The organism is Streptomyces sp. NPDC058664 (assembly GCF_042716635.1).
Classification (GTDB): Bacteria; Actinomycetota; Actinomycetes; order Streptomycetales; family Streptomycetaceae; genus Streptomyces.
The window spans coordinates 1-55,600 of the sequence record NZ_JBHXRW010000004.1 but is presented as its reverse complement, the minus strand read 5'-3'; the positions used below and the strand labels follow the sequence as shown (position 1 = coordinate 55,600).

The following is a 55,600-nucleotide window of genomic DNA, read 5'->3' as shown; positions in this document are numbered from 1 at the left end:
CAGCGGCGTGGGGAGCTTGATACTGACCTCGCCGTCGGGGGTGACGCGAATGGTCTCGTTGCCGTACCGCTTCCCCGACTCCCCGTCCGCCGTAAGGAACCAGCGCTCCGCCTCCCACCGCTCCCGCCACCCCGCCTCGGTGAGCCGGGCGTCGGCAAGATGGTGGCGGGTGTTCAGCAGACGCTTACCACCCCGGGCCACCCGCACACGTCCTGCCCGCCAGTCCGCGACAGCGGCGGCGTGCCGGGCCTCCAGGGCGGCCAGCCGCCGGGACTTCGCATGCCACTCCCGCCGCGAGCGGTAACCCCCCGGTGCCCGCTTCGAACCGCGCTCGCCAACCGGCAACGACAGCCGGTGCCGCAGCAGCCGGATCCCCGCCTCAAGCCCCTGGACATGCGCGACCTGGCAACGCCGCGCGAGCGCCCACTGATCATGAGACGCCTTCGTCACCGCACCCGCCCACCGCGACGACGACAGGACGGTGAGTTCCCGCTTCCGCGCCGCCCACGACTGAGCGGAATGTCCCAGACCATCCGCGCAGCGCATCCTCAGATCCCGCGAGGCCAGCGCACCCAGATGCGCGCCCACCCACCGCAGAACATCTGCCTCACCATCGGTGAGGCCCTTCAGCCGGTCCCGCACCGCGACACCGGTAGGACCGGACACCACGAACGGTGCAGTCAGGACACGCAGCCCTGAAGCCGACCGCACCCCACCCCCGCCCCCGCCCACGGCCCGGAACCCCGACACGTCGCACTGGTCAACGAACCACATCGGAGAAGGTCACTCGTTCCCACCCCGAACACCCAACCGTCCTGTCCGTCACCGCCGCCATGCCACCCTCGCCCTCCTCAGCCGAGGAGGACCACTTCCAGCTCTGTGCCCGGCTCCACTCTCTCCGTCTCCTCCGGCACCACGAGCAGGCAGTCCGCGTGCGCGAGGGCGGCGATCAGATGGGAACCGGCACCGCCCACGGGAGTGACGGCGCCGGTCTCCCGGTCGTACACCCCGCGCAGGAACTGGCGGCGGCCCGCCGGTGACGTCAGCGTCACGTCCGCGTCGAGGACCGCCCGCACCCGGGGCCGGTGCAGGTCCTCGACGCCCATCAGGGCGCGGATCGCGGGGCGCACGAACAGCTCGAAGGAGACGTACGAGGAGACGGGGTTGCCCGGCAGCGCGAGGAGCGGGATCTGCTCGGCGCCGATCGCGCCGAAGCCCTGCGGCTTGCCCGGCTGCATGGCCAGCTTGCGGAAGTCGACCTGCCCGTCGGCGGTCAGCGCCTCCTTCACCACGTCGTACGCGCCGACGCTCACCCCGCCCGTGGTCACGATCAGATCGGCCCGGATGAGCTGGTCCTCGATGGTGGCGCGCAGCGACTCCGCGTCGTCGGCGACGGCGCCCACCCGGTAGGCGAGGGCGCCCGCGTCCCGCGCGGCCGCGGCGAGCGCGAAGCTGTTGGAGTCGTGGATCTGGCCCTCGCCCAGCGGCTCGCCGGGCTGGACCAGCTCGCTGCCGGTGGACATGACGACCACCCGGGGGCGGGGACGGACCTTGACGGTGCCCCGGCCGATCGCCGCGAGCAGGCCGATCTGGGGCGGGCCCAGGACCGTGCCCGCCGCGAGGGCCAGCTCCCCGGCCCGTACGTCGCTGCCCGCCCTGCGGACATGCGCGCCGGCCTCGGCGGCGCGGTGCACCCGGACCTCGCCGGAGGCACCCTCGGGGGCGGTGCTCGCGGCGGTCATGCCGGTGGCCGCGCCCCCGCCCGTACCGCCGTCGGTCCACTCGACGGGGACGACGGCCTCGGCTCCGGGCGGCAGCGGGGCGCCGGTCATGATGCGGGCGGCCTGGCCGGGGCCGACCTCGGGCAGGCCGCCGGCGCCCGCGGCGACGTCACCGACGACGGTGAGGACGGCGGGGAACTCCCCGGTGGCACCGGCGACATCGGCGACCCGGACCGCGTATCCGTCCATGGAGCTGTTGTCGAAGGGGGGCAGCGCGACCGGTACCGTCACGTCCTCGACGAGGACGCAGCCCTGCGCGTCGAGGAGTTGCAGTTCGATGGGTTCGAGCGGGCCGACGGTCGCGAGGATGTCGGCCAGGTGCTCGTCCACCGACCACAGACCGCGGGCCGGGCCCGCGCAGGGGTCCGCACCCTTCTCCTGGTCGTGGTCGTCGTGGGACGGCGACGGTGCCGTGCTGCTGCTCAAGGTTCTACATCTCCTCGCTGACGTATCTCCGGAGCCAGGCCCGGAAGTCCGGTCCCAGATCTTCACGTTCGCACGCGAGTCTGACAATGGCACGCAGATAGTCACCGCGGTCACCGGTGTCATAGCGGCGCCCCTTGAACACGACACCGTGCACGGGGCCGCCGACCTTCTCGTCCGAGGCGAGTTTCTGCAGGGCGTCGGTCAGCTGGATCTCCCCGCCGCGCCCCGGCTCGGTCTCCCGCAGCATCCCGAAGACGGCCGGATCCAGCACGTAGCGGCCGATGATGGCGTAGCCGCTGGGCGCGTCGGCCGCGTCCGGCTTCTCGACCAGGCCCGTCACCTTCACGACGTCCGCGTCGGCGGTCGGCTCGACCGCCGCGCAGCCGTACAGGTGGATCTGCGCGGGCTCGACCTCCATGAGGGCGATCACGCTGCCGCCCTCCCGCTCCTGGACCTCCACCATCCGCGCGAGCAGCGGGTCGCGCGGGTCGATCAGGTCGTCGCCGAGGAGGACCGCGAAGGGCTGGTCCCCGACGTGCGGGGCGGCGCAGAGCACGGCGTGGCCGAGGCCGCGCGGGGCGCCCTGGCGCACGTAGTGCATGGTGGCGAGGTCGCTGGACTCCTGGACCTTGGAGAGGCGTTCGTCGTCGCCCTTCCGGCTCAGGGCCTCCTCCAGCTCGTAGTTCCGGTCGAAGTGGTCCTCCAGGGGGCGCTTGTTCCGGCCGGTGATCATCAGCACGTCGGAGAGACCGGCCGCGACGGCCTCCTCGACGACGTACTGGATGGCCGGCTTGTCGACGACCGGCAGCATCTCCTTCGGCGTCGCCTTGGTCGCCGGGAGGAAGCGGGTGCCGAGGCCGGCGGCCGGGATGACAGCCTTGCTGATCCGGCCGAGCCTGGGGAGCGACTGATTCATACGAGCACCTTAGTCGTTCGGAATGAGAGGAAGATGTGGGTTCGGTTAACTTCCTCCGCATAAAGACACTTAAAGGAATTTCGTGCATGTATACGAGGCCGTCATGACCCCCGAGACGTCCGAGAAGACCCTTCTGCGCAGTCGACTTCTGGCCGCCCGCGCCGCGCTGGACGCCGTGTCCCTGACGCGGACGGCCGAGTCCCTCGCCCGCCACGGAGTGGAGCTGGCCGAGCTCGCCGAGGCGTCCACCGTCGCCGCCTACGTGTCGGTGGGCCGCGAGCCGGGCACGCGCGCGTTGCTCGACGCGCTCCACGCGCGCGGGGTGCGGGTCCTGCTTCCCATCCTGCTCCCCGACAACGACCTGGACTGGGCCGTCTACGAGGGTCCCGAGCGGCTCGCGAGGGCCGGCCGGGGGCTCCTCGAACCGGTGGGGCCCCGGCTCGGTCCCGACGCCGTGTGCGCCGCGGACGCCGTCCTGCTGCCGGGGCTCGCGGTCGACGGGCGCGGGATGCGACTCGGACGGGGCGGCGGCTCGTACGACCGGGTGCTCGCCCGGCTCACGCGCGCGGGCGTCGACCCGGCCCTGGTGGTGCTCCTCTACGCGGACGAGGTGGTCGCCCGGGTCCCGGAGGAACCGCACGACCACCCCGTGCACGCGGTGGTGACCCCGGAGGGGGTCACCCGCTTCCCGTCAGGCCCTCCGGCTTGAGGACCGGCGGGTCCTCCCGCTCGAGGACCTGCGGGTCCTACGGCTTGAGGACCAGCGTGTCCTTCGTCGCCGCGTCGACCGCCGCCTTGCCGTAGGCCCAGTCGTAGAGCTCGCCCTTCGCCCAGGCGTCCGTCTGGTCGGTGTAGTGGTCGTGGAAGGCGTGGCCGGAGGCGCCGGTCAGGTTGATCCACCGGGACTTGTCCCAGTCGCCGACGTTGACCACCATCCGCATCGAGGGCACCCAGATGACCTCGTAGCCGCCGGCCGCGTTCCAGCCGGTGGCGTCGACGGCCGCCTCGCCGCCGCCCAGGTTCCACGGGCCCCGGTTGAGGAGCTGCTGCACGACGTCGGGTCCGGCGGTGCCGAGGGTCTGGTTCTTGAGGGTCAGCTGGTGCAGCCGGCCCCAGCTCCAGGTGGAGACGTCCTTGCCGAGCTTGGCCGTCAGCTCCCAGCGGGCGTCCTTCATGGCGCGGGCGAGCAGCTGGTCACGGGTCTCGGTGGCCTGGTCCGTGCGGTTGCCGGAAATGGTCCACCACTCGCTCTTCTCCTGCTTGAGGAGCGGGCGGACCACCTCGTACCAGCGGTCGCCGCCGTCCGGCTGCGCCGAGTCGGGGTCGCGCTGGCCGCACTCGCGGACGAGCTTGTTCTGTTCGTCGACCGGGCCGGTGGCGTCGGCCGGGCGCACGTTGATGCAGTCGCCCTCGGCACGCAGTTCCTTGGGCAGTTTGTCGCCGAAGGAGAGCTTGAGGACGTTGCGCCAGACCGCGTTGAAGTAGGCGGCGGCGGCCGAGTCGGGTTCCTGGGTGTAGTCCCAGCCCTCCAGGAGCTTCTGCGCCTCGCGGACGTACGGGTCGGAGATGTCGATCTTCAGCAGGAGCGGGTTGAGCAGGGTCGCGATCTCGCTGCGGTTGTCGGTCTGCATGGTGCGCATGTCGTCCGGCGAGATCTTTCCGCCGTCCTTGGTCTTCGACTCGATGAGGTCGTTGATCCGCTGGCTGCGCGAGCCGTAGCCCCAGTCCTTGGTGAGCAGGTCGGGGTAGGTCCTGGGATCGATCACGGCCTGGTTGGCGGTGACGATGTAGCCGCGGTCGGGGTTGAGCTCATAGGGGAGCCGGTCGAAGGGGATGTACCCCTTCCACTTGTACGAGGAGTCCCAGCCCGGCGCCGGGACGGTGCCGTCGTACCCCTTGGAGCGCTGCGGGATCTTGCCCGGGGACTGGTAGCCGATGTTGCCCTCGGTGTCGGCGTAGACCAGGTTCTGGGACGGGACCTCGAAGTTCTTCGCGGCGGCCCGGAAGGTGGTGAAGTCCTTGGCGCGGTCGATCGCGAAGATCGCGTCCATCGACCTGCCCGGCTGGAGGGCGGTCCACTGGAGGGAGACGCCGTAGCCGGTGCTGCGGTCGGGGGCGGAGTTGCCGACGGGGGCCTTCTGGCCGACCTTCTCCAGCTCGGCGGAGCGGTCGGAGACGAGCGGGCCGTGGCCGGTGGAGCGGACGGTGATCGTCCGGTCTCGGCCGCCGGCGACCTTGATGGTCTCCTCGCGGGTGATGAAGGGCTTGGTCTTTCCGTCGACGAGGTAGCCGTCGGGGCCGATCTTCTCCAGGTAGAGGTCGGTGACGTCGGCGCCGAGGTTGGTGAGACCCCAGGCGATCCTGTCGTTGTGTCCGATGATCACACCGGGCATGCCGGAGAAGGTGTAGCCGGAGACGTCGTAACGGCAGGTCGCCGAGACCGAGCGGCAGTGCAGGCCCATCTGGTACCAGAGGGACGGCAGCTGGGGCGCGAGGTGCGGGTCGTTGGCGAGCAGCGGCTTGCCGGAGGTCGTGTACTCCCCCGAGACGACCCAGGAGTTCGAGCCGATGCCGTTGCCGTTGGGGCCGAGGAGGGCGGGGATGCCGTCCAGGACCTCGGAGAGCGCGCCGAGCTGGGACTCGATCCCCTGACCGGAATCGCCGGAACCGTCCGAGCCGTCGGGGCCGCTGCCCGGGGTCTCGCCCGTGGTCGCCCCGTCGCCCTCGTCGCCCTTGGCCTTCGGGTCGAACTTCCCGCTGTCCTCGTCGACCGCGCCCTGTCCGACGATCGGCTGGTGGAGCGCGTACGGGTACTCCGGGTACAGCTCCTTGATCTGACTCGCGCTCAGCCGGCTCGTCATCAGCGAGCGGTCGATCTCGTCCTGCATGTTGCCGCGCAGGTCCCAGGCCATCGCCTTGAGCCAGGCCACCGAGTCGACCGGCGTCCACGGCTCGATCGTGTAGTCGTTGGTGAGGGCCAGGGCCGCGTACTCGACGGAGACGTCGGCGGGGTCCCGGTCCTTCAGGTAGGCGTTGACGCCCTCCGCGTACGCCTGGAGGTACTTCTTCGTCTCGGCCGACAGGACCTTGTCGTACTCCTGCTGCGCGACCCGGCGCCAGCCGAGCGTGCGCAGGAAGGAGTCGGTCTCGACCTGGCTCTCGCCGAACATCTCGGACAGCCGGCCCGCGGTCACGTGCCGCCGGACGTCCATCTCGTAGAAGCGGTCCTGCGCCTGGACGTAGCCCTGGGCGCGGAAGAGGTCCGTCTCGTTGTCCGCGTAGATCTGCGGGACGCCGTTCGCGTCGCGCTTGACCTCGACCTCGCCGGAGAGCCTGTCGAGCCGGATCTCGCCCGAGGTCTGCGGGAACGAGGCCCGGACGGTGCTCACACCCCAGTACCCGCCGAACCCGACGCCCGCGACCAGCGCGAGGACCAGGACGAGGAGGAGCAGGCGGGCGCGCCGCCCTTTCTTCTTGGCGGGAGGCGCGGTCGTGTTGGAGGGCATCGCTGTCCTTCGAGGGGCAGGGTGGTCCTGGAGTACGGGAGCAACCTTAGGCGCAGCGTCCGGACGGCCCGGACTCGGTGTCGGGAAGAGAACCGTACTGATGAGCGAGGAGACGCAAAGAGGGCGTCAAGGAAACGTTAAAGATTAGGTAAGGTAACGAAGTGTCGGCCGCTGGAGGAACGATCCAGCTGCATGTGAGGGGAAGGAACGGCCACTGACTGTCCACCAGCTCAACGAACTCCTGCTCATCAGCTCTCTTGTGCTGCTGATCGCGGTCGCGGCCGTCCGGATCTCGTCCCGGAGCGGGCTCCCCAGCCTGCTGCTCTACCTCGGCATCGGCGTCGCGATAGGCCAGGACGGCATCGGCAACGTCGCCTTCGACAACGCCGAACTGACCCAGGTCATCGGCTACGCGGCCCTCGTCGTGATCCTCGCCGAGGGTGGCCTCGGCACGAAGTGGAAGGAGATCAAGCCGGCCCTGCCCGCCGCGGTCGTCCTCTCCACCGTCGGCGTCGCCGTCAGCGTGGGCATCACGGCCACCGCCGCCCACTACCTCGTCGGCCTCGACTGGCGACAGGCCCTGATCATCGGCGCCGTCGTCTCCTCCACCGACGCGGCCGCGGTCTTCTCCGTGCTGCGCAAGGTGCCCCTGCCCTCACGGGTCACCGGCGTCCTGGAGGCCGAGTCCGGCTTCAACGACGCCCCCGTCGTCATCCTCGTCGTCGCCTTCTCCACCGCCGGACCCGTCGACCACTGGTACGTCCTCGTCGGCACGATCGCCCTCGAACTCGCCATCGGCGTCGCCATCGGCCTCATCGTCGGCTTCCTCGGCTCCTACGGCCTCCGGCACGTCGCCCTGCCCGCCTCCGGCCTCTACCCGATCGCCGTCATGGCCATCGCCGTCGTCGCGTACGCCGCAGGTGCCATGGCCCACGGCTCCGGCTTCCTCGCCGTCTACCTGGCCTCGATGATCCTCGGCAACGCCAAGCTGCCGCACGCGCCCGCGAACCGCGGCTTCGCCGAGGGACTCGGCTGGATCGCCCAGATCGGCATGTTCGTCCTGCTCGGCCTGCTCGTCACCCCGCACGAGCTCGTCCACGACTTCTGGCCCGCCGTCGTCATCGGCCTCGTCCTGACGGTGGTCGCGCGGCCCCTGGAGATCCTGGTCAGCCTGCTGCCCTTCCGCATCCCCTGGCAGGAGCAGGCCCTCATGTCCTGGGCCGGCCTGCGCGGGGCCGTCCCCATCATCCTCGCCACCATCCCGATGGTGGCGCAGATCGAGGGCAGCGAGCGGATCTTCAACATCGTCTTCGTCCTCGTCGTCGTCTACACCCTCGTCCAGGGGCCGACCCTGCCCTGGCTCGCGAGGGCGCTGAAGCTCGGCGACTCCGACGGGGCCTCCGACCTCGGCGTCGAGTCCGCCCCCCTGGAACGGCTCCGCGGCCACCTGCTCTCCGTCGCCATCCCGGAGCGCTCCCGGATGCACGGCGTCGAGGTCGCCGAGCTGCGCCTCCCGGCCGGAGCGGCCGTCACCCTCGTCGTACGGGAGGGGAAGAGCTTCGTACCGGGACCCGCGACCGTCCTGCGGCGCGGCGACGAACTCCTCGTGGTCGCCACCGACCCGGTACGGGACGCCACCGAACGGCGGCTCCGCGCCGTCGGCCAGGGCGGCAAGCTCGCCGGCTGGCTGGGCACGGGCGGCTCGACGGCGGCCTCGGCCCCCTCGGGGACGGCGCTGCGCTTCCACCGCCACGGACACCACGAGAAAAAGCCGTCCGGCTGAGCGAACATCCGCGAGCGTCCGTGAACATTCGATTAATCCGAGGCATTAATTCAGGGGTGGGAGCGTTTTCCCAGGCAGGAAGACGCTCCTCCCTGTACCATGAAGGCACACCTGATCGAACCAACTCTGCCTGACGCAGAGCTGGCGCGACCGTATGGCGGCCGTGGCGCCCCTCCGCAGTGGGGCCGGCCCGGTATCTACCGCAGTAACGCGCATGAGGACAGCTCTCGGCGACACCCGCACCACCGTGCCGGGGCGCGCTACCAGGCGGCAGAAAGGCCAGGACCGTGGCGTCCACGGTCAACTCGGACAAGCGACCCGGCTACGGGCAGCTCCTGCGCACACCCGGTGCGCTGTCCTTCCTGCTCCCCGGCTTCGCCGCCCGGCAGCCCTTCGCGATGCTGACCATCGGCATCGTCCTGCTCGTCCAGCACACCACCGGCTCCTTCGGCAGCGCGGGCGCGGTCGCCGCCGCCACCGGCGTCTCCATGGCGCTGTTCGCGCCGCAGAGCGGCAAGCTCGCCGACCGCTTCGGCCAGCGCGCCGTCCTGATCCCCGGCGTCCTGATCCACACCGCGTCCGTCTCCCTGCTCGTGGCGCTCGCCCTGGCCGGCGCCCCGCTCTGGGCGCTGTTCCTGGCCGCCGTGCCCGCCGGCGCCTCCGTGCCCCAGGTCGGACCCATGGTCCGGGCCCGCTGGGCCGCCAAGCTGGACGGCACCCCGCTGATGCCGACGGCCGCGGCCTTCGAGTCCGTCACGGACGAGTTCACCTTCGTCGTCGGACCGGTCCTCGCCACCGCCCTGTGCACCGGCGTCCATCCGGCCGCCGGCCTGATCGCCGAGGCCGCCCTCACCCTCGTCGGCGGGCTCTTCTTCGCCGCCCAGCGCGCCACCCAGCCCGCGTTCGGCGTCGCCACGGCCACCTCCGCCGAGCCCCATCGCTCGGCCCTCTCCATCCCCGGCGTCCGCGTCCTGATCGTCGCCTTCCTCGGCATCGGCTCCGTCTTCGGCGGCATGCAGGTCTCCCTCACCGCCTTCACCGAGGAGATCGGCAACCCCGGCGCCAACGGCCTCCTGTACGGGGTCTTCGCCGCCGGCAACATGCTCGCGGGCATCGCCATGGGCGCCGTCGCCTGGAAGACCGGCCCCCGCCGCCGCCTGATCCTCGGCTACGCCGGCCTCACCGTCGCCGCGTCCCTGCTCTGGACCGCGCACTCGGTGCTGCTCCTCGGCGCCCTCGGCCTGGTCGTGGGTCTGTGCATCGCCCCCGCCCTGATCACCGGCTACACCATCGTCGAGACCCTGATCCCGGCGTCCGCCCGTACCGAGGCGTTCACCTGGCTCACCGGAGCCGTCGCGCTCGGCCAGGCCGCGGCCGTCACGGTCGCCGGCCGCCTCGCCGACGCCCACGGCGCGAGCACCGGCTTCCTGGTGCCGATGGCGGGCACGGCGCTGGCCCTGGCCACGCTCCTGGCCCTGCGCTCGCGGCTCAAGCCGCGCGAGACGAGCCGGGTCGCGGCACGTGGTATCCGTCACCGCGTACCGGTGACGGTGGACTGATTCCGCGGAATACGTCACTATGGATCGTCGTTAGCACTCGATGAGTGTGAGTGCCAGGAGGAAGACAAGTGCCGACCTACCAGTACCAGTGCACCGAGTGCGGCGAGGGCCTCGAGGCGGTGCAGAAGTTCACCGATGACGCGCTGACCGAGTGCCCCCAGTGCAAGGGCCGCCTGAAGAAGGTGTTCTCGGCCGTCGGCATCGTCTTCAAGGGATCCGGCTTCTACCGGAACGACAGCCGCGGCTCGTCGTCCAGCAGCTCGCCGGCCGCGTCGAAGTCGTCGACCCCGTCGTCCACGTCCACGTCGTCCTCGACGTCGGACGCGAAGCCGGCCGCGTCGACCGCGTCGTCGTCCGCCTCCACCTCCTCGGCGTCCTCGTCGAGCACCGGAAGCTCGGCCGCCTGATCATCGCTGTCCCCGAGGGCCCCGTCGCGTGCGACGGGGCCCTCGGTGTCTTCCGGGGCACCGCGCATAGGCTGAGCGGCATGGCGACCCACGGCGCGTACGCGGACATCGGTGTGATCGGCGGATCCGGCTTCTACTCCTTCCTGGAGGACGTCACGGAGGTGTCCGTCGACACCCCGTACGGCAGCCCGAGCGACTCCCTCTTCCTCGGCGAGATCGCCGGCCGGCCGGTCGCCTTCCTCCCCCGGCACGGCCGGAGCCACGGCGTCCCGCCGCACCGCATCAACTACCGCGCCAACCTGTGGGCGCTGCGTTCCGTGGGCGTACGGCAGATCCTCGGCCCCTGCGCCGTCGGCGGGCTGCGCGAGGAGTACGGGCCCGGCACTCTCGTCGTCCCCGACCAGCTCGTCGACCGCACGAAGGCCCGCGCGCAGACCTACTTCGACGGGGAGCGGCGGGCGGACGGGGCCGTGCCCCGCGTCGTCCACGTGACCTTCGCCGACCCGTACTGCCCGGACGGGCGGCGGGTCGCCGTCAAGGCCGCCCGGGGGCGGGGCTGGGAGCCGGTCGACGGCGGCACGATGGTCGTGGTCGAGGGGCCCCGCTTCTCCACCCGGGCCGAGTCCCGGTGGCACGCGGCGGCCGGCTGGTCGGTCGTCGGCATGACCGGGCACCCCGAGGCCGTCCTCGCCCGTGAGCTGGGCCTCTGCTACACCTCGCTCGCGCTCGTCACCGACCTGGACGCGGGGGCCGAGACCGGCGAGGGCGTCTCCCACACGGAGGTGCTGCGGGTGTTCGGCGAGAACGTGGGACGGCTGCGGGAGGTGCTGTTCGACGCGGTGGGCGCGCTGCCGGCGACCGCGGACCGGGACTGCCTGTGCACCCACGCGCACGACGGCTGGGACCTGGGGATCGAGCTTCCGTAAATCCCCCTGGAGGGTGAGGGAGTTGTCCACAGGGCTCGGGTGATCCCCAGGCCTGAGCGGGGAGATGGCGTCACCGGGACAGTGGGAGCGCGTCCCACTCCCGACCAGGACGGGCGGTACCCGCCATGACGACTCCTTTCCCCTCGGTGGATCCCACCGGCTCCACCGGCTCCTCTCTTTCCTCCGTTCATCCGTCCGTTCCGGCGCCGTGCGCGGTGCCGGCCTTCGAGCCCCTTCGGGTACGGGGTCCCCGGTGCCGGCTGCGGCGGGCGCTGCGGCGCGGGCGGTGGGCGCCCGCGGCGCTCCTGGCGCTCACGGCGGCCGCCCTCGCCGTCGCGAGCGGCACTCCGGCGGCGCCTCCGCCCGATGCCGAGGGGCCGCCGGTCTCCTCCGTCGCCGCTCGCGCGCGGCCGTCCGTCGCCGTCCGCCCGGTGTCCGCTCCGGTACGGATCGCCGACGCCGCGACCGTACGGCTGCTGCGCCCCGGCGACCGGGTCGACGTGATCGCCGCGCCCCACCCGTCGCTGGGCGCGGAGGGCGAGGCCCGGGTGGTGGCGACGGGTGCCCGAGTGGCCGAAGTCCCGCGTCCGGACGAGACTCGTCCGGACGGAGGGGCGCTCGTGGTCCTGTCCGTGCCGCGGTCGACGGCGACGGCCCTCGCGGGTGCCGGTGTCACGTCCCAACTGGCGGTGACGGTGTGCTGATTCGCACGGACTCCCTGTCAAGTCACCGTCCCGGGTGTACGGATTGGACGCCCCCGTTCCGTTCACGGCCTAATGGCTCCGCACTCAGCAACACGAGCGACGAAAGGCACCTTGGTGGCCGAGAACAAGGAAAGTTTGCTGGGAGGCTTCAAAGCCTTCCTGATGCGTGGCAACGTGATCGACCTGGCAGTGGCCGTCGTCATCGGTGCCGCGTTCACCAACATCGTGAACTCGGTGGTCAAGGGCATCATCAACCCTGTCGTCGGTGCCTTCGGCACGAAGGACCTGGAGAGCTACGCGTCCTGTCTGAAGGACCCGTGCCGGGTGGTCGACGGGGAGATGCAGGGCATCCAGATCCAGTGGGGTCTGGTCCTCAGCGCGGTCCTGAGCTTCCTGATCACCGCGGCCGTCGTCTACTTCCTGATGGTCCTGCCGATGGCGAAGATCCTCGCGAAGCGCGCCGCGCACGACAAGGCGAAGGAGGGCGTCACCGAGATCATGGAGGTCAGCGAGCTGGAGGTGCTCAAGGAGATCCGCGACCACCTCGTCGCGCAGCGCGGCCCGCTCACGGGCACCACACCGAGCTCCAACGGGTCGGGCTCCGGTGCCGCATCAGGGACGCACTCCACCTCCTGACCGGCACGACGTACCGGGCTCAGAGGTGGTGCGGCGGCTTCTCGTCGAGGAAGCGCGCGAGGTCGGCGGAACTGTCGCCGCCGGCCGGAGGCCGCTCGCCCCACCCACGGTCCGTGTCGTCCGCGGACTGCTGGTCCAGCGGATCGTCGAAGACGAGTACCGGCTTCGTCTCGGTCGTGGGATGCGGGCCGGGTCGCTTCGCGTCTCGCGGTCCGTGGGCGGGGGCGGTGCTCATACCTTCAGGGTACGCCCGCCGGCCCGCCCCGTACCCCTCTGATCTGCGGACTTCCGGAACCGGTCCGCGCCCTTCAGCTCAACGGTCCTTCGGGTCCACCATCCAGAGGCCGAGCACCACCAGGAACGACAGGACGAGGAAGCCCGCGCCCCACCACGCGGTGCCGGTGTCGCCCGCCATCCACTCGTCCACCACGATCGTCAGCCCCCAGAGCTGGCCGATGACGACCGTGAGCGCCAGCGCCAGACGGGCCGACAGCTTCGAGGAGCGTTCCGGTTCCTGCTCCGTACCGGCCCCCGGTCCCGGCCCGGTGTGCCGGACGCGGGGATCGCCGTACCCGCTGGTGGCGCGGATCTGCGGATACCTCTCGTGCACGGGCCGGTTCAGCCGGGGCTGTGCGCTGCCGGGGGTGTACGCGGGGGGCCGCGGGGCCTCCGGGTCGACGGGGAAGGGGGGTTCCGTCATGTCCGTTCACTCCTCTCCGGCGGCTTCCCGGCCGGGGCGCCGCCGCCGAAGCCGGGGCAGCCCGGACGGTCGTCACCGTTCTGGCGGCAGAAACCCTCGACGGCGCTCTCGCCCGAGCGGGCGGTGCCGACGGCCCAGACGCTGCCGTCGGCCTGCTCGACGAGCAGCACCTTCGGCAGGCCCCTCGGCGGCGGTCCTGCGGTGACCTCTCCCGTACGGGCGTCGAAGACCCCTTCGTGGCAGGGGCAGTACAGCTCGCCCTCGCTGCCCCGGTCCCTGCGCCACAGCACGGCGCAGGCGAGATGGGTGCAGACGGCGGAGTAGCCGGCGAGGGTGCCGTCGTCCATGCGGACGGCGATGGCCCGGTCCTCGCCGCCCGGGTAGCGGAAGGCGAGCGACTCCCCCGGTTCGATCCGGTCGGCGATCTTCCTGACCTCGGGCGCGCCTTCGCTGTCCCCGTGCCGGTGGAGGATGCCGGAGGCGACGGCGACGCCGCCGACGGCGAGGCCGCCGGAGACGGTCGCGACGATCCGCAGGTAGTCGCGGCGGGTGGTGAGCGAGTCGGCGGCGATCCGGTCGTGGAGCGCCTCCCTGGCCGCGTCGGTGTGCGGGCCCGGCGCGGGCGGCTGGGGGTCGGTCACGCTCACCGGACGCCCTCCCGTCGCCCGCCGCCACCCTTGTTCGAGTTCGCTTCGCTCACGTCCACTCCGTTGATCTCGACGACGGGAAGCCCGCCCGGCACCGGCCACTGGACCTTGTCGGCGGGGACGACCATCGCCACGCCGGTGGAGACGGTGGTGGTGCCGAAGGTGAAGGAGTCGGCCACCTGGACGCCGGGGCGTTCCGCCTGGAGCTCTTCGAGGGTTCCGTAGAAGAGGGCGCCGGTGGGGCAGACGGTGGCGCACATCGGGGCGAGGCCGTAGGCGGTGCGGTCGTAGCAGAGGTTGCACTTCATCTGGAGCTTCGCCTGGAGGTCGATCTTGGGGACCCCGAAGGGACAGGCGTTGACGCAGTTGGCGCAGCCGATGCAGCGGGTGGTGTCGGCCTGCTGCACGACGCCGTCGGCGGTCACGAGGATCGCGTCGGCGGGGCAGACCTCGGCGCAGGGGGCGACGGGGTCCTCGCAGTGCATGCAGACGGTGGGGAGGGAGGCGACGGAGTGGCCCTCGTCGGGGTAGTCGAGGTGGATCATCGACTTCCCGCGGTGGGAGTCGCATTCGCGGCAGGCGGAGACGCAGGCCTGGCAGCCGATGCAGCGGCCCGGGTCGATGAAGATCGTGCGGCCCATCATGTGCGGATCAGCTCCTCTCCGAGGTGCCGCGGCCCTGGGGGGAGGTGGGGGGCAGCGGGTCGGTGCGGGAGACCTGGGTCTCGGGGTAGGCCTGCCGGCCGGGGGCGGTCGGCGGGGCGGGGACCTCGTCGATGTGCGGGGCGGCCTCGATGCGGGCGGCGCAGACCTTGTACTCGGGGATCTTGGAGCGGGGGTCGAGGGCGTCGATGGTGAGGGCGTTGGCGGCGGTGGGGACCGGCCAGTGGTAGGGGACGAAGACGGTGTCGGGGCGGATGGCCTCGGTGACCAGGGCGGGGAAGACCTCGCTGCCGCGGCGGGTGACGACCCGGACGGGGTCGCCGTTGCGGAAGCCGTGGGAGGGGTGGACCTCGACCCAGGGGCGCGGGGTCTGTTCGACGAGGGCGCCGAGGCGGCGGGTCTGGTTGCCGGAGAGGAAGTGGGCGACGGTCCGGCCGGTGGTCAGCGAGAGGGGGTACTCCTCGCTGTACGGGTCCATCGGCGGGTGCCATTCGACGACCTGCATGTGGATGGTGCCGTCGGGGTGGTAGGTGCGGCCGTCCTCGAAGAGGCGGGGAGTGCCGGGGTGGTCGGTACCGGGACAGGGCCAGGCGATGCCGCCGGTCTCCTCCAGGCGTTCGTAGGTGATGCCGTAGTAGTCGTTGACGGTTCCGGCGGAGGCGAGGCGGAGTTCCTCGAAGACGGAGCGGGAGTCGGGGAAGTCGAATTTGTCGCCCGCGCCGAGGCGGCGGGCGAGTTCGCAGAGGACCCAGGTGTCGGTGCGGACGCCGGCGGGGGGTTCCTGGGCCTTGTTGTGCTTGACGACCCGGGCCTCGGCGTTGGCCATGACGCCTTCGTCCTCGGCCCACACGGTGACGGGGAAGACCACGTGGGCGTTGGCGGCGGTCTCGGAGAGGAAGAAGTCGAACTGGGCGTGGAACTCGAGGGTGTCGTAGCCGTCCTTGACGGTGGCGTAGTTGGGCAGCGAGACGAAGGGGTTGTTGCAGATGCCGACGAGGCCGCGGATCTCCTTGCGCCGCATCTGCCAGACCATCTCCATCATGGAGGTTCCGGCGGGCGGCAGCTCGGTCTCGTCGATGCCCCAGATCTCGCAGATCTGGCGGCGGTGCTCGGGGTCGGTGATGGAGCGGCCGCCGGGGAGGAGGTCGGACTTCTGGCCGTGTTCGCGGCCGCCCTGGCCGTTGCCCTGGCCGGTGATGGTGCCGTAGCCGGCTCCCGGCCTGCCGATGTTCCCGGTGGCGACGCACAGGTTGATGATCGAGAGGCAGTTCTCGACGCCCTGGGAGTGGTGCTCGACGCCGCGGGCGTGCCAGGCCATGGCCTTGCCCGCGCCGGCGAACATGCGGGCGACCTGGACGATCTGCTCCTCGGGGACGCCGCAGATCCGGGCCGACCGGGCGGGCGGGTAGTCGGCGACGGTCTTCCTGACCTCCTCCCAGCCGGTGGCGTGGGCGGCGAGGTAGGCCTCGTCGGTGAGGCCTTCGTCGACGACGACGTTCAGGACGGCGTTGAAGAAGGCCGAGTCGGTGCCGGGCTTGAGGGCGACGTGGATGTCGGCGGTGCGCGCGACGGCGGTCTCGCGGGGGTCGACGACGATCAGGGTGGCGCCCCGGTCGCGGGCTCCCCACAGGTACTGGGTCATCACGGGGAAGCACTCGCCGACGTTGGAGCCGGCGATGAGGAGGCAGTCGGTGAGGAGGATGTCGGAGAACGGGTTGCCGGCGCGGTCGATGCCGAAGGCGAGCTTGTTGGCTCCGGCGGCGGAGACCATGCAGAGGCGCCCGTTGTAGTCGACGTGCCGGGTCTTGAGGGCGACCCGGGCGAACTTGCCGACGAGGTAGGTCTTCTCGGAGTAGAGGCTGGCGCCGCCGAGGAGACCGAAGGCGTCGTTGCCGTACTCGCCCTGGACGCGGCGGATCTCGGCGACGGTGTGGTCGAGGGCCTCGTCCCAGCCGACCTCGCGGAACTCCTCGTCGCGGCTGTGGCGCATGAGGGGTGCGGTGAGCCGGTCGGGGTGGTTGACCTGCTGGTAGGCGTTGATGCCCTTGGGGCAGAGCCGCATCCGGTTGATGTCGTGGTTGCGGGGTTCGACGCCGAAGACCTTGCCGCCGCGGTCGACCCGCAGGTACATGCCGCATTGGACACCGCAGAAGCAGCAGTGGGTGGGGACGAGGGTCTCGCCGTTCTGGTCGGCGTGCCAGCGGTCGGCGGGGATGCCGCCGGCGTCGCGGAAGTTCCGGGTGCCGGGCGGGGCGAGGGAGGGGTCGAGCGGCACGGTCCTGCCGGGGGCGGTCGCGGGCGGGGACGCCGGGTCGGTCGCGGGCCGGGACGCCGGGTCGGTCGCGCTCACTTGAACCCCTTCTTCACGTGGTCGAGATAGGCGTTCCCGCGGAGGACGCGCTTGCAGCGGGGGCAGTACTCGGCCCATTCGCCGAAGCCCAGGTCGAGGTCGCGCATGGTGCCCTTGAGGTTCTCCACGTAGTCGGCGGTGTCGATGGGCTCGTGGCAGCGGCGGCAGGCGAGTGCCTCCTCGTCCTTGCGGCGGGAGGTGTACTTGAAGAGCTGCATGCCGACGGCGGCGGGCCGCTGCACGATGTGGAAGAACTTCCCGAAGGGGATGTAGACGAGGGTGAGGACGACCGCCACCATGTGGAGGATCGCGAGGAACTCGTAGCCGCCGCCGTGCAGGAAGATCGACGAGAAGGTGAGCAGGAGCCCGGTCACGGAGATGACGACGAGGGCGATCAGCGGCACCAGGTCGTAGGCGAAGCGCTGGCCGGTGACGGCCCCGCGGTCCTTCATGCGGCGCCGGAGGAAGTAGGCGGCGCCGGCGATGACGAGGACGGCGGCGATGTCGAGGCCGTGGAACATGAGCCGGCCGAGGATGCCGAGGGAGTCGAAACCGATGATCCTGATGCCCCAGATCCGCATCTCGTACCCGGGGCCCGAGCCGGTGGAGGAGGTGAAGGTGAACCAGCCCCAGGTGAGCGGGAAGGTGATCGCGGCGGCGAGCAGGCAGCCCCAGAAGATGAGCTGGTGGGCGGCCCAGCGGGCGTGGGAGCGGGCGCCGAGGAACTTCTGGAGGCCGAGGTAGGTGGCGATCATCCGGGGCAGGGCGGTGGGCGCCCTGCGGAAGTTCGCGACGGAGAAGAAGGAGCGCCACCCCTGCTTGAAGAGGCGGCGGGCGCCGGGGGCGGAGACCCAGACGGTGTAGCGGTGGGCGACGCCGAAGGCGAGGAAGACGGTGGCGACGGCGTAGGGCAGGAGGGCCGAGTCGAAGTCGCGGAGCAGACGGCTGCCGAGGACGATCGCGAGGACGAGCAGGGCGGAGACGACGGCGCCGGCGAGGGTGGCGCGGCGGCGTACGGCGGCCGGTGTCCGCGGCGCGGGAGTGTCGGCGGCCGTGCTGCCGGGCGCGGGGCCCGGGGCGGGGCCGGGTGCGGGGGGCGGCTCGGCTGTCTTCGGTGGCTCGGTCACGCGGTTACGGTAAGGCCGTACGTGTGCTTTCGCCCTGTTTTGCGAAGTAGTGGGGTGAGGGCGTCGCTCGGACGGCGTTCGGGCCGCGGGCGCGGAACGCCCCGCGGACCCCGGCGGTTCCCTCGACGTCGGCGGGGTCCTCCCGGGCACGTACCGCGTGGCATGCCGGAAGGGGCCCGCACTCTGATGTGCTGGGGGCATGACACAGCCGTTCCTGCCTCTCACCGCGCGTTCCCGTGAGGAACCCCACCGGGCCGCCACGCCCCTGGAGCTCTTCTTCGACCTGTGCTTCGTCGTCGCCGTCGCCCAGGCGGGCGCGCAACTCGTGCACGCGGTGGCCGAAGGGCACGCCGGCGAGGGGATCATCAACTACGCGATGATCTTCTTCGCGATCTGGTGGGCCTGGATGAACTTCTCCTGGTTCGCCTCGGCCTACGACAACGACGACGTCCTCTACCGGGTCGTCACCCTCGTCCAGATCGCCGGTGTCCTCGTCCTCGCCGCCGGCGTCTCGCGCGCCTTCGAGGCGCACGACTTCCTCGTCGTCTACCTCGGCTACGTCGTCATGCGGCTGGCGCTCGCCACCCAGTGGCTGCGCGCCGCCCACCACGCCACCGACCCCACCGAGCGGACGATGTGCCGGCGGTACGCGGGCGGGGTCGTCGCCGTCCAGATCGGCTGGCTGGCGCTGCTCCTCGCGCCGGAGCCGGCCCGTGCCTGGGTCTTCCTCGTCATGGCGCTGGCCGAGATGGCCGTACCCCTGTACGCGGAGAAGGACACGCCCAGCACCTGGCACCCGCGTCACATCGCGGAGCGGTACGGCCTGTTCACCATCATCGTGCTCGGCGAGACCGTCGCCGCCGCGACCGTGGCCGTGAAGTCGGGCGTCGCCGAGAACGACGCCCTCGGGGAGCTGCTGCCGATCGCCGTCGGCGGTCTGCTGCTCGTCTTCGCCGCCTGGTGGATCTACTTCGTCGTCCCCGCCCACGACCGGCTGACCTCCAGCCGCCAGGGCTTCCTGTGGGGCTACGGCCACTACGTGATCTTCGCGTCCGCCGCCGCCGTCGGCGCGGGCCTGGAGATCGCCGTGGAGCAGGCCGTGGGCAAGGCGCACATCTCCACGCTCGCCGCCTCCGCGTCGGTGACGATCCCGTCGGCCGTGTTCCTGCTGTCCGTCTGGCTGCTGCACGCCCGCTACTTCAAGGTCGGCATCGCGCAGCAGCTCGTCCTGCCCGTCGCCGCGTTCCTGATCCTGCTGTGCTCGTTCGCGGGCCGCTGGGCGGTCCTGGCAGCCGGTCTCGTCGCGGCGGCCACGGTGGCGGTCGGGGTGACCCTGACCGCCCGGAACCCGGCGACGAGGACGGGGAGCGGGGACAGGTGGTAGGCAGGAGGCATGACACAGCCTGAGGGGACGAACGGGCGGGACGCCATCACCGATGTCGGCGGGCTGCGCGTGGGGCACGCGCGCGTGGGCGGGGCCGGGGCGCTCAGCGGCACCACGGTGGTGCTGGCCCCGGAGGGCGGGGTCGTCGCCGCCGTGGACGTGCGGGGCGGAGGGCCGGGGACGCGGGAGACGGACGCGCTCGACCCGAGGAACGTGGTCCAGCGGATCGACGCGGTCGTCCTCACCGGCGGCAGCGCGTACGGCCTGGAGTCCGCCGCCGGGGTGATGGCCTGGCTGGAGGAACGGCACCGGGGCGTGCGCGTGGGCCCCGACCCGTCCCACGTGGTGCCGGTGGTGCCCGCCGCCTGCGTCTTCGACCTGGGCAGGGGCGGCGAGTTCACGGCCCGGCCGGACGCGGCGACGGGACGGGCGGCGGTCGAGGCGGCCGACGCGAGCGGCGACCACGCGCGCGTGGAGACCGGCGCGGTCGGCGCGGGCACGGGGGCCGTGGTCGGCGGCCTCAGGGGCGGGGTGGGCACGGCGAGCACGGTGCTCGACTCGGGCATCACGGTCGGCGCGCTCGTGGTGGTGAACGCGGTGGGCTCGGCCGTCGACCCGGCCACGGGCACGCTGTACGGGAGTTGGTTCGCCGAAGGCGGCCCGCCCGCCCTTCCCGCGCCGGCGGTGCGCGAGGCGGCGGCGCGGCGGCTCGCGGAGGCGCGCGCCTCGACCGCCCCTCCCCCGCTGAACACCACGCTCGCCGTCGTCGCGACGGACGCGGTGCTGACCCGTGCCCAGGCCCACAAGGTCGCGGGCACGGCACACGACGGCATCGCGCGGGCGCTGCGCCCGGTGCACCTGATGAACGACGGGGACACCGTCTTCGCCCTCGCCACCGGGGTGCGGGAGCTGCCGGAGGGCCCTGGTCCGCTCGCCCTGAACGAGGTCCTGGCGGCGGGCGCCGACCTGGTGACCCGGGCGATCGTGCGGGCGGTGCTCGCCGCGCCCGGCGGCCGGCGCGGGCCGGGCGGGGACTTCCCCTCGTACGGCGAGCTGTACGGACCGGTACCGAACCCGTACTCCCGGTAAGATCGGGGGAGTTGGCCCGGAGCGGGCCGCGCGGGGCGGGAACTTCCCCCGGGCGCCCTTCGTTTTCCGGAACCCCGGACACGATGTCAGACCCAGGGACTACGTTAAGCAAGCACCGAGTGACATGCGGCGACGGCCTGGAGACCCTCTTGAACGATCCGCAGGATCCTCACGATCCGTACGAGACGACCGAGACGCACGTTGAGCGGCTCCTCGGCCGGGCGCTCAACTCCTTCGACCTGCCCGACTCGACCGTCGAGCGCCTCGGCACGGCGCTCGCCCACTCCAGCGCGCTGCACTCCTCGCACCACAGCGCGTCGCTGCACCGCTCCACCTACCGCCACACGTATCTGCTCGGCGACGGCAGCGCGCTCTCCCTCTGGGAGCTCACGCACAACGCCGGCAGGGACGGCACCGAGCAGCACGAGCTGTACGCCGAGGAGTCCGAGGCACGGCTCGCCGCCTCGCGCCTTCCGTCCGGGCCTCTGCCCGGCTGGACTGCGGAGCGCTCCGACGGCCGCGCCCTCGACGAGGACGAGGACGACGGCATGGCGCTGTTCAGCGCCCTGCTCGCCCGCCCGATACCCGCCCAGCCCCGGATGTACGTGCCGGACAACTCCGCCGACCACGCGCGCCGCGTCCTGCGGCGCGCGGAGAACGCGAACCGGCCGGGTGAGCGGACGGCCCGTCGGCTCCGGCTCGCCTTCGCCCACCACATCACCCAGGCGTTCGGACGCCACTGCCCCGTGGAGGGCGGCCGGGAGGCCGGCTTCACCCTCTACGAGCACCAGTTCCTGCTGCTCGACGGCAGCGAGGTCAGTCTCTGGGAGGTCGAGCACACGTCGACGCCGGACGGCCGGCACATGTGCGAGGTGTACGAATCCGAGCGCGCGGCCCGCGAGGCGATGGAGTCCCGCTCCCGGGTCCGCTGACGCCACCCGTGCGGGCCGCAGGATCTGTTGCTGGCGCTCGGGTGCGTACATGGGTTTACGTCCGTTCGACGCCCGAACCTGTGGTTTCAGGGTCAGGCTACGCCCGGGTTTCCCAAAGAAAACGGACTCGGGTGTTCATTCGGGCATGAACGGGCATTGATCCTTGTCGGACATGCGGAAGGGCCCTGGCCCCCGGGACGATTCCCGGGACCAGGGCCCTTCGGCGGCAGGACCGGCGGCTCAGTGCGTGAGCGCCGGCTCCTTCTCGACCGTCACGACGTCGTCGTCGCCACCCTCCAGGTGCTGCTTCGGCTTCCTCGGAAGCGCGAACATCACCAGGAAGATCACGGCGAGGACGGCCGCGACCCAGCCCATCGCGTTCTGGAAGGCGTCCGTGAACGCCGCCCCCGCCTCGGCCGGGGACTTCGGGGCGGGCTTGCCGTCGATCACGCCGAAGAAGACCACCGACACCAGGCCGAGCCCGAGTGCGTTGCCCATCTGCCCGGTCGTGTTGATCAGGCCCGAGGCCGACCCCGCGTGCTCCTTCGGCACGTCCGAGAGCACCGCGTCCGTCAGCGGCGCCACGATCAGACCCATGCCGAGACCCATGACCACCAGCGGCGGGATCATCTGCCAGGACGCGATCCCGGTCCCGTAACGCCCGGCCTCGAAGAGGTAGAGCAGCACGCCCGCGATCATCGTGAGCGCGCCCGCCTGGAGCACCTTCCGGCCGAAGCGCGGCACCAGCTTCTGCACCGAGAGACCGGCGGCCAGCGACACCGCGATCGAGAACGGCACCCCGGTGAGACCGGCCCGCAGCGGGGTCCAGCCGAGGCCGATCTGCATGTACATCGTCCAGACCAGGAAGAAGATGCCCATCACGACACCGAAGGTCAGCTGCACCGCGATGCCCGCCGCGAAGCTCTTCACCTTGAACAGCGACAGCTCGACGAGCGGCGAACCGTCCTTCTTCGTCTTGTACTTCTCGTACGCGACGAGGGCGGCGAACACGAGCACGCTGCCGGCCATCATCAGGTGGCCCCACAGCGGCCAGTCCAGCTCACGGCCGCGCGTCAGCGGGTAGATCAGCATCAGCAGCGCGGCCGTCACCAGGAGCACGCCCACCATGTCGAGGCGGAGCGCCTTCGGGGCCTTCGACTCGGTGATGAACGTGCGGCCCAGGAGCAGGCCCGCGATGCCGACCGGCAGGTTGATGAGGAAGATCGGCCGCCACTCCAGGCCCGCGATGTTCCACTGGGTAAGGAGCGCGCCGAGCAGCGGGCCCGAGACCGCGCCCAGACCGATGATCGCGCCGAACAGCCCGAAGACCTTGCCGCGCTCGTGCGCCGGGAACGTCACGTGGATGATCGACAGGACCTGCGGCACCATCATCGCGGCCGCCGCACCCTGGAGGAGGCGGGAGGCGACCAGCATCTCCGGGTTCGCCGCGAAGCCGCAGAGCGCGGAGGCGAGGGTGAAGCCCGCCGTGCCGAGCAGGAAGAGCCGCTTGCGGCCGAAGATGTCACCGAGCCGGCCGCCGGTGATCAGGCCCGCCGCGAAGGCCAGCGCGTAACCGGCGGTGATCCACTGGATGGCCCCGAAGGAGGCGCCGAGGTCCCTCTCGATGCTGGGGATCGCGATGTTGACGATCGTGGCGTCGACCAGGTCCATGAAGGCGGCGGTCATGACGATGGCGAGGGCGATCCAGCGCCTCTTGTCGCTCGGGTCGACGGGGGCCGCGTCCGTGACGGCGTCGTGTGAACTCATACGAAGAAGATAGAAGTCGTCTAGGTCAGCTCGTGTCCTAGTTCGGTCTCATCCTGGAAGACATGACGGATACTCCGGCACGACTCCTGAATCTGCTCTCGCTCCTCCAGACCCCGCGCGAGTGGCCCGGAAGCGAACTGGCCGAACGGCTCTCGGTCTCCCCGCGCACCATCCGGCGCGACATCGACCGGCTCCGTGACCTCGGCTACCCCGTCGAGGCGACGCTCGGCGCGGTCGGCGGCTACCGGCTCGTCGCCGGTACGGCCATGCCGCCGCTCCTCCTCGACGACGAGGAGGCCGTCGCCATCGCGGTCGGGCTGCGGGCCGGGGCCGGGCACGCGATCGAGGGCGTCGAGGAGGCGTCCGTACGGGCCCTGGCGAAGCTGGAACAGGTGCTGCCGGCGCGCCTGCGGCACCGGGTCTCCACCCTTCAGAACGCCACGATCCCGCTCACGCGGGGCGACGGGGCGACGGTCACCCCGGCCACGCTCACCACCCTCGCGGGTACGGTCACCGGCCGGGAGAAGCTGCGCTTCGGCTACCGCGCGGGCGACGGCGCCGAGACGAAACGCCTGGTCGAGCCCTACCGGCTCGTCTCCACCGGACACCGGTGGTACCTCGTGGCGTACGACCTGGGGCGCGAGGACTGGCGTACGTTCCGGGTGGACCGGGTGACCGATCCGCTCGCCACCGGAGCCCGCTTCACCCCGCGCGAACTGCCGGCGGGCGACGCGGCCCAGCTCATGGTCCGCTCCATGTCCCGCGCGCAGGCCGCACTCGATCTGGACGTGTCCTTCGAGGCCCCGGCCGACTTCGTCACCGCCCGCCTCCCGTCCCACCTGGTCCCCACGGAGACGGGCCCCACCAGCTGCCGCCTCCGCGCCCGCGCGACGGACTCCGTCGAGTGGCTGGCCCTCCGCCTGGCCCTGGTGGACGCCCCCTTCACGATCCACGGCCCCGAGCCGCTGCTCCTGTACGTACGCGACTTGTCGGGAAGGCTGGCGACGGCGACGAGCGGATGACGGACGCGCCTCCCGCCCGCCTCTCCGGGGCTCCGCCCCGGATCGGCCACGCCCCCTGAACCGCAGGGGCCCCGGGGACGGTGTCCCCGGGGCCCTCCCTGGCTGCCGGCCGCTCTAGGCCGCCGCGTCGAAGCCGGTGTCGCGGGCCATCTTCTTGAGTTCGAGCAGCGCGTGCTTCTCGATCTGCCGGATCCGCTCCCTCGTGAGGCCGTGCTCCTTGCCGACCTCCGTCAGCGTCCGCTCGCGGCCGTCCTCGATTCCGTACCGCATGCGGATGATCGACGCCGTCCGGTGGTCGAGCTTGTCGATGAGGTCGTCGAGCTCCTCGCTGCGCAGCAGCGTGAGCACCGACTGCTCCGGCGAGATCGCCGACGTGTCCTCCAGGAGGTCGCCGAACTGCGTCTCGCCCTCGTCGTCCACCGACATGTTCAGCGAGACCGGGTCCCGCGACCAGTCGAGGACGTCGACGACCCGCTCGGGTGTCGAGCCGAGCTCGGCGGCGATCTCCGCGGGCTCGGGCTCCCGCCCGTTCTCCCGGTTGAACTCGCGCTGCACCCGACGGATCCGGCCGAGCTCCTCCACCAGGTGGACGGGAAGCCGGATCGTGCGGGACTGGTCGGCGATGGACCGGGTGATGGCCTGGCGGATCCACCACGTCGCGTACGTGGAGAACTTGAAGCCCTTCGCGTAGTCGAACTTCTCGACCGCGCGCACCAGGCCCGCGTTCCCTTCCTGGATCAGGTCGAGCAGCGGCAGCCCGCTGCGCGGGTAGCGCCGGGCGACGGCCACCACGAGCCGCAGGTTGGACTTGATGAAGAGGTCCTTGGCCCGCTCGCCCTCGGCGACCAGCGCTTCGAGCTCCTCGCGGGACGCGCCCGCCGCCTCGCTCTCCACCTCGTCGTCGAGGATCTGCTGGGCGTAGACGCCCGCCTCGATCGTCTGGGAGAGCTCGACCTCCTTGGCGGCGTCGAGCAGGGGCGTACGCGCGATCTCGTCGAGGTACATGCCGACCAGGTCGCGGTCGGCGATCTCCCCGCCCACGGCGCGAACGCTGCTCGCCCGCGCGGCCCCGCTCTTGGCGGAGGTCTGACGACGGGCGACGGCACGGGTTGCCATGCGTGCTCCCTTGCTGAGTAGGTCGCGACACCCTTACGGGTGCCCTGCATCCGACGGAAACAACGACTGGAATCGGGACAGAATTCCCACCCGGCACATGGATTTTCGCGATCATGCAGTATCCTGCGCGGCCGCCGCCCCGGCGGGCATGCCTCCGGCACCCACGGAGGCGCAGGTCAGACCGGGTCCGGAGGATGGTCCGGCGTCGCTCGCGAGCCCATGACCACACCGTCGGTGAGACCGCGATCACATGCGGCGCCGCCTTTCAAGACGCCCGGACGGGTCAGGGGGTTGCCCGCGCGCGGAATCCACCGGGAGCGGGGCGGAGTCGGCCGCCCCGGCACCGGGCGACCGCCGGGCGGAGGCCCCCTCGGCCTTGCGGACTAGGCCCCGAGCCCGTTACGCCACCCCCCTCCCCCGCCCTAGCGTCCTCGGCATGAGCGATACGACCGGCACTCTCGACGAAGCCCTCGAACGTCTCCACACCACCGGCCCCGAGCGGGGCGGCTGGCTCTCCAACCACGCCCCCATGGCCGTCGAGGCCCTGGTCCGCAACGGCCAGGCCCCGACCGTGCACCGCTGGCTGGACCGCTACGCGCACAAGCTGGAGGAGCTGCCGCCCCCTTCGCGCCCCGTCACGGCGGACAACTGGCGCGAGGCGCTCGGCGACCCCGCCCGGATCACCGACTGGACCCGTTTCCTCGGGCACGAGCTCGACGGGAAGCCCTGGCGGGAGGTCCTCGCCGTGTGGTGGCCCCGGCTGCTCCCGGGGATCGCGGGCGGGGCGACGCATCCGGTGATCCGCACCGGCCATGCCGTACGGACCCTCCTGTCGTCTCCGGAGACGGCCCCGCGGCGGGCCGAGCTGGCGCACGCGCTCGGCTACTGGGCGGCCCGCCACCAGCCGCTGCCGACGCCGGCGCCGCTGGCCGTGGCGCCGACGGCGGCGGCCGCCCTGGACGCCGTACCGCCGGTTCCCGAGCAGGTGGGCGGGATCCTGACGCGGCTCGGTCAGCTGACGGCGTTCCCGGTGTGGGGCACGGCTCCGGACCCGGACACCGCGCGGACGCGGCTCGTCGAGCTGGTGACGGCGGCGACGCACCGGTACGCGACGCACGGCCACGGCGAGCCGATCATGCTGGTGCACGCGGCGACCGCGCCGAACGCGGTCCTGCGCGCCCTCCCCGCGCTCCCCCGCGAGCTGTGGGCGCCGAGTCTGGCGGCGGCGTGGACGGCGGCGGCCGCGGTGACCGCCGCGTACACGCCGAAGGAGGCCGTCCACGTGCCCGCGTCGACCACGCCGCTCACGTCCGAGGAGGTCTTCGAGCGGGCGGCCGCGCACGGCGACGACCACACGATCAAGTTCGCCGACACGGCGCTCGACGTGGGCGATCCGCTCGCGCTCGCCGCCGCCGTCCGCTCGGTCGAGCTGAATCCGCCCGTGTTCTGACGGACCCGGCCGAGGACGGACTCGGCCGAGGACGGGCTCAGCCGAACTGCACGGACCGCTTGGCGAGGCCCATCCAGAACCCGTCGATCACCGTCCGCTGGGCGTCGAGGTCACCGGCCGCGTCCGCCGCCCCCATGGTGACGAAGAGGGGGGCGAAGTGCTCCGTACGCGGGTGGGCCAGGCGTCCGGCGGGCGACGCGTGCTCGAAGTCGAGGAGGGCGTCGACGTCGTGGGCGGCGAGGGCCTCGTGCCCCCAGGCGTCGAACTCGGCGGACCAGCCGGGCACCCCGCCGCCGGTGTGGCGGAGGGCGGCGAGGTTGTGGGTGAAGAAGCCGCTGCCGACGATGAGGACGCCCTCGTCGCGAAGGGGGGCGAGTCTGCGGCCGATGCCCATGAGGCGGCGCGGGTCGAGGGTGGGCATGGAGATCTGGAGTACGGGGATGTCTGCGTCCGGGAACATCTCGACGAGCGGCACGTAGGCGCCGTGGTCGAGTCCCCGGTCGGGGATGTCCTGCACGGGCGTGCCGGGCGCGCGGAGCAGTTTGCGGACCGCCTCGGCGAGGGCGGGCGCCCCGGGAGCCCCGTACCGGACGCGGTAGTAGTGCTCGGGGAAGCCCCAGAAGTCGTACACGAGGGGGACGGTCTCGGTGGCGCCCAGGGCGAGCGGGGCCTCCTCCCAGTGGGCGGAGACCATGAGGATCGCCCTGGGGCGGGGGAGGCCGGCGGACCAGGCGGCGAGCTCGCCGGGCCAGACGGGGTCGTCGGCGAGCGGCGGGGCGCCGTGGGACAGGTAGAGGGCGGGCATCCGCTCCGGCGTGGCGTCCATGGCGACGACCTCCGACATCCTCGTAGTACTTGAAACTTCAAGCTCGATATTCGTAGCGTAAACCTACATAGTTCAACTTTCAAGAACGAGTCGTACGATGGGACCCATGGGAGACACGACCGAACCGGCCACCGAACCGCGCTGGCTCAGCGACGAGGAACAGCGCACCTGGCGCGCCTACCTGCACGCCACCACGCTCCTGGAGGACCACCTCGACCGCCAGTTGCAGCGCGACGCCGGGATGCCGCACGTCTACTACGGCCTGCTCGTCCAGCTCTCCCAGGCCCCGCGCCGCCGCCTGCGGATGACCGAGCTCGCCAGGAACGCCAAGATCACCCGCTCCCGCCTCTCCCACGCGATCGCCCGCCTGGAGAAGAACGGCTGGGTGCGGCGCGAGGACTGCCCCTCCGACAAGCGCGGCCAGTTCGCCCAGCTGACGGACGAGGGGACCGAGGTGCTGCGCCGTACCGCGCCCGGCCATGTGGCGGCCGTGCGCCAGGCGATGTTCGACCGGCTCTCCCCCGAGCAGATGAGCCGGCTCGGCGAGATCATGCGCGTGATGGCCGAGGGCCTCGAACCCTCGGGCCCGGACGCGGACCTGCCCTGGCTCCGCTGAGCACACGGCTCACGGAACCAGGGCAGGCCTTGGTACGCGCGGGGGAGGTCGGGCCAGCGGGCCCGGGCCAGTGGCCCGGGTCAGTGGCCCGGCTCAGTGGGCGATGACCGGGATCCTCATCTCCTCGTCCGCGTCCGCACCGGACCCTGCGGCGGGCCCCATCTCCGGCTTCCCGGTGTTGATGAGCACGAAGGCGATCGCGGCGGAGACGACCAGGATGCCGACCGCCCACCAGATGGCCGCGGTGTAGCCCTCGACCATGCCCTGGAGCTGGAGCAGCTTCTGCCCGGCCGGGGTGGTGGCGCCCGCCGCGTGGTCGGCGAGGTACGCGGTGGTCGCCGAGGCGGCGATCGTGTTCAGCAGGGCCGTACCGATGGCGCCGCCGACCTGCTGCGAGGTGTTGACCATCGCGGAGGCCACACCGGCGTCCCGCGGGTCCACGCCGAGCGTCGCGAGCGACATGGCCGGCATGAACGCCGTGCCCATGCCGAGGCCGAGGAGCAGCTGCGCGGGCATGATCAGACCGGCGTACGAGGTGTCGATCTCCAGCTGGGTGAGGAGCAGCATGCCGACGCCGGCGGTCAGGAAGCCGGGGGCCATGAGCAGCCGCGGCGGGACCCGGGTCATCAGGCGCGTACCGATCTGGGTCGAGCCGACGATCATGCCCACGATCATGGGCAGGAACGCGAAGCCCGTCATGACCGGCGAGTAGCCCTTCACGATCTGGAGGTAGTACGTCAGGAAGAGGAAGAGGCCGAACATCGCGATGACCGCGAGACCGAGCGACAGGTAGACACCGCCGCGGTTGCGGTCGGTCAGGACGCGCAGCGGCAGCAGCGGGGACTTCACCAGCGACTCGGTGGCCACGAACGCGATGAGCAGCACACCGGAGCCGACGAAGAGGCCGATCGTGCCGGCGTCGCTCCAGCCCTCGGACTCGGCGCGGGTGAAGCCGTACACGAGCGCGACCAGACCCAGGGTCGACAGGATCACGCCGGGGATGTCGAGCGTGGAGCGGTTGCGGCCGCCCGCGGGCTCACGGATGACGAGGTACGCGCCGATGGCCGCGACGACGGCGAACGGGATGTTGACGAAGAAGGTCCAGCGCCAGTTCAGGTACTCGGTGAGGAAACCGCCGAGGATCAGGCCCACGGCGCCGCCGCCACCGGCGATCGCGCCGTAGATGCCGAAAGCCTTGGCGCGCTCCTTGCCGTCGGTGAACGTGACGGCGAGCAGCGAGAGCGCGGCCGGCGCGAGCAGCGCGCCGAAGGCGCCCTGGAGCGCGCGGGCACCGAGCATCATGGCCTCACCGGTCGCCGCTCCGCCGAGGGCGGAGGCGGCGGCGAAGCCGATCAGACCGACGACGAAGGTGCGCTTGCGGCCCCACAGGTCGGCTATGCGTCCGCCGAAGAGCAGCAGACCGCCGAAGGCGAGGGCGTAGGCGGTGATGACCCACTGCCGGTTGCCGTCCGAGATCCCGAGGTCCTGCTGGGCGGAGGGCAGCGCGATGTTCACGATCGTGGCGTCGAGCACGACCATCAGCTGGGCGAGGGCGATGAAGACGAGCGCTTTCCAGCGGCCCGGGTCGGGGTGGGTCACGGAGCTGTCGGGGATTTTCGGCATGGGGGTAGCCACCTCTTGGCGCGTACTGGTGAAAAAGGGACGTACAGGAAAGCGTGAAGAAGGAGACAGGGGGAGAAGGCGGGGAGGGGGAGACGTTCAGGACGACGGGCAGGCGTCGCGCCTCAGGTCCTCCAGGGTGACGGCCGTCCCGGGCAGTTCGGAGCGCGCGGGCGCTTCGAGGCCGTCGAGGAACAGCTGCAGGTGGCGGTGGACGAACTGGTCGAAGTGGGCGCTGCAGGACCTTCCGGGCAGCGGGCGGGTCAGCTGGGACACCGCCACCATCAGGTCCCCGACGCCGACGTCGGAGCGGAGCCTGCCGGACCGCTGGGCGCGGTCGACGAGCGACTGGACGGCTTCTTCGAGGCGTTCACGCTCGGCCACCAGGTCGGCGTGGTCCTTGTCGAAGGCGCCGTCGAGCATCGGGCACAGGGCGCCGACGCGTTCCTCGGCGGCGGCGTGGGTGAAGCGCCGGAGGGCGGCGAAGGTGTCGCCCTCCTCCTCGGCGGCCCGCTCGGCGGCCTCGGTGACGCGGGCCACGATCGAGAGGACGACCTCGCGGACGAGGTCGGGGCGCTCCGGGAAGTTGCGGTAGAGCGTGGCGTTCCCGACGCCGGCCCTGCGCGCGACCTCGTCGTACGGCACCTGGGGACCGAACTCGACGAACATCTCGCGCGCCGCCGTCACGATCCGCTCGCGGTTCCGCAGGGCGTCGGCGCGCGGACGGGGTACACGGCGGGCGGGCGCGGTGCCGGCGGTACTGGTCACGCCACGACTCCTCACATCACTCGATTGCTCGACCACTCGGTCACCGGGCGGCTCGGCCACTCGGCCGGCTGGGTCACCAGGTCACTCGGGGCATCCGGGGAAGGAATCCCCACTTCGTTCGACACAGTCCTGAACGGGGACCTGGTCCCCGCTTATTTCCGGACCTGCGCGTGACCTGGGTCACACGCGCCGCCCCGCTCGGAATACCCACGATCGGGCCACCCGGCGCGCGCGGACGCACCGCTCGTCACAGGCTGATCGCACAGCGCGGCCCTGCGGACCGGAAGGGCCCACGCCGCCGACCTGCCCCCACCGGAGAGGCGACCGTATGCAGCACCCCCGCCGACGGATATGCAGACCCGTCGCCCTGGCCGCGACCACGGCGCTCTCGCTCGCGCTCCTCGCCTCCGCGAGCACCACCCTCCCCGGGCCCGCCCCCGCCTCCGCGGGCCCCGTGGCCACCGCGCCCGGCGGCGCCCAGCTGGGCCCGTGCCGCATCACCACCACGCTGGGGGTGCAGATGTCGGAGGGGCTGCCCACGGCTCCCGGGTACGTCCGCTCCACGGGCCAGGTCAAGGCCCTCAACCTGATGATCGACTTCCCCGACGCCACCGGCGACGGCACGGCGATGGGCCGCTTCCGCGAGTTCTTCCCGCAGACCGCCGAATGGTTCCGCACCAGCTCGTACGGGCGTCTGCGCTACCACGCCGAGGCCCCCGTACCCGACTGGCTGCGGATGCCCCGGGCCTTCTCCGCGTACGGGATCGAGCGCGGCTCCCCGTACGAACCGGGCTACCGCTCCCTCGTCGAGGACATCGTGAAGACGGCCGACCCGATGGTGGACTTCAGCGCGTACGACCTGGTCAACGTCCTGGTCACGCCGAACGCCGGGCCGTCAGCCCTCGACACCGTCCTGTCCGTGACCTTCTCCGGCAACGACGACGCCCCGTACGCCGACGGCGTGCCGCTCGCCAACACGTCCTTCGTCTACAGCCGCCAGGACGACGGCTCCGGCAGCTTCGCCGAGACCGGCTACCGGGTGCTGCCCCACGAGAACGGGCACGTCTTCGGGCTCCCCGACCTGTACACGTCGGACGGCGGCGGGACCGTCGGGCACTGGGACATCATGTCCGAGGACTGGGGCGCCAACAACGACCTGCTCGGCTGGCACAAGTGGAAGCTGGGCTGGCTCGACAACGACCAGATCAACTGCGCGTCCGCCGTCGGCACCGGCGACTGGACCCTCACCCCGCTGGCCGACCCCGGCGGCCCCAAGCTGACGTTCGTCCCGCTCTCCGACACCTCCGGTTACGCCGTCGAGGTCCGCACCCGGGGCGGCAACGACGAGGCGGTCTGCGAGGAGGGCGTCCTCGTCTACCGGGTGGAGTCCGACGTGGACACCGGCCACGGCCCGGTGACCGTGTCGGACAGCGAACGCGCGAGCGGCGGCTGCACCCGGCGCGCCAACGTCCACGCGGAGCTCTCGGACGCTCCGTACCGCCCCGGCGAGACGTTCACGGACCGCGCGAACGGCATACGGATCAGCGTGCTCGACGAGGACGCGAACGGCGCCTACCGGGTCCGCATCACCCGCGACTGAGGAGCCCGAGCCGCCCGCCCCCACGGAGGAACGAACCGATCGGACCGCGTCACGTGCCCCCGAGGGGCCCGCGTCACGCGCCTCCGAGCAGCCCGTCCCGCAACTCCCTCTTGATGATCTTCCCGGTCGGGTTCCGGGGCAGTTCCTCCTCGCGTACGAGGACACGGGCGGGCACCTTGAAGGCGGCGAGGCGTGCCCCCACGTGGGCGCGCAGCCGCTCGGTGTCGGCGTCCGTCCCGGGGCGCAGCCGTACGACGGCCACGACCTCCTCGCCCAGGAGGGGGTGCGGGACTCCGAGGACGGCGGCGTCGGCCACGTCCGGGTGCTCGTGCAGGACGGCCTCGACCTCGACGCAGTACACGTTCTCGCCGCCTCGGATCACCATGTCGGTGAGCCGGTCGACGATGCTGACCCGCCCCTCCTCGTCGACGCGCGCGAGGTCCCCGGTCCTGAACCAGCCGTCGTCGGTGAAGGCGGCGCGGGTGGCGGCCTCGTTCCCCCAGTACCCCCGGACGAGCGACTGCCCGCGCAGCCACAGCTCCCCCACGCCGTCCGTGTCGGGCCGGTCGATCCGCACCTCGGTGACGGGCGAGGGCCGGCCGACGCTCCCGGGGTGGGCGCGGTACTCGGCGCCGACGTTCGACAGCACGCCGCCGCAGGTCTCCGTCAGGCCGTAGCCGTTGCGGGGCTCGACGCGCTCCCCGTACCCGGCGACGATCCCGGCGACGATGCCGGGCGGGGCGGCGGCGCCCCCGGTGCTGAGCAGGGTGAGGCTCGCCAGCGGGTCGCCGGTGGAGCGGGCGAGGTCGAGCAGCTGGAGCGCGGTGGTGGGCACGCCCGCGTAGTGGGTCACCCGGTGTTCCCGGATCAGTTCGAGGGCCCGGGCGGCGTCCCACTTCCGCATCATCACGAGCGTGCCGCCGGCGGCCATCACGGCGTAGAAGGAGGTGAAGGCGGCGACGTGGAAGAAGGGGAACGTGGTGAGCGACACGGGCGCGGGCCCGGTCCCCGGCACGTCCCCGCGCGCGAGGGCCGCGGCGGCGGCGAAGTACCGGGGGTTCATGGCGGCCCCGGCCTGCGCGAGATGGGTGGCGACGGCGCCCTTGGGGCGGCCGGTGGTGCCGGAGGTGTAGATGAGGGTGGCGTCGTGCTCGGGGAGGACGTCGACGGGCGGCGGCCCGAGGAACGGATCGGTGTCGGCGACGTAGGGCACGAACCGGTCCCGCACGTCGCCGGGGACGGCCCCGTCCCCGGCGTCACCGAAGACGATCCCGGGCACACGGTTCTTCCGGGCCCACGCCCGTACCCGCTCGGCCCGCTCGCCGTCGACCAGCAGCACGCCCGGCGCACAGTCGTCGAGCACGTACGCGCACTCGTCCTCGGTCCACCACGCGTTGAGGGGTACGGCGACGAGACCGGCCAGCTGCGCGGCCCAGAAGGCGACCTGCCACTCGGGCAGGTTGCGCATGGCGACGACGGCCCGGTCACCGGGGCGCAGCCCGTACTCCCCGACGAGCCGCCGGGCGAGCCCGCAGGCGGCGTCGAAGAACTCCCGGTAGGTCATCGGGCCGCTCTCGGACACCAGGAACACCCGGTCCCCGTAACCCCAGACGGCCTCCACGAACTCCCGCAGCGTGCGGGGCCCGCCGGCGTACACGCCGTCCTCGACGGCGAAGGGTGCCCCTTCGGCGGTCAGCCGCTCCACTCCACCGGACACCACCACGAGACCTCCGAGCCCTCGCTCACCCCAGCCCGGCGACGCTATGCGCCTCCCCGTTCAGGGGTCAACCCGCGGCTCGGAGAGGCGCGTACGTCACACGCCGTCCACCCCGAGGACACCTCCCGCAATGTGACACCCGTCACATCGGTGATCGCTTATGTAGGCTTCCGTTTACTCGGGCAATACTCTCCAAACCACCATCCGGACGCGCGGCTACAGCCGTCTGACCAGCGGAGCGCGGCGCCGGCGTGCAAGCAGAGCTCGGGGGGCTCGTGATGGCGGTAACAGACATGCGCATATTGGGACTCTCCGAACTGGAGGAGAGCATCTATCGGCACTTCCTGAGGAATCCCGACACCACCGACGGGGACATCCACATCCTGCTACGGGCCGACCGCGAGGCCGTGGCCACCGCCCAGGACCGGCTGCGCGAACTCGGCCTGCTCTACCCGACCGACCGGCGGACCGTGTGCCCGACCGATCCGGCGATCGTGGTGGACCGGCTCACCGAGCTGCGGCTGCGCGAACTGCACCAGGAACTGCAGGAGGTCACCCGCTCCCGGCACCTGGTCGCCGCGCTGCGGGACGAGCAGAGTCCGGCGCCGGCCTCGCCGCAGTCCATCGAGCGCATGGAGAACGTGGCGCAGATCCGCAGCCGGATCGACGACCTCGCCTTCTTCGCCCGCGAGGAGATCCTGTCCATCGAGCCGTACACGGTCCTGACGCCCGAGAACATCACGCACTCGCGCCCGCTGGACCTGCGCTGTCTGAGCCGGGGCGTCCGGATCCGCAGCGTGGTGCTCCAGGAGGCCCTCGACGATCCGCCGACCGTCGGCTACCTGCGGGAACTCACCGCCAAGGGAGCGGAGATCCGGGTGGCCGACGACCTCTCGGAGCGCGTCCTCGTCTACGACCGGCGCACCGCCCTGGTCCCCATCGACCCCGAGGACACCTCGCGGGGCGCCCTGGTGGCCCAGGAGGCCGGCCTCGTCTCCGGCATCCTCGCCCTCTTCGAGAAGATCTGGTGCCAGGCCACGGACCTGTCGGCGATCGTCGCGGACGACGAGGAGTGTCCGGGTGGTCTCGCCGAGATCGAACGGGACGTCCTGAAGTCCATGTGCCACGTCGGCAAGGACGAGATCGGCGCCCGGGACCTGGGCATGTCGGTACGGACCTACCGGCGGCACGTGGCCGACCTCCTGCGCGCCCTGGGCGCGTCCAGCCGCCCGCACGCCGCCCTGCTGGCGCGCGAACGCGGATGGATCTGAAGGCCGTTCGCGACTCCCGGGAGCCGGCCGCGCCCTGAAGCGGACCTCTACGAGACGGCCGCGCCCCGGAGCCGGTCCCTACGAGCCCGGCCACACTCCGGAGCCGGTACCTCGAGCCCGGCCACACTCCGGAGCCGGTCCCTACGAGACGGCCGCGCCCTGGAGGTCCTGGACGGCCCGGCGGACCGCGGGCGACACCGGGGCCGCGCCCTCGGACAGGGCCGCGAGCCGCTCCTTGAGCGCGCGGCGCCGGTAGGCGGTCAGGGTCGTACCCAACTGGCCGCCCGCGTGGGCGAGTCCGGCAAGGAGCGCGGCCCGGCCACGGTCCGCGCTACCGCCGGGGGCCGCCGGGGCCTCGACCGCGGCGGCCACCGCGGCCCGCGCCTCCCGGGCGGCGGTGAGGCCCGCCGGGGTGAGATCGGCCCGGTTCAGCGGGAAGACGCCGAAGACCCGGCCGGTGCTCCGCTCCAGGAGCCCGTCCTTCTCCAGGCCCCGCAGCACCTCGTGGATCGACGCGCGGCCGTCCTTGCGGACCCAGTGCAGCCACTTCCTGCCGGGCTCCGCCGCGATCCGCTGCCACACCTCGCGGAGCGCGGCGTCCCGCGGCGCCTCGCCCGCGGTCCTGACCGTGCCCGCGTCGTCCGTCAGGGCGCCGTCGTCGAGCAGTTCGGCGAGGAGCGCGCCGCGCACCGCCGGGGCCAAGGACTGGCGGACGGGAAGCCTGCCGCCCTCCTCGTCGAAGGCGAGCAGGATCATGTCGCCGGCCAGGGTCATCCCAGGTGTTCCTCTCGTCCGGACATCGAAGCGGCGACAGCCGCCGGTTTCCTCGCAGTCTGCCCTGCCAGCATGCCGAGCGCCGCCTCCTCGCCGGGCGGGAAACCCAGCCGGTTCATCACCATGTGCAGGTGGTGGAGCACCTGGTGGTCCCGGGATCCGGGTGCCCGCAGGAGGAGTTCGGCCAGCGCGTCGGCGTGCGCGTCGACGCGCTCCCGCGCGCCGGGTGCGGGCACGCCCTGTTCCCGTACGCCGGCCGAGACGCCGCCGAGCAGGGGCCGGAGCGGCCGCCCGTCGGCGGCCAGGCGCAGTTGCCAGCCCCACCGGGTGCGGTGCCGGATCCAGAAGACGTCCCGCTCCTCCTCGGTGAGCACCCTGGCGGTGAGCGCCCGGGCGAAGTGGACGGCGTGCGCGGCCCGTTCGTAGCGGCGGGGCAGGGCGGCGAGGTCGTTCTCGGAGCAGAACACGCTGTCCAGGTGGAAGATCCGCTCGGCGATGGCGACCCCTTCCGGACCGCCGTACTTGGCCGACTCCGGCGCGTACAGCGCGGGGGTGACGCCGCGTGCCGGCGAGCCGGGCGGCAGCGCGCCGGGCAGCAGGCCGACGGAGTCCTCGGGCCGCTCCTCCAGCGTGCCGAGCAGAGCGGTGAGCTCCTCCCGGGCGACGGCGTCCAGGGCGTCCACCGCGTCGGCCCCGGCGCGCAGCCGCAGCCGCAGGTGGTGGCCGGTGGCGTCCCAGTACCGGATGAAGAACCAGTCCTCGCTGCCCAGCCGCCCGGCCTGCGCGGCCAGCCACGGCACGAGGGTGCGGGCCGCGGCGTCCATGAGCCGGGGGCCGCCCGGGTAGACCCGTACGTACCACCAGTCCCGCCGGGGAACCGTCATGCTCATGCTTCCTCCTCCGGCCGCCGCCAGCGCAGCAGCGCGATGTGCTCGGCGGCGCGCGTGCCGCCCGCCGCGTCCCGCAGCGGATGCGCGGACCTGGCCGGCAGCGCTTCGACCAGGCGCAGGTGGCCGGTGGCCGGGCCGGCCCACTGGGCGAGCACGGACAGCGAGAGGGGGGAGGTCAGCGAGACCCACAGGGGCTTGCGGTCCGTGCCCTGCTCGCCCGGTCCGAAGCCGGTCAGCCGGTGGCAGAAGACCTCCTCCGGCAGACCGTGCGCCCGCCGGAACCCCTCGGCGCGCAGCGCGGTCTCGGCGTCGCTCTCGCCCGGTCTCGGCAGCGGCAGTTCGGCCGCCGGGACGACCCACGAGGCGCGGGAGACGGTGACGCGGCCGAAGGCGGTGCGCGGGGCCGGCACGACCTCGTCGGTGCGCCGCTCCTGGAGCCCGAACGGCAGGACGTAGTCCGAGTGCGGCGATCCGTTGACCCACGGGTCGGCGAGTACGGCGAGCAGCCGGGCGAACGGCGGGAAGAGGTGCGGCGGGACAAGACCGAGATAGGCGAGGCCGACCGGGTCGCCCGTGCGGTCGCGCAGCGCGAGGGTGCCCTCGCCGGGGTCGTGCGTGAGCACGGTGTCGGTGAGGTCGAGGCCGTCGTCCGCCGGGACCTCACCGGGCAGCAGCAGGGGCGGCAGCAGGCCGGCCGACCGCGACTGGGCCGTGTTGATCTCCGTCCACAGGACGAGTTCCCGGCAGGTCCTGCCGGGCCAGCAGGCCCGGACGTGCTCGCGCAGCCGGTCGCGGAAGCCTTCGCCGAGAAGCGGTCCGAAGCGGGTCACGAGCCCGCCCGTGCCGGGGTTGAACTGGTTGACCACCAGCTGGTAGTCGCCGCCGCGCACGGCCTGCGGGCCGGTCGCGGCGAGCTGGAACAGCACCGCCGCGGCAGGCGGCGCGCTGCTCGGCCCGACCGGCAGCCAGGCCCGCTCCCCCGCGGTCTCCCGCTCGGCGCGATCGGCGACGGACGCCTTGTCGAGATCGGGCTGCGCGTCGCCGTCGACGGCGACGCGCATCAGGAACCCGAGCACGTCGGTGCAGGTCCCGCCCGGCCCGTACTCGGCCGTGAAGCGGTCCACGAGCACGTCGTAGAGGTGCGAACGGAAGACGAAGGGGCGCATGCGGCGGCCCAGTTCGGTCAGGTCGGCCCGGACCTCGGGCACGTCGAGGAGCTCCGGCAGGGCGAGGTCGCTCGCCACGTCCTCGTACAGCACCTCACCGGAGTCGAACCGGTCCAGACCGGCCCGCCGGGCCCAGCGCCGGGCGGTGCGGCGGGCCCGGGTGAGCGTCTCGGTGCGTTCGTCCTCACCGGCGGCGGCGAGGACGGCGGCCGAGTCCCTCAACTCCCTCACCTCGCCCGCGATCCCGTCCCCGTCCTCGGGGTGGTCCGCGAGCAGCTCCGCCACGGCGCCCACCGGGTCGTCGCCGCGCCGCCAGGGCGGTACGGGCGCGATCAGTCCGGTGTCGAGCAGTCGCCGGAAGCGGCGGAAGGGGTCGGGGCCGCCGAGCCCGGACAGCAGCCCGTCGAGGGAGTGCTCGGCGTCGTTCGCGAAGCCGGACAGCCAGGGCGCCGCGTGGTCGGCCTCCACCACCCGGTCGAGCCGCCAGGCGAGACCGCCGTCCGCGACGGGTTCGGGCAGCAGGACGAGGCCGCCGGGGGCGTCGGGGCCGCCGGGCCTGAGCGGCGCGAGCCGGTAGCGCAGCAGACCGGCGGTGCCGGGCTCGCGGGCCAGACAGCGCAGGGCCAGCTGGGCGAGGGCGGTGGCGGCGTAGCTGTGGGCGACGGGGGCCGTACGTCGGCCCTCTCCGGCGGAACCGGCGGCACTCCCGGCACCGGCGGAACTGACGGAACCGGCAGCACCAGCAACACCAGCGACCCCGACAGCACCGACGGCACCGGCAGCACCGGCAGCACCGCGTGAGCCGCCCTCGCCGACGGTGGTCAGCGTGGAGAACGGGCTGGTCTTCACGGCGGCCCGGGAGACGTAGGAGTAGAGCGTCCGCAGGTTGCGGGTCTCGGCGGGGCGGCGGCGCGGGCGACCGTGCCGCAGCCAGTCGGGGGCGGCCAGTGCCGCGGCACGGACGAAGCCCGGGTCTGCGAGGTGGCCGGCGAGCGCGGCCGGGGCCGCCGCACGGTCCTCGGTCAGCAGGGCGTCGAGCCGCCGGGCGGTCTCGTCGCGCAGCCGGACGGCGGCCTGCCAGCCGAGGAACTCGGCGGCCGCCTCGGGTCCGGCCAACTCGACGATGCGGGGAGGGAGTTCGTCGCCCCACGGCAGCGCCCGCAGCCGGTGCGCGGCGCGTTTGGCGGCCAGCACCTGGCGGCGCAGCGGCACTTCGTCGTCCAGGAGGGGCACCAGCGGGAAGCAGGCGTCCTCCAGGGCGGGCCGCCGTCGCTCCAGTTCGGCGTGGGCGTCGGCTGCCTCGGCGATCGCCCGTCGCGTGGCGGACCCGGTGAGGTCCAGGGCCTCGGTCGGCAGACCGCCCACCCGGGTGAGCAGCGGTCCTGAGATCTCGGGGGTGATGGACACGGGGGCGGTGGTCACGGGGGCGGTGGACACGGGTGCGGTGGTCACGGGGGCGGTGGTCACGGGGGCGGTGGTCACGGCATCGACCGTCCGACCAGCTCGAACGACCAGAGCAGCGACTGGACGACGAAGAAGCCGAGCGCCACGGTGTAGACGCTGCACACGATGCCGTACGTGACGTGCAGCCGGCGGCCGCGGGCCGGCATCCGCTCCAGGAAGCCCGGCAGCGGACGGCCGAGGAGGCGGTGCTTCAGCAGGGTGAAGGCGCGGCCCCGCGCGTCGACGAGACCGAAGCCGGCCTCGAGGGCCGCGTAACCGTCGCTCGGGAGCATCGGGTTGATGTTGGTGACCAGGTTGAGCATCTGGAAGATCAGCAGCGCCCCGGCCACCTGCGCGACCGGCCCGTCCGTGGTGAGCACGAGCAGGGCGGCGGCGCCGGTGAACCAGCCGTCGCTGAGCGGTCCGGCGACGGCGAGCAGGACCCGGCCGCCCCGGGAACGGACGCGGTAGGCGTCGGTGCGGTCGACGTAGGCGAGCGGCATGAAGTAGAAGAGCAGCGCCACTCCCAGGCCCCGCACAGGCACCTTGAGCACCTGGCAGACCATGGCGTGCGCGCTCTCGTGCACGAGGATCTGGAGGAACATCAGGCCGATGGCGACGAGGGTGCCCGTGCCCAGCAGGTCCTTGGCCGGCGGGGCCGAGGTCAGGACCGCGTAGAGGCCGAGCAGGATGCCGAGGACGCCGCCGCCCGCGAAGACGCCGACCGACAGCCGGGCCGGGACCCGGCGCAGCAGCCGGGCGGCCGGCTCCAGGACCGTCGGGAGCGAGCGGGTGATGACGAAGCGGGGCATGAGCATGGTGGTGCCGAAGCGGCCGCCGGCGCGCTTCTTCGGCGCCTGCTCGGCTTCGGTTCCGACGAGGAGGCCGCTGCGGCTCAGCTCGTCGACGAAGGCGGTGAGCTCTCCGCGTACGCCCTCGGCGGGAACGCCCCGGCGCTCGGCCATCAGGGCCGAGAGCTCGTCCAGCGAGTGCGCTCCGTCGAACTGACGGAGCAGCGCCGCCGCCGACTTGGTCAGCCGGTGGTAGGTCCCGCCCTTCGGATCGAACATCAGGGGGTGGTCGTCCATCCCCCGGATGATCTCCAGATCCTCCCGGAGCTTGGGTGCGGTGCACGTGTCCACGGCGCGGTTCCTCCCTCCGCAGCGGCGGCCGGCCCGCTGTCGCGCCGGGCCGCCTGGCTCTAATCTGGTCTGGTCTGACGCAGTCCGGTCCGGGAAAAGCGGACCGGGCTGGGGGCCTGGGCCCCGGGGTACTAGGACCACCCCGGGGCCCAGGATCCGCAGGGCTGATCAGCCGCCCTGGCTGGAGACGCTGCTCATCGAGCCGACGCAGCCGACGGGGCAGCTGGCCGAGCCGGCGCAGGCGCCGCAGAAGGCGGTGGTGAAACCGGGGCTCACAGCGTCCTGGAGGACCTCCAGGTCGAGGGACTCCGACCACAGCTCGAGCTCGTTGTCGAGGTTCTCGTTCATGGCGTTCACTTCCTTTCGGGTGGGTGTGGTGGTGGTGCGGCGGGTACCGCGGGCGGGCTCAGCCGAAGCTGGAGGCGCTCGCGGAGGAGGAGGCGGTGCTCGTCGGGCACGAGGCCGTCGAAGCGGTGCCGGCGGTCGCCCAGGTGCCGAGGGCGACGCCCTCCTTCAGGGGCTCGAGGCCGAGCGCGTCCGAGGCCAGCTCGTCGGCGGACAGGTCCAGTTCGAGGTCGTCGAAGTCCTGCATCGAGAAATCCTTTCTGCGTGTCCGTGTGTCTGTGTGCTGCCGTGTGGAGGTACTGCGCACCGGTCGAAGGGGACCGGAAGCGACCGGGATGACCGGGGGTCAGCCGACGGTCGACGCGGACGACGCGGTGGCCGCGGACGAGCCGGGGCAGGACGCGGTCGAAGCGGATCCGGCGCAGAAGAAGCAGCCGAGGGCGTTGCCCTCCGGAAGCTCCTCGATCGCCAGCTCGTCACCGTCGATGACGTAGAGCTCGATGTTGTTCTCCATGGTGTTCACCTCCTTCCGGTGTGCGGTGCGGACGGCCGGACGGACCGGCCGGGGGCTGCGGATCACCCGTAGGTGGACGCGCTGCTGACGGACGACGCGGACGTCGCCGGGCAGGACGCGGTCGAGGCGGATCCGGCGGACGCCCAGCTCGCGAGGGCGTTGCCCTCGGGCAGCTCCTCGATCGCCAGTTCCTCGGCGTCGACGGCGTACAGTTCGATGTCCTCCATGTGAGGCACCTCCTCAGGTGTCGTGCGGTGGGTGACGGCTCCCGCACCCGGTCGGGGCGGGAAGTCTCAGGGGGCCGGCGGCAGGCCCAGGGCCAGCGCGAAGATCTGCTGGCGGCTCGTTCCGTCGCTGAGCAGGGGGCCGCGGACGGCCGCCGGTATGAAGCCGGCGAAGACGCTGCCGACCAGCCCGTGGGCGACGCCGTCCAGCCACATCGCGTACGCGGCGGAGCCGGCGCGGGTGAGCAGCAGCCGGTAGCCGTGCCCGCCGTGACGGTGGACCGCGGCGTCCAGCGGCACCCCGATCGAGACGATCGCGGCGGCGTCGGAGAACTCCGGCTGCAGCGTCAGTCCGTAGCGGGCCGCTCCGGTGGGCAGTTCCATCACCGGGGTGAAGGAGGACGTCGCGGCGTCGAAGCGGTGGACGGCGGGGGCGATCCCGGTCAACCGGCTGGCGACGACGGTGAGTTCGAGCGGGAAGTCCGCGTCGGTCCCGTCGGTCCTGTCGGGCCCGGTGGTCCCGGCGATCCCGGTGGCCTCGTCCTGCGCCAGGGCCCGGGTCATGATGCCGGCCAGCAGTCCGGCGGGCAGGGGCGCCGAGGAGAAGCCGCGCAGTGAACGCCGGTTCTCCAAGGTGGTCAGGAGGTCGTGGGGCACGGTCCCGTGCGTGTACGGATCGACCCTGACGGCCGGTCCGAGCGCCACCGGGTCCGGTGCGGGCAGGACGGGCGCGGGCTCGGCCCGTACGCGCGTCCGGCGTTCGGCGAGTGCTGTGGCGGCGCCGGTTCCGCGCTGCTCCCGGAAGGACGCCAGCATGTCCATGGCCAGTTCGTGCGGGGCGCTCACGGGGCTCCTCCCAGGTCGACGAGGGTGGTGATCGGTTCCAGGTCGGGGTCGATCCCCAGGGCCGCGGCCACCGCGAGGTCGTCCCAGCGGGTGCGGACCACGAACGGCAGGCCCAGCGCGGCCGCCGCGGCGCGGAGCGTGGCGGTGGCGCAGCCGGCGTCGAGCAGGACGATCCGCAGGGCGAACGCCGCGTACTTCTTGGCGACCTTGGTGAAGTCGCCGGTGAGGACGACCGTCAGAGGTGCCTCACCCGGGACGGCGCCGGGGTCGGCCGCGAGCCTGGCCAGCCGGTGCTCGGACGCCACGTAGCCGTAGACGCCGGGCTTCAGACCGGGGACGTCGCGGACCACGAGGTGGGCGACGACGGAGCCGATGTTGCCGCCGCTCGCCGTCCACCGCTGCACGCGGCCGGGCAGCAGACCCCTGCGGCCCGCGGTGACGGCGAGGAGCAGGGCGGTGGTCCCGTCGTCGAGGGCGGCGGGCGACGGGGCGCGCAGCGATTCGAGCGGTGGCTCCGGGAGGGGCACGGCCGCCGCGACGGGCCAGGTCTTCTCGTCGTTCTGCAGGGCGATGTTCGAGGGCTTGTAGTGGGCCTGGTGGGCCTTGCCGTCGGCGTACTCCCGGGGCGGGAAGGCGATGGCGGCCTCGTAGCGCGCGGCGAGCGGCGGTGCGACCGGGTCGCCCGGCGCCGCCGAGCAGTGCGGGCAGCCGGGCCGGGTGGCGGCCGAGCGGCGCTCCTGCGAGAGGTCGGACAGGTCGACGGTGCGCCACTGGGACGGCAGCGGTCCTGGCGTGCTCCGCGAGAGCAGCGCGAACAGGTCCCGGGCGAAGAGCGCGGCGGCCAGTTCGGCGTCGCCGGGCAGCGGCGGGCGGTCGTCCGGCGGGTCCTCCGCGGTGCGGCAGGCGAGACAGGGGGTGAACGCGAGGTCGACGTACGGCCCGAGGTGGGCGGTGCGACCGGTGAGCGCGAGGCGGATCAGCGGGACGCCGGCCAGGGCGCAGGAGGCGGCGAGCGCCGCCGAGGCGGTCGGGTCGAGTCCGGCGGCGACCACGAGGGTGCTGCCCGGTGCCGGCTCGGTGCCGGTGCCGGATCCGGTCTCCACGAGGGAGTCGGCGAGGTGGCGGCGGGCGGCGTCGGCCAGGGTGCCGGTGCCGAAGACCTCGACCCGGGCCCGGGCCAGCCGGTCCAGGGCCTCCTCCCAGGCGTGGTTGGCCCCGGTGGAGTCGCCGATGCGGGAGAGGAAGTCGGCGAGGGCGTCGGGCACCGCCGCCGCCCGGGAGGCCGCCGCCGGGGACGCGGCCTCCTCGATCAGGCCGCAGGTCCACAGCAGGGAGAGGGCCTTGAAGACGGTGCCGACCGGGATTCCCAGGGCGTCGGCCACGTCCTCGTGGCCGCGGCCGCCGTCGAGCAGCGGGAGCATGCGGGGCAGCAGTTCCCGGGCGGCGGCACCGCGCAGCAGCTGCTTCTTGGGGGTCCCTTCGACGACCAGGGCCTCGGGCGTGTGGTGCAGGGAGAGCCCGCGCCGGAGCCTGGGTCGCGCCGGGACGTGGAACTGCGGGTCGTTCAGGGCGGCCGAGGCCATGGCTTCGGCGGTGATCACAGAGTGGTCCGGCATCGAGGCCTCCTTTCCGGTTCGGGACGTACGAGCGGGACGCGCCGGTCGTGCGAGACGCACGGGTCGTACGGGGTGCGGTGCGGGTCGTACGGAGTGCGGTGCGGGTCGTACGGAGTGCGGTGCGGGTCGTACGGGGTGCGGTGCGGGTTCGTGCGCGGGGTCGGGGTCACTGGCCCGGGAGGGCCGGAAGAGCGGGGAGGGCGGGGAGGGCCGCGAGCTCCGCCGCGATCGCCTCGAACCGCGCCAGGCGGCTCTCGGGGGTACGGGCCGGCCGGCAGCGGGCGCACCGGTCGACGGCGACGACCGCCGAGCTGGAGGTGGCGCCCTCCACGATCCCGAAGATCCGCACGGTGGCGCCGATGCCCTCCGCCGCGCCCGGCTCACCGGGTACGGCCAGGGCCTCGCACACCGCCTGGTCCGCGAGTCCCACGGCGATGGCGACGTGGTGCGGGGCGTGTCCGGAGACCGGGGGCGCGGTGGCCCCGCCGTCCCGGGTCCGATCCGCCGTCGGAGCGGTGTGCTGTGCACGGCGGCGGGTGTAGCAGCGGTGGCACGCGGTGCGGCCGGGCACGACCACCGGTCCGCACCGCAGGTCGAGGGGGCCCGCCTGGACGGGGAACCAGGGCCGGTTCCAGGAGTGGGCGCTGGCGTCGACCATGTCGGCCAGCACTTCCCGTCCCTGTCCGGTGGCCAGCACGATCAGGTCGCTGTCGGGCCACAGGCTGGGGTGGGTGCCCTGGTTCACGTCGAGCACGGTGGACCCGGCGTAGCGTGCGGCCAGCCCTTCGGCGACGGCCGCGCCGAACGCTCCCGCGGTGAGGATCAGCAGGCGCGGGTCGGTCATCTTCGGACTCCTCGTCGGACGTTCACGGCGGGTGGAAGGGTGGAACGGACCGGTCGGGCAGACTGGTGGGCCAGGCCGGTCGGGTGGGCCGGTCGGGTGGGCCGGTCGGGTGGGCCGGTCGAGTGGGCCGGTCGGAGAGGCTGACCAGAGGGGCCAGTCGGACGGGCCGGTCGGACGGACGGGCCGGTCGGGCATCAGGCGAAGGGCTGGGGGTGCGGGTTGATCTCGTCCTCGCCCCGCACCGGATGGCCCATGGCGGCGGGCGCCGCGTAGAGCCGGGGGTGCGCCAGGTAGCGGGCCCGGTGCACGAAGGACAGCGGCATGAGCTGGGGGACGAGCATCCGTACGACGGTGGCTCCGACCTGCTCGGCCTCGTCGGTGGTGAGGTCGACGGCGACGACCTCACAGCCCGCGGCGTGCAGCCGTTCGAGCAGCCAGGCCAGGGCCGGCAGCGGTTCCTCGGACGGGGCCCTGGGAAGGTCGCGCAGCCCGTGCACCGGGCGTTCGCCCTCCAGCAGGAAGTCGAAGCGGTGCCGCTGGGAGAGCGGGCCGGACAGCAGGGCGCCGTCGACGACGCTGACGATGTCCTCCTCCGCCGCGGGGGCCGTGGAGTCCTTCGCGGCGGCCCGCGCCATGTGACGGAGCGCGATCCGCAGGGAGGACGCCTCGCGGTAGAGCTTGGCGATCCCCTTGCCGGGGTCCAGCTCCGCCGTCGCCGCGACGAGCTGGGCGATGACCCGGTCGTCGTCGGCGAGCTGCACCCCGTAGATCACCGGAATGCCGAGGTCGGTGGTCGCGTCGTACAGCTGGGTCCGCAGCCGTTCGCTGCTGCCCCGCTCCACGAAGGCCCGGAACTCCGGGGCCAGTTCGGCCGGGTCGAAGTCCAACCGGGGCAGCCGCAGCCGCTGGAGCCAGGTCAGGGCGATGGCGTCGCGTTCGACGATCTCCAGGATGCCGTTGACGACGGCGGCGGCCGGATCGGAGTGTGCGGCACAGCCGGTCGAGACCGGGTGGACGTAGCGCTCCGCCATGGACTCCACCGGGTTCTTCAGCCAGACCTGCATGGCCGGCACGTACACCGGGCGGTTGCGGGTGAAGGACCAGCCGCGTACCCAGCGCATCGGACCTTCGGGGTCGGTGGGGACGAGCCCGCTCCGGGGGTCGGCCAGTTCGGTCGGCGAGCACCGGGGCCAGCGGTCGCTGGGGATGGCGTCCTCGCCGAGTTCGGCGGCGGTCGCCCAGACGATCTGCTCGGGGTCCCGGGCGCAGGAGGAGTAGCGTTCCAGCGATTCGGCGACCGCGAGGTGCGCGGCGCGCTCCGGGTCGAGGTCACCGCCGGCTCCGTCGAAGTTCCCGGAGCTGGGGTTGTGCTCCCAGCCGGTCTGCTCGCTGAGGACTTCGCCGGGGTTGCCGAGCGAGGCCGTGAAGATCGGGAAGTCGGGTTCGCCCTCGGCGACGGGGAGCCGGGTCACCCGGTTCACCAGGCCGTAGGAGGAGGCGAGCCGGCCGATGCGGAGGAGCGAGTCGGGGAGGGCGGGGTGTGCGGGATCGCGGTCTCCGCTCATGGCGGCCCCGGTCCGGGTCCCGACCTCGGCCGTCGTACGCGTCGCAGGCGTCGCATCCATCGCATCCGCCGCACCCACCGCGTATGTCATATCTGTCGTATGTGTGGTCATCATGCACGCTCCGTGTCCCAGCGGAACGTCCGTGCCGCGAGGGCCGTGAGCCCCGCGGCCGTCGCCGCCATCACTGTCCAGTCGAGCCACAGGGCGTGGCGTGTGATCCCGCCGACCACGTCGTGGCGCAGGGCGTCTCCGAACATCGCCAGCGGGGTCCAGGAGAGCGGCCCGGCCACCGAGTCGGGGAGGAGTTCGAGGGGGAACAGCAGTCCTGTGCTCATCAGCAGGACCGGGGTGAGCAGCCCGGAGATCGCGTTGGTCACCTCGGGCGAGGACAGCAGTCCGCCGAGCAGGTAGCCCAGGGCGAGCAGCATCACCAGGCCGATGGCCGTGGTCAGCAGCAGCCGCAGCATCGAGGCCGGCTCGAGCAGTCCGCCGGCGACGGCGCCCGTTCCCATCAGGGCCAGCACGGCCAGGGCCAGCAGGCCTCGGCCCGGGATGAGCGAGAGCAGGACGGCGGGCCGCCGGGCCGGTGTCGTCGACAGCAGCCGCAGGGTGCCGCTGGCCCGCATCGCGACGAGGGCGGAGGCGGTGCCGGTCAGGGCGAGCGAGAGCAGCGCGAAGGCGAGTACGCCGGGGATCACGAAGGCCATGGGGTCGAACAGCGCGGACCCGTCGCTGCCGACGGCCGTGACCTCCCAGCCCCGCCAGCCGGTGTCGTCCAGCGCGGCGCGCACCGCGGCGACCACCGACGGCTGTTCCGGGTCCACGGCCATCCGCAGGGTACGGGAGGCCGCGTCGGGGACGATGACCGCCGCCTTGTCCGGCTGTGGGCCGGCCTCGGCGACGGCGACGGCGCTGCTGCCGCCGCCGAGGGCCTCCTGCAGGGCGGTCGCCTGGGTGGCGGGGCCGACGACGGCGAGGTCGAAGGGGCCCCGTACCCAGGTGAGTTGCATGAGGACGACGAAGAACACCGCCATGAGGAGCGGGAAGACCACGGTGAAGAAGAGCGCCGCGGGATCGCGCAGGAGCTGTCGGGTCATGGCCCGGGAGAGCGCCTTCCACTGGCGCGTCGTCGACACGGGTGGTGCGTCGAGACCGATGCGGTTCATCGCCTGCCCTCCTGTTCCGGTGCCGTGCCCGATGTCATGTCCGAGGCCGTTTCCGAGGCCGTTTCCAACGAGGTTCCGGTGAGGCGGAGGAACACGTCCTCCAAGGTCGCGGGGCGCGGCCGGACGTCGGCCGCGGGATCGAGCCCGGTGATCCACGCGGCGGTGGCGTGCGGATCCTCCGCCGTCACCTCGAACCGCGTCCGGCCCGAGCGGCCGGCCGACTCGACGGCCGTCACGGCGTCGCCGTGACGTGCGCGCACCTGGTCGGCGAGCTCGGCCCGTCCGGTCCGTACGGAGACGACACCGCCCGGCGCGTACCGGGTGATCAGCTCCGCCGGAGAACCGGCTGCCACCACCCTTCCCTCGTGCATGACGGCGAGCCGGTCGCACATCTCCTCGGCCTCGGCCATGGCGTGGGTGGTGAGCAGGAAGGTGGTGCCGCCGGCCTGGGCCCTGCGGATCAGGTCCCAGACGGCGTGCCGGGCGTGCGGGTCGAGTCCGGTGGTGGGTTCGTCGAGGACGACCACGGGGGTGTCGCCGACCAGCGCCGTGGCGAGCAGCAGCCGCTGCTGCTGGCCGCCGGAGAGCCGGGCGGAACGTGCCCCGGCCTTCTCGGCCAGGCCGATCTCGTCGAGCAGGGCGTCCACGTCCCGGGGCGCCGGGTACAGCGCGGCCCAGGTCTCCAGGGTCTCCCGCACCTTCAGCCTCGGGAAGAGGCTCGCCTGCTGGGGCTGGAGGGCCAGGGAGGCCCGCAGGAGGTCGGTCCGTACGAGCGCGTCCTCACCGAGGACGCGGACCTGCCCCGCATCGGGCCGGCGAAGGCCCGCGATGGCCGAGATGGTGCTGGTCTTGCCGGCTCCGTTACGGCCGAGGAGACCGAATATCTCGCCCGGAGCGACGGAGAAGGAAATTCCCGCCACCGCCTCGATGTCGGCGTATCTCACCCGTAGGTCGACGACTTCGAGGACGTTCTCCGAACTTTCTGGGAATTCCCTGACGTCTGGGAGCTGACTGGTCATGGCCATCTCTGCTCTCGCCCTCTGGATCAGCAGTCGTGGAAAGGGGCGGGAACTACTGCCAGCCGTTGACCGGCTTGCAGCGCGGGATCTGAACCGGGTGCGGGGTGTGAACCGGATACGGGATGTGAACCGAGTTCGGGATGTGCGCCTGGATCTCGCAGATCAGATCGCCGACCTCCGGCGGCACCGGCACCGGCCACTGCGGCCCGCCGTGCCGGTCGGCGCTCTGGCCGACGCTGTGCCCCTCGCCCTGCTCGGCGGCCGACGCGCTGCCCGCCGCCACAGCGGGACCGGTGATCGCCAGAGCCAGACACGCAGCCGCTGAAGTGATTCGAATCCGCACTGTTTCCCCCTGTGTTCGGCTTCCGTGTTCCCTCTGCGTTTCCGCTGAGAAAGACAATGCCAGCGGGGCGGGGGCCACTCCACGGCACTTGGTGTCAGCTTGCTGCAGGAGCCCTTGCAACAAGCTGACGGACGGGAAGAACCGCAGGTCGGACACGAAAAGCCGCACACCCGCCTCCGGGGCTCCCGAAGGGACCGCACTGGCGCACCCTCATCCGGCCCGGCGGGCCGGCATCGCCCCGGATCTTGGTCCGCACATCAAGAACACGCCAGGATGGCGCCGAAGACGCTTCGAGAACCCGGGGGGACCATGACGGAGAGGGAGTCTGTCGAGAAGCACCTGGACGGATACGCCGCGATCCTGACGGACGTGTGCGCGACCGGCCGCGGACTCTCCCGCGACGAACGCGAGGCCCTGCGCTCCCGCGGGGAGCGGGCGGCGGAGACCGGCCTGGGGCTGCGGGTCCTCGTCCGCGCCCACCTGGCCGCCGCCGAGCGGGTGCGCCCCGGGCTTTCGAGGACCGCCGCCGACCACCTCCTGACCGCCGTCGAGCAGGCCGTCGACGCGTTCGCCGAGGGCCACGAACGCGCCCAGCGCCTGGCGATACGCCAGGAGGAGGCCGCGCGCCGTGAGTTCGTCGACGACCTGCTCTACGGCCGCAGCGACCTCGGCCGCCTGGCGGAACGCGCCGAACGCTTCGGCCTGCTGCTGTCCCACGCCCACGCGGTGGCCGTCGCCCAGGGACCGGAACCGTACGACGACGGCTACGCCGTCACCCGTACCGTCGAGTCCTCGCTCGTCGCCCGCTTCGGTGACCGCCGCATCCTGCTCACCACCAAGGACGGCCGGCTGATCTGCGTCGCGCCCGCCGACGAGCCCGACGTGCTCACCCACTTCGCCAAGCAGGCGTACGCGGCGACCGACGGCGGCCGGGTCGCCGTCGGCCGCGCGCACGCGGGCGCGGGCGGTGTCGTCCACTCCTACGAGGAAGCCCTCAACGCCCTCGACCTCGCCGACCGCATGAACCTGACCGACCCCGTCCTGCACGCCGCCGACCTCCTGGTCTACCCGGTCCTCACCCGCGACCGGCAGGCCATGGCCGACCTCGTCCGCACCGTCCTCGGCCCGCTCAAGGAGGCCCGCGGCGGCGCGAAACCCCTCCTCGACACCCTCACCGCGTACTTCGACACGGGCTGCGTCACCGCCCAGGCGGCCCGCAGCCTCAGCCTCAGCGTGCGGGCCATGACGTACCGCCTCGACCGCATCCACCGCCTGACCGGCGCGGACCCCGGCGACCCGGTCCAGCGCTACACCCTCCAGACCGCCGTCGTCGGCGCCCGCCTCCTGGACTGGCCCGACCAGCCCCTGTAAGGCTCTCGAAGCGAAGCCCGGCACCATGGGGATGCCGGGCACGGTGGCGCCGCCACCGATCCACCGGTGCGGCCGGGCGCGTGCAGCACCGTGACGGTTCCGGCGGGGAAGGCCGGTTCGCCGCCCCGCGAACACTTCGCACGACGACCGTCCGAGAACGGCTTCCGACCGGATCCCTACCGGGACGGCCGAGAACCCACCCACGGCCCGCCGCCGCGGCCGCTCACGCGGGCGAAGCGACCGGGCACATCGCCCATCCGGCCCGATCAAGCACACCTTCCCCCACGAGCCCCCTGCCGCCACCGGACCACCCGCTACACTGGCGGCGGTGACGCAGCCTTCACCGGCCGCATCGCCACGACACTGCCGGGATCCCCGTGACCTGGAGCCGGTCCACCTTCGGACCGGTTTCGGACACGTTTGCCCGACAGATCCCCGCCTTCGTAGCTCAGGGGATAGAGCACCGCTCTCCTAAAGCGGGTGTCGCAGGTTCGAATCCTGCCGGGGGCACAAGACAAAAGGGCACCTACCCATCTTGGTAGGTGCCCTTTTGCATCCACGGCTGACCTCAACGACAGCGGTCAGGGACGACCGGGCCGCCTCTACGACGCTCTGGACGGCGAAGGCCCCACGTCCGCAGCCGCGACGGTCAGCACTTCCTGGAGAGCCCGCATGACGAAGCCGAAGCAGACGGACGAGTTCGAGAACGTCTACGACTTCCTGAACCAGGTCCGCCTCCGCCCCGGGATGTGGGTACCCGGCGGCTCCCTGGCGCACCTGAGCTCCATGCTCCTCGGGTACCGGATAGCCAGGGAGGTGCACGACGTCGAAGAGGACTTTCCCTTCTGGACTCCTGGCGGGAACACCCCTTTCGAAACCTGGCTCAACAAGCGCAACGGCTGCGCAAGCGCGCTGCGCTGGTCAACGCAGATCGAGCACGAAGCCGAGACCACCGGCACCCCAGCCATCGAGCTGTTCTTCACCCTGCTCGACCAGTTCCGAGCCGAGCACCAGCAGCCGGCGCGGTAAGAGTTTCCCTACTTCATCGAGGCACCCGCCGCGCACGGCGCGGCGCGCGCGGCCCGTCGCCCGGGCCTGAGGAGGGCGGGGCGCCGTACCCCCGCCGTCACGGATGACGGGAGCGTGAGGCGACCGCACCACCGGGAAGGGGCGGGCGGGGAGCAGCTGCTGCCGCGATGTGGTGTCGGCCGGTGTGGTCGCTCCGCGCCGGTACCGGTCTCGTCGGGGCTTGGGAACGTGTCGTTCAGCCGAGCTTGCCGAAAGACGCGAGGATCAGGAGTCCTACCACCGGCGCGGCGATAAATACGAAAATGCCCAGCTTCTGGACCCGGCGCCTCTCGGCTGCTCTCTGATCCGCCTCGTACTGGTGCATACCCCGAGCAACTGCACGCGCTATCTGATCTTCATCCGTCCCGTCCCCCTCGATCTTGTTCCTGTCGTGCCCCCACCGTGCCCGATCAGTCGGGAAGCCGCGGGGAAACACGGTATTTAGCAGTCACGTGGACGAGACGGGCCCCCGACCGGACTGGCTGGTCAGGGGCCGTTCACCTGCGGTGGGTGTGGGATTTGAACCCACGGTGACATCGCTGCCACGACGGTTCTCAAGACCGTGTACGGATCGACGCTCCCAAAGCGTCGAGTGCGCCCACGGCCGCGTGGATATGAGCCGGGCCGCGGCGCAACCGTTCTCCCGCGCACCACCAGGAAAGTCGCTCTTCCGTGTCCTCCCTTGGATGCATGCCCAGGCCATGCTCGGGGCACAGGGGCCACGCCTGCCACAGAAGCTCCATGACGGTCTCCTGCGCGGCATCGGCGACGCTCGCCAGTGCAGAGGCAAGGCCGTCCTGTGAGTTCGGGTCCAAGTGGTTGCCGTGCCACTCGCCGTTGGCCATGGCGACGTAGACGTTCTCCGGCTCATCCGCGTCGTAGGACGGAAGGGCCAGCAGCTGCAGGGGTTCCAGCTGGGGAAGCGTCACCGCTAGGTCCCGGTTCAGAAGGGCGAGAGCCTGGTCCCACACTGGGTACTCGCCCGGCGAGACGCGGCGAGGCTCAGGGGGGTCGAAGAGAGCGCACATGAGCACCATCCTCCGCCATGCCAGGGACAGCCCCAATCGCTCAACAGCGTCGCCCCCTGCAAAGACCGCGTGCGGGGGCCGACCTCAGCGGCTGACATCAACGACGCTGGACGGGTGCGTACACCAGCACCTCTGCCCGGCCGTCGCACCAATCGACGAAAGCCGCCGCAGCGGGCCCGGGTCGAACGCCTCAAGCGGGTGTCGCGGGTCCGAATCCTGCCGGGGGCACGGAGCGGTCGACAGCGAGGGGCCTTCCGCCGTGGGGTGGGAGGGCCCTCGTTCTGTTTGTGGGTGGCTTGTCGGTGGGAGCGGGGGGTGGGTAGTTTCGCGGGGTGATCGCGTCATGAGGGGGCTGCCGTTCGTCGACGAGCACGCCGTCGTCGTCGATGCCGGAGCCGAGGAGCTGTGGCAGCGGTTGCTCGTGCGGGTGGAGCGGTCGCTCTCCCGGGAGGCCGGGGCGCGGTACGCGCGGCTCGTGCGGGCCGATCCTCGTCGTTCCGGCGGGCCGCGGCCGCTCGCCGAAGGGTCGGAGTTTCCCGGGTTCCGGGTCGCCGGGGTCGTACCGGGGCGGGAGTTGGCGCTGCGGGGCGGGCACCGGTTCTCCTCGTACGGGCTCGTCTTCCGGATCGAGGAGCTGACGGACGGGCGCTCCCGGCTGCGGGCCGAGACCCGGGCCGCCTTTCCCGGTGCGGCGGGGCGCCTCTACCGGCTCCTCGTCATCAGCAGCGGCGGGCACGCCTTCGGCATGCGGCGGATGCTCGCCGGCTACCGGCGGCCGTAGCCCGTATCAGCGGAGTTCCTCCGGGCAGGCCGTACCGCGCGAGAGCTTGTACGGGGCCGCCAGGCGGTAGACGCCGGCCTTCGGGGCGAGCAGTTCGGTCCACTCGTCGCCCTCCGTGTCCGCCTCCGCCTTGAACAGACAGCCCTCCTCGTTGGCGAAGACCTTGGGGAGTTCCGTGTCCGACTCCTCGCGGGCCAGCTTCGAGGCCTCCGTCTCCTTCGGCGCTTCGATCTTGCCGCCGTTCTCGTCCATGAGGGCCAGCCACGGCGAGTACGGGACGCGGATGAGGACCCGGCCGGGCTTGTCGACCTGGATCACGACCTCGTTCTCCTCGGCACTCCGCACCTCGGCCGGCGGGTCCGCGAGCGGGGTCGGGTTCTCGACCGCGTACAGCCGCCAGTTCGCGTCCGACCAGACCTGCTCCAGGTACGGCAGGCCCTCGGCGATCAGTTCCGCCTCCTGCTCGGCGCCCGAGTCGGGGGCGCCGGTGGGCAGCACCACGTAGTGGACGGCCCAGCGGTGGAGCCACTCGTGGTAGTTCACGGCGTTCAGGGTGTCGTCGTAGAAGAGGGGGTTGCGCTCCATGTCGGCCTGGCGGTTCCAGCCCCGCGCCAGGTTGATGTACGGGCTGAGCGCGGACGACTCGCGGTGGCTGGACGCCGGTACGACCTCGACCCGCGCCTTGCCCGCGTCCCGCACCTGGAGCTGGTTGACCAGCGGGGCGAGCTCGCGCGCCCAGGAGGCGTCCGGCGCGGTGCGGATCACGTCGTCGACGCCCTTGAAGCCGATCCAGAAGTTCAGCCCGGCGAAGGCGAGCAGCAGCGCGTACCAGCGGCGTGAGCGCGGCGCCGTGTACGGCAGGGCCGCGAGCAGCACGACACCGGCGAAGAGCATCGGGAGCCGCGAGATGTTCGAGCCGATCTGCGAGTCGATCAGCCACGTCAGGAACGTGCCGATCGTGTAGACGGCAGCGGCGGTGCGGACCGTGCGCCAGTCCCCCGGCACGAGCAGGAAGATCAGTGCCCCGAAGGTCAGCGGCAGCGCGGTCGAGCCGAAGGCCATCGGCTGCGTACCGGAGAAGGGGAAGAGCCAGGAGGAGAGCGCGACCACGGCCACCGGGGCCAGACCGAGGGCGTACGCGCCGGGGCGCCGCTTGTTGAGGAAGAGCGCCGCCGCCGCCACCCCGAGGAACAGGCCCGCGACCGGGCTGCACGCCGTCGCGATGCCGGCGAGCGGGGCGGCCACCGCGGCCTTGGCCCAGCGCTTGCGGCGCCAGCGGTGGGGCCAGCAGAAGACGGCGGCGACCGCGCCGAGCGCGAACATCATGCCGAGGCCGAAGGTGACCCGCCCGGACAGCGCGTTGCACAGGAAGGCGAAGACGCCCGCGACCGCGCACGCCAGCGGGTTGCGGACCGTCGGCACCCGCACCAGGATCAGCGCGGTCAGCGCGGCCGACAGGGTCCCGGCGACCATCATCGTGCTGCGCACGCCGAGCAGCGACATCAGGTACGGCGACACGACGCTGTACGAGACCGGGTGCATCCCGCCGTACCAGGCCAGGTTGTACGCCGAGTCCGGGTGCCGTCCGACGAACTCCGCCCACGCGTCCTGCGCGGCCAGGTCCCCGCCGCTGTTCGCGAAGAAGAAGAACCAGAGGATGTGGGTGACGGCCGCGAGTCCGGTGGCCGCCATGACCGTGTAGCGGCGCTTCCGTCGGGGGGCCGGGGGTGTCGATGTCCGTACCGGTGTCGCGGTCATGGGCGCCGGGGCGCTCCGCTGCGCCGGGAGCAGTATTCGCGAGTGCGAAGACATGCTGGCGTCGGAGTCCGCGTCGGGCCCGGGTCCTGAGCCGGTGCTGCCGGCGGCCCCGGGGTGGGAGTCGGAGTCCGCGTCACGGTCGGATCCGGACTCGGCGCGGTCCGCGCGGTCGGCGCGTGTCGGCTCGGCGGTGGTCACTGCGGCCCTTTCCCGTGCTGCTGCCCGTCTCACTGCTCACGCGTGTCACGCGTGCGTTCCTGTCCCCCGAAAACGCTAACAGCCGGGGGGCCCCGCGCACCGGGGCGCGCGCCCCGGCGCGGGGGGGGTGGTCCCCCCCGCCGGGTGGGCGGCGCCCGGCGGGGTGGGCGGGCTCGGATAAAACAAAAACA

General features: G+C 72.4%; 49 protein-coding genes, 2 tRNA genes and 1 pseudogene (1 of these 52 cut by a window edge). 19 read left to right on the top strand and 33 right to left on the bottom strand.

Annotated elements, in window-relative coordinates:
* The 3 genes and pseudogenes from ACFWUY_RS04860 to galU form a co-directional block, all read right to left on the bottom strand.
* Positions 1–774: pseudogene (locus ACFWUY_RS04860) on the bottom strand (hypothetical protein) (it extends 337 nt beyond the left edge of the window).
* Between the two features lie 77 nt (positions 775–851).
* Entirely contained in the window at positions 852–2,207 is a 1,356-nt protein-coding gene (gene glp, locus ACFWUY_RS04855) for a gephyrin-like molybdotransferase Glp (RefSeq protein WP_384102025.1), read from the bottom strand.
* A 4-nt stretch (positions 2,208–2,211) separates the two neighbouring features.
* Complete coding sequence (gene galU, locus ACFWUY_RS04850; protein ID WP_384102023.1) at positions 2,212–3,123, bottom strand: UTP--glucose-1-phosphate uridylyltransferase GalU; 912 nt, start codon at positions 3,121–3,123, stop codon at positions 2,212–2,214.
* Positions 3,124–3,226: 103 nt separating this feature from the next.
* Between galU and ACFWUY_RS04845 the strand changes: the two genes are divergently transcribed.
* Positions 3,227–3,832 (top strand): 5-formyltetrahydrofolate cyclo-ligase, encoded by a 606-nt coding sequence (locus ACFWUY_RS04845; protein WP_384102394.1) that lies wholly within the window; start codon positions 3,227–3,229, stop codon positions 3,830–3,832.
* A 37-nt stretch (positions 3,833–3,869) separates the two neighbouring features.
* Here ACFWUY_RS04845 and ACFWUY_RS04840 read toward each other — a convergent pair whose 3' ends face one another.
* Complete coding sequence (locus tag ACFWUY_RS04840) at positions 3,870–6,629, bottom strand: penicillin acylase family protein (RefSeq protein ID WP_384102021.1); 2,760 nt, start codon at positions 6,627–6,629, stop codon at positions 3,870–3,872.
* A 259-nt stretch (positions 6,630–6,888) separates the two neighbouring features.
* On the opposite strand from ACFWUY_RS04840, the gene ACFWUY_RS04835 reads away from it, so the two are divergent.
* The 6 genes from ACFWUY_RS04835 to mscL all read left to right on the top strand — a co-directional run bounded on the left by ACFWUY_RS04835 (position 6,889) and on the right by mscL (position 12,644).
* A complete protein-coding gene (locus tag ACFWUY_RS04835) occupies positions 6,889–8,412 on the top strand; it encodes a potassium/proton antiporter (RefSeq protein WP_384102019.1) in 1,524 nt (507 codons plus the stop codon).
* A gap of 287 nt (positions 8,413–8,699) precedes the next feature.
* Complete coding sequence (locus ACFWUY_RS04830) at positions 8,700–9,971, top strand: MFS transporter (protein ID WP_384102017.1); 1,272 nt, start codon at positions 8,700–8,702, stop codon at positions 9,969–9,971.
* A 68-nt stretch (positions 9,972–10,039) separates the two neighbouring features.
* The gene (locus tag ACFWUY_RS04825; RefSeq protein WP_384102015.1) at positions 10,040–10,378 is read left to right on the top strand and encodes an FmdB family zinc ribbon protein; all 339 of its coding nucleotides are present in this window, start codon (positions 10,040–10,042) and stop codon (positions 10,376–10,378) included.
* 80 nt (positions 10,379–10,458) lie between these two features.
* Positions 10,459–11,304, top strand: coding sequence for an S-methyl-5'-thioadenosine phosphorylase (locus tag ACFWUY_RS04820; RefSeq protein ID WP_384102013.1), 846 nt, complete (start codon positions 10,459–10,461; stop codon positions 11,302–11,304).
* Between the two features lie 125 nt (positions 11,305–11,429).
* The gene (locus ACFWUY_RS04815; RefSeq protein ID WP_384102011.1) at positions 11,430–12,008 is read left to right on the top strand and encodes a hypothetical protein; all 579 of its coding nucleotides are present in this window, start codon (positions 11,430–11,432) and stop codon (positions 12,006–12,008) included.
* Positions 12,009–12,122: 114 nt separating this feature from the next.
* Complete coding sequence (gene mscL / locus ACFWUY_RS04810; protein ID WP_384102009.1) at positions 12,123–12,644, top strand: large conductance mechanosensitive channel protein MscL; 522 nt, start codon at positions 12,123–12,125, stop codon at positions 12,642–12,644.
* A 19-nt stretch (positions 12,645–12,663) separates the two neighbouring features.
* Here the strand turns inward: mscL and ACFWUY_RS04805 are convergent, their stop codons facing one another.
* The 6 genes from ACFWUY_RS04805 to ACFWUY_RS04780 form a co-directional block, all read right to left on the bottom strand.
* The gene (locus ACFWUY_RS04805) at positions 12,664–12,879 is read right to left on the bottom strand and encodes a hypothetical protein (RefSeq protein ID WP_384102007.1); all 216 of its coding nucleotides are present in this window, start codon (positions 12,877–12,879) and stop codon (positions 12,664–12,666) included.
* A 78-nt stretch (positions 12,880–12,957) separates the two neighbouring features.
* The gene (locus ACFWUY_RS04800; RefSeq protein WP_384102005.1) at positions 12,958–13,344 is read right to left on the bottom strand and encodes a DUF6755 family protein; all 387 of its coding nucleotides are present in this window, start codon (positions 13,342–13,344) and stop codon (positions 12,958–12,960) included.
* The gene (locus ACFWUY_RS04795) at positions 13,341–13,991 is read right to left on the bottom strand and encodes a ubiquinol-cytochrome c reductase iron-sulfur subunit (RefSeq protein ID WP_384102003.1); all 651 of its coding nucleotides are present in this window, start codon (positions 13,989–13,991) and stop codon (positions 13,341–13,343) included. The genes ACFWUY_RS04800 and ACFWUY_RS04795 overlap by 4 nt, the downstream gene beginning before the upstream one ends.
* The gene (locus ACFWUY_RS04790) at positions 13,988–14,635 is read right to left on the bottom strand and encodes a 4Fe-4S dicluster domain-containing protein (protein ID WP_384102001.1); all 648 of its coding nucleotides are present in this window, start codon (positions 14,633–14,635) and stop codon (positions 13,988–13,990) included. The genes ACFWUY_RS04795 and ACFWUY_RS04790 overlap by 4 nt, the downstream gene beginning before the upstream one ends.
* A 7-nt stretch (positions 14,636–14,642) precedes the next feature.
* Positions 14,643–17,003: a molybdopterin oxidoreductase family protein gene (locus ACFWUY_RS04785; RefSeq protein WP_384101999.1), complete on the bottom strand. Its 2,361-nt coding sequence runs from the start codon at positions 17,001–17,003 to the stop codon at positions 14,643–14,645.
* Entirely contained in the window at positions 17,000–18,130 is a 1,131-nt protein-coding gene (locus ACFWUY_RS04780) for an MFS transporter (protein WP_384101997.1), read from the bottom strand. Before ACFWUY_RS04780 ends, ACFWUY_RS04785 begins: the two co-directional genes overlap by 4 nt.
* Positions 18,131–18,329: 199 nt before the next feature.
* Between ACFWUY_RS04780 and ACFWUY_RS04775 the strand changes: the two genes are divergently transcribed.
* The 3 genes from ACFWUY_RS04775 to ACFWUY_RS04765 all read left to right on the top strand — a co-directional run bounded on the left by ACFWUY_RS04775 (position 18,330) and on the right by ACFWUY_RS04765 (position 21,535).
* Positions 18,330–19,514, top strand: a complete 1,185-nt coding sequence (locus ACFWUY_RS04775; RefSeq protein WP_384101995.1) for a low temperature requirement protein A — start codon at positions 18,330–18,332, stop codon at positions 19,512–19,514.
* A 9-nt stretch (positions 19,515–19,523) separates the two neighbouring features.
* Positions 19,524–20,603 carry a P1 family peptidase gene (locus ACFWUY_RS04770; RefSeq protein WP_384101993.1) on the top strand — a complete coding sequence of 360 codons (1,080 nt, stop codon included), beginning with the start codon at positions 19,524–19,526 and terminating at the stop codon, positions 20,601–20,603.
* 83 nt (positions 20,604–20,686) lie between these two features.
* Positions 20,687–21,535: a DUF6227 family protein gene (locus ACFWUY_RS04765; RefSeq protein ID WP_384101991.1), complete on the top strand. Its 849-nt coding sequence runs from the start codon at positions 20,687–20,689 to the stop codon at positions 21,533–21,535.
* 240 nt (positions 21,536–21,775) lie between these two features.
* Here ACFWUY_RS04765 and ACFWUY_RS04760 read toward each other — a convergent pair whose 3' ends face one another.
* On the bottom strand, positions 21,776–23,302 hold the full coding sequence (locus ACFWUY_RS04760; protein WP_384101990.1) for an MFS transporter: 1,527 nt from the start codon (positions 23,300–23,302) through the stop codon (positions 21,776–21,778).
* 62 nt (positions 23,303–23,364) lie between these two features.
* Between ACFWUY_RS04760 and ACFWUY_RS04755 the strand changes: the two genes are divergently transcribed.
* The gene (locus ACFWUY_RS04755; protein ID WP_384101988.1) at positions 23,365–24,324 is read left to right on the top strand and encodes a helix-turn-helix transcriptional regulator; all 960 of its coding nucleotides are present in this window, start codon (positions 23,365–23,367) and stop codon (positions 24,322–24,324) included.
* A gap of 114 nt (positions 24,325–24,438) precedes the next feature.
* Here ACFWUY_RS04755 and ACFWUY_RS04750 read toward each other — a convergent pair whose 3' ends face one another.
* A complete protein-coding gene (locus ACFWUY_RS04750; RefSeq protein WP_384101986.1) occupies positions 24,439–25,440 on the bottom strand; it encodes an RNA polymerase sigma factor RpoD/SigA in 1,002 nt (333 codons plus the stop codon).
* Positions 25,441–25,876: 436 nt separating this feature from the next.
* Between ACFWUY_RS04750 and ACFWUY_RS04745 the strand changes: the two genes are divergently transcribed.
* A complete protein-coding gene (locus ACFWUY_RS04745; RefSeq protein WP_384101984.1) occupies positions 25,877–26,890 on the top strand; it encodes a questin oxidase family protein in 1,014 nt (337 codons plus the stop codon).
* Between the two features lie 37 nt (positions 26,891–26,927).
* Here ACFWUY_RS04745 and ACFWUY_RS04740 read toward each other — a convergent pair whose 3' ends face one another.
* Positions 26,928–27,716 (bottom strand): dioxygenase, encoded by a 789-nt coding sequence (locus ACFWUY_RS04740; RefSeq protein WP_384102392.1) that lies wholly within the window; start codon positions 27,714–27,716, stop codon positions 26,928–26,930.
* Between the two features lie 97 nt (positions 27,717–27,813).
* On the opposite strand from ACFWUY_RS04740, the gene ACFWUY_RS04735 reads away from it, so the two are divergent.
* Complete coding sequence (locus ACFWUY_RS04735) at positions 27,814–28,332, top strand: MarR family winged helix-turn-helix transcriptional regulator (RefSeq protein WP_384101982.1); 519 nt, start codon at positions 27,814–27,816, stop codon at positions 28,330–28,332.
* Between the two features lie 93 nt (positions 28,333–28,425).
* On the opposite strand, the gene ACFWUY_RS04730 is transcribed toward ACFWUY_RS04735, so the two are convergent.
* Together ACFWUY_RS04730 and ACFWUY_RS04725 are read right to left on the bottom strand one after the other, a co-directional pair.
* Positions 28,426–29,955: an MFS transporter gene (locus tag ACFWUY_RS04730; RefSeq protein WP_384101980.1), complete on the bottom strand. Its 1,530-nt coding sequence runs from the start codon at positions 29,953–29,955 to the stop codon at positions 28,426–28,428.
* A gap of 96 nt (positions 29,956–30,051) precedes the next feature.
* Complete coding sequence (locus tag ACFWUY_RS04725; RefSeq protein ID WP_384101979.1) at positions 30,052–30,720, bottom strand: TetR/AcrR family transcriptional regulator; 669 nt, start codon at positions 30,718–30,720, stop codon at positions 30,052–30,054.
* A 328-nt stretch (positions 30,721–31,048) separates the two neighbouring features.
* On the opposite strand from ACFWUY_RS04725, the gene ACFWUY_RS04720 reads away from it, so the two are divergent.
* Positions 31,049–32,320 (top strand): M6 family metalloprotease domain-containing protein, encoded by a 1,272-nt coding sequence (locus ACFWUY_RS04720; RefSeq protein WP_384101977.1) that lies wholly within the window; start codon positions 31,049–31,051, stop codon positions 32,318–32,320.
* Positions 32,321–32,393: 73 nt separating this feature from the next.
* Here the strand turns inward: ACFWUY_RS04720 and ACFWUY_RS04715 are convergent, their stop codons facing one another.
* Positions 32,394–34,037, bottom strand: a complete 1,644-nt coding sequence (locus ACFWUY_RS04715) for a class I adenylate-forming enzyme family protein (protein WP_384101976.1) — start codon at positions 34,035–34,037, stop codon at positions 32,394–32,396.
* Positions 34,038–34,315: 278 nt separating this feature from the next.
* On the opposite strand from ACFWUY_RS04715, the gene ACFWUY_RS04710 reads away from it, so the two are divergent.
* Positions 34,316–35,308, top strand: coding sequence for a helix-turn-helix transcriptional regulator (locus ACFWUY_RS04710; protein ID WP_384101974.1), 993 nt, complete (start codon positions 34,316–34,318; stop codon positions 35,306–35,308).
* A gap of 141 nt (positions 35,309–35,449) precedes the next feature.
* Here the strand turns inward: ACFWUY_RS04710 and ACFWUY_RS04705 are convergent, their stop codons facing one another.
* From ACFWUY_RS04705 to ACFWUY_RS04635, 15 genes are all read right to left on the bottom strand, one after another.
* On the bottom strand, positions 35,450–36,082 hold the full coding sequence (locus tag ACFWUY_RS04705) for a GPP34 family phosphoprotein (RefSeq protein ID WP_384101972.1): 633 nt from the start codon (positions 36,080–36,082) through the stop codon (positions 35,450–35,452).
* Positions 36,079–36,972: a lantibiotic dehydratase C-terminal domain-containing protein gene (locus ACFWUY_RS04700; RefSeq protein ID WP_384101970.1), complete on the bottom strand. Its 894-nt coding sequence runs from the start codon at positions 36,970–36,972 to the stop codon at positions 36,079–36,081. Before ACFWUY_RS04700 ends, ACFWUY_RS04705 begins: the two co-directional genes overlap by 4 nt.
* A complete protein-coding gene (locus ACFWUY_RS04695; RefSeq protein WP_384101968.1) occupies positions 36,969–39,620 on the bottom strand; it encodes a lantibiotic dehydratase in 2,652 nt (883 codons plus the stop codon). Before ACFWUY_RS04695 ends, ACFWUY_RS04700 begins: the two co-directional genes overlap by 4 nt.
* Positions 39,617–40,723, bottom strand: coding sequence for a PqqD family peptide modification chaperone (locus ACFWUY_RS04690; protein ID WP_384101966.1), 1,107 nt, complete (start codon positions 40,721–40,723; stop codon positions 39,617–39,619). The genes ACFWUY_RS04695 and ACFWUY_RS04690 overlap by 4 nt, the downstream gene beginning before the upstream one ends.
* Positions 40,724–40,891: 168 nt before the next feature.
* Positions 40,892–41,071, bottom strand: coding sequence for a thiocillin family RiPP (locus tag ACFWUY_RS04685; RefSeq protein ID WP_055642953.1), 180 nt, complete (start codon positions 41,069–41,071; stop codon positions 40,892–40,894).
* Between the two features lie 58 nt (positions 41,072–41,129).
* Positions 41,130–41,315: a thiocillin family RiPP gene (locus ACFWUY_RS04680; RefSeq protein WP_260615470.1), complete on the bottom strand. Its 186-nt coding sequence runs from the start codon at positions 41,313–41,315 to the stop codon at positions 41,130–41,132.
* Between the two features lie 99 nt (positions 41,316–41,414).
* On the bottom strand, positions 41,415–41,582 hold the full coding sequence (locus tag ACFWUY_RS04675) for a thiocillin family RiPP (RefSeq protein WP_384101963.1): 168 nt from the start codon (positions 41,580–41,582) through the stop codon (positions 41,415–41,417).
* Between the two features lie 62 nt (positions 41,583–41,644).
* A complete protein-coding gene (locus ACFWUY_RS04670; protein ID WP_107105427.1) occupies positions 41,645–41,809 on the bottom strand; it encodes a thiocillin family RiPP in 165 nt (54 codons plus the stop codon).
* 66 nt (positions 41,810–41,875) lie between these two features.
* Positions 41,876–42,652, bottom strand: a complete 777-nt coding sequence (locus tag ACFWUY_RS04665) for a hypothetical protein (RefSeq protein WP_384101960.1) — start codon at positions 42,650–42,652, stop codon at positions 41,876–41,878.
* Positions 42,649–44,268: a nitroreductase family protein gene (locus tag ACFWUY_RS04660; protein WP_384101958.1), complete on the bottom strand. Its 1,620-nt coding sequence runs from the start codon at positions 44,266–44,268 to the stop codon at positions 42,649–42,651. Before ACFWUY_RS04660 ends, ACFWUY_RS04665 begins: the two co-directional genes overlap by 4 nt.
* A gap of 166 nt (positions 44,269–44,434) precedes the next feature.
* Positions 44,435–45,112 (bottom strand): TOMM precursor leader peptide-binding protein, encoded by a 678-nt coding sequence (locus ACFWUY_RS04655; protein WP_384101956.1) that lies wholly within the window; start codon positions 45,110–45,112, stop codon positions 44,435–44,437.
* Positions 45,113–45,306: 194 nt separating this feature from the next.
* On the bottom strand, positions 45,307–46,677 hold the full coding sequence (locus ACFWUY_RS04650; RefSeq protein WP_384101954.1) for a YcaO-like family protein: 1,371 nt from the start codon (positions 46,675–46,677) through the stop codon (positions 45,307–45,309).
* A gap of 110 nt (positions 46,678–46,787) precedes the next feature.
* Positions 46,788–47,843, bottom strand: coding sequence for an ABC transporter permease (locus ACFWUY_RS04645; protein ID WP_384101952.1), 1,056 nt, complete (start codon positions 47,841–47,843; stop codon positions 46,788–46,790).
* Complete coding sequence (locus ACFWUY_RS04640; RefSeq protein ID WP_384101950.1) at positions 47,840–48,862, bottom strand: ABC transporter ATP-binding protein; 1,023 nt, start codon at positions 48,860–48,862, stop codon at positions 47,840–47,842. Before ACFWUY_RS04640 ends, ACFWUY_RS04645 begins: the two co-directional genes overlap by 4 nt.
* A gap of 52 nt (positions 48,863–48,914) precedes the next feature.
* Positions 48,915–49,373: a hypothetical protein gene (locus tag ACFWUY_RS04635; protein ID WP_384101948.1), complete on the bottom strand. Its 459-nt coding sequence runs from the start codon at positions 49,371–49,373 to the stop codon at positions 48,915–48,917.
* A 141-nt stretch (positions 49,374–49,514) separates the two neighbouring features.
* Between ACFWUY_RS04635 and ACFWUY_RS04630 the strand changes: the two genes are divergently transcribed.
* The 3 genes from ACFWUY_RS04630 (at position 49,515) to ACFWUY_RS04620 (ending at position 51,605) form a co-directional block, all read left to right on the top strand.
* Complete coding sequence (locus ACFWUY_RS04630; protein WP_384101946.1) at positions 49,515–50,576, top strand: PucR family transcriptional regulator; 1,062 nt, start codon at positions 49,515–49,517, stop codon at positions 50,574–50,576.
* 437 nt (positions 50,577–51,013) lie between these two features.
* Positions 51,014–51,086, top strand: a tRNA-Arg gene (locus tag ACFWUY_RS04625).
* A gap of 162 nt (positions 51,087–51,248) precedes the next feature.
* Entirely contained in the window at positions 51,249–51,605 is a 357-nt protein-coding gene (locus ACFWUY_RS04620; protein ID WP_384101944.1) for a hypothetical protein, read from the top strand.
* A 541-nt stretch (positions 51,606–52,146) separates the two neighbouring features.
* On the opposite strand, the gene ACFWUY_RS04615 is transcribed toward ACFWUY_RS04620, so the two are convergent.
* Positions 52,147–52,252 (bottom strand) — tRNA-Ser (locus ACFWUY_RS04615).
* Positions 52,253–53,015: 763 nt separating this feature from the next.
* Here ACFWUY_RS04615 and ACFWUY_RS04610 point away from each other — a divergent pair.
* Positions 53,016–53,453 carry a hypothetical protein gene (locus ACFWUY_RS04610; RefSeq protein WP_384101942.1) on the top strand — a complete coding sequence of 146 codons (438 nt, stop codon included), beginning with the start codon at positions 53,016–53,018 and terminating at the stop codon, positions 53,451–53,453.
* Positions 53,454–53,459: 6 nt separating this feature from the next.
* On the opposite strand, the gene ACFWUY_RS04605 is transcribed toward ACFWUY_RS04610, so the two are convergent.
* Positions 53,460–55,409 carry an MFS transporter gene (locus tag ACFWUY_RS04605; RefSeq protein WP_384101940.1) on the bottom strand — a complete coding sequence of 650 codons (1,950 nt, stop codon included), beginning with the start codon at positions 55,407–55,409 and terminating at the stop codon, positions 53,460–53,462.
* Positions 55,410–55,600 lie beyond the last annotated feature (191 nt).

What these genes read in the sequence shown, in the direction of transcription:
- galU (WP_384102023.1), bottom strand. Translation starts at nt 3,123, where the DNA reads ATGAATCAGTCGCTCCCCAGGCTCGGCCGGATCAGCAAGGCTGTCATC.
- ACFWUY_RS04845 (WP_384102394.1), top strand. Translation starts at nt 3,227, where the DNA reads ATGACCCCCGAGACGTCCGAGAAGACCCTTCTGCGCAGTCGACTTCTG.
- ACFWUY_RS04840 (WP_384102021.1), bottom strand. Translation starts at nt 6,629, where the DNA reads ATGCCCTCCAACACGACCGCGCCTCCCGCCAAGAAGAAAGGGCGGCGC.
- ACFWUY_RS04820 (WP_384102013.1), top strand. Translation starts at nt 10,459, where the DNA reads ATGGCGACCCACGGCGCGTACGCGGACATCGGTGTGATCGGCGGATCC.
- ACFWUY_RS04815 (WP_384102011.1), top strand. Translation starts at nt 11,430, where the DNA reads ATGACGACTCCTTTCCCCTCGGTGGATCCCACCGGCTCCACCGGCTCC.
- ACFWUY_RS04805 (WP_384102007.1), bottom strand. Translation starts at nt 12,879, where the DNA reads ATGAGCACCGCCCCCGCCCACGGACCGCGAGACGCGAAGCGACCCGGC.
- ACFWUY_RS04800 (WP_384102005.1), bottom strand. Translation starts at nt 13,344, where the DNA reads ATGACGGAACCCCCCTTCCCCGTCGACCCGGAGGCCCCGCGGCCCCCC.
- ACFWUY_RS04790 (WP_384102001.1), bottom strand. Translation starts at nt 14,635, where the DNA reads ATGATGGGCCGCACGATCTTCATCGACCCGGGCCGCTGCATCGGCTGC.
- ACFWUY_RS04775 (WP_384101995.1), top strand. Translation starts at nt 18,330, where the DNA reads ATGACACAGCCGTTCCTGCCTCTCACCGCGCGTTCCCGTGAGGAACCC.
- ACFWUY_RS04770 (WP_384101993.1), top strand. Translation starts at nt 19,524, where the DNA reads ATGACACAGCCTGAGGGGACGAACGGGCGGGACGCCATCACCGATGTC.
- ACFWUY_RS04765 (WP_384101991.1), top strand. Translation starts at nt 20,687, where the DNA reads ATGTCAGACCCAGGGACTACGTTAAGCAAGCACCGAGTGACATGCGGC.
- ACFWUY_RS04760 (WP_384101990.1), bottom strand. Translation starts at nt 23,302, where the DNA reads ATGAGTTCACACGACGCCGTCACGGACGCGGCCCCCGTCGACCCGAGC.
- ACFWUY_RS04755 (WP_384101988.1), top strand. Translation starts at nt 23,365, where the DNA reads ATGACGGATACTCCGGCACGACTCCTGAATCTGCTCTCGCTCCTCCAG.
- ACFWUY_RS04750 (WP_384101986.1), bottom strand. Translation starts at nt 25,440, where the DNA reads ATGGCAACCCGTGCCGTCGCCCGTCGTCAGACCTCCGCCAAGAGCGGG.
- ACFWUY_RS04745 (WP_384101984.1), top strand. Translation starts at nt 25,877, where the DNA reads ATGAGCGATACGACCGGCACTCTCGACGAAGCCCTCGAACGTCTCCAC.
- ACFWUY_RS04740 (WP_384102392.1), bottom strand. Translation starts at nt 27,716, where the DNA reads ATGGACGCCACGCCGGAGCGGATGCCCGCCCTCTACCTGTCCCACGGC.
- ACFWUY_RS04735 (WP_384101982.1), top strand. Translation starts at nt 27,814, where the DNA reads ATGGGACCCATGGGAGACACGACCGAACCGGCCACCGAACCGCGCTGG.
- ACFWUY_RS04730 (WP_384101980.1), bottom strand. Translation starts at nt 29,955, where the DNA reads ATGCCGAAAATCCCCGACAGCTCCGTGACCCACCCCGACCCGGGCCGC.
- ACFWUY_RS04720 (WP_384101977.1), top strand. Translation starts at nt 31,049, where the DNA reads ATGCAGCACCCCCGCCGACGGATATGCAGACCCGTCGCCCTGGCCGCG.
- ACFWUY_RS04710 (WP_384101974.1), top strand. Translation starts at nt 34,316, where the DNA reads ATGGCGGTAACAGACATGCGCATATTGGGACTCTCCGAACTGGAGGAG.
- ACFWUY_RS04705 (WP_384101972.1), bottom strand. Translation starts at nt 36,082, where the DNA reads ATGACCCTGGCCGGCGACATGATCCTGCTCGCCTTCGACGAGGAGGGC.
- ACFWUY_RS04700 (WP_384101970.1), bottom strand. Translation starts at nt 36,972, where the DNA reads ATGAGCATGACGGTTCCCCGGCGGGACTGGTGGTACGTACGGGTCTAC.
- ACFWUY_RS04685 (WP_055642953.1), bottom strand. Translation starts at nt 41,071, where the DNA reads ATGAACGAGAACCTCGACAACGAGCTCGAGCTGTGGTCGGAGTCCCTC.
- ACFWUY_RS04680 (WP_260615470.1), bottom strand. Translation starts at nt 41,315, where the DNA reads ATGCAGGACTTCGACGACCTCGAACTGGACCTGTCCGCCGACGAGCTG.
- ACFWUY_RS04675 (WP_384101963.1), bottom strand. Translation starts at nt 41,582, where the DNA reads ATGGAGAACAACATCGAGCTCTACGTCATCGACGGTGACGAGCTGGCG.
- ACFWUY_RS04670 (WP_107105427.1), bottom strand. Translation starts at nt 41,809, where the DNA reads ATGGAGGACATCGAACTGTACGCCGTCGACGCCGAGGAACTGGCGATC.
- ACFWUY_RS04660 (WP_384101958.1), bottom strand. Translation starts at nt 44,268, where the DNA reads ATGCCGGACCACTCTGTGATCACCGCCGAAGCCATGGCCTCGGCCGCC.
- ACFWUY_RS04655 (WP_384101956.1), bottom strand. Translation starts at nt 45,112, where the DNA reads ATGACCGACCCGCGCCTGCTGATCCTCACCGCGGGAGCGTTCGGCGCG.
- ACFWUY_RS04650 (WP_384101954.1), bottom strand. Translation starts at nt 46,677, where the DNA reads ATGAGCGGAGACCGCGATCCCGCACACCCCGCCCTCCCCGACTCGCTC.
- ACFWUY_RS04645 (WP_384101952.1), bottom strand. Translation starts at nt 47,843, where the DNA reads ATGAACCGCATCGGTCTCGACGCACCACCCGTGTCGACGACGCGCCAG.
- ACFWUY_RS04640 (WP_384101950.1), bottom strand. Translation starts at nt 48,862, where the DNA reads ATGACCAGTCAGCTCCCAGACGTCAGGGAATTCCCAGAAAGTTCGGAG.
- ACFWUY_RS04630 (WP_384101946.1), top strand. Translation starts at nt 49,515, where the DNA reads ATGACGGAGAGGGAGTCTGTCGAGAAGCACCTGGACGGATACGCCGCG.
- ACFWUY_RS04620 (WP_384101944.1), top strand. Translation starts at nt 51,249, where the DNA reads ATGACGAAGCCGAAGCAGACGGACGAGTTCGAGAACGTCTACGACTTC.
- ACFWUY_RS04610 (WP_384101942.1), top strand. Translation starts at nt 53,016, where the DNA reads ATGAGGGGGCTGCCGTTCGTCGACGAGCACGCCGTCGTCGTCGATGCC.